This is a genomic window from Mesorhizobium argentiipisi (SeqCode) (assembly GCF_037179585.1).
Taxonomy (GTDB): Bacteria; Pseudomonadota; Alphaproteobacteria; order Rhizobiales; family Rhizobiaceae; genus Mesorhizobium; species Mesorhizobium argentiipisi.
The window spans coordinates 110,231-164,414 of record NZ_JAPYKO010000016.1; the positions used below are offsets into that span (position 1 = coordinate 110,231).

General features: G+C 62.9%; 54 protein-coding genes and 4 pseudogenes (1 of these 58 only partly in view). 23 read left to right on the plus strand and 35 right to left on the minus strand.

Going from position 1 to position 54,184, the window contains the following annotated elements; genetic code table 11:
- Positions 1–598, plus strand: the 3' portion of a protein-coding gene (locus tag O7A05_RS21715) for a FadR/GntR family transcriptional regulator (protein ID WP_337094999.1). Its footprint begins 119 nt before the window's first position; the window shows 598 of its 717 coding nt (coding positions 120–717); its start codon lies beyond the left edge, outside the window; its stop codon occupies positions 596–598.
- A 4-nt stretch (positions 599–602) separates the two neighbouring features.
- Complete coding sequence (locus O7A05_RS21720) at positions 603–1,583, plus strand: hydroxyacid dehydrogenase (RefSeq protein ID WP_337095000.1); 981 nt, start codon at positions 603–605, stop codon at positions 1,581–1,583.
- Between the two features lie 105 nt (positions 1,584–1,688).
- On the opposite strand, the gene O7A05_RS21725 is transcribed toward O7A05_RS21720, so the two are convergent.
- Positions 1,689–2,984, minus strand: a complete 1,296-nt coding sequence (locus O7A05_RS21725; RefSeq protein ID WP_337095001.1) for an amidase — start codon at positions 2,982–2,984, stop codon at positions 1,689–1,691.
- A gap of 120 nt (positions 2,985–3,104) precedes the next feature.
- Here O7A05_RS21725 and O7A05_RS21730 point away from each other — a divergent pair, with 120 nt between their 5' ends.
- The gene (locus O7A05_RS21730) at positions 3,105–3,452 is read left to right on the plus strand and encodes a GFA family protein (RefSeq protein WP_337095002.1); all 348 of its coding nucleotides are present in this window, start codon (positions 3,105–3,107) and stop codon (positions 3,450–3,452) included.
- 6 nt (positions 3,453–3,458) lie between these two features.
- Here O7A05_RS21730 and O7A05_RS21735 read toward each other — a convergent pair.
- Positions 3,459–3,909, minus strand: a pseudogene (locus O7A05_RS21735) (short-chain dehydrogenase); the annotation flags it as partial.
- Position 3,910: 1 nt separating this feature from the next.
- On the opposite strand from O7A05_RS21735, the pseudogene O7A05_RS21740 reads away from it, so the two are divergent.
- Positions 3,911–4,078, plus strand: a pseudogene (locus O7A05_RS21740) (cupin domain-containing protein); the annotation flags it as partial.
- A gap of 22 nt (positions 4,079–4,100) precedes the next feature.
- Here O7A05_RS21740 and O7A05_RS21745 read toward each other — a convergent pair.
- From O7A05_RS21745 to O7A05_RS21775, 7 genes are all read right to left on the minus strand, one after another.
- Positions 4,101–5,204: an ABC transporter ATP-binding protein gene (locus O7A05_RS21745; protein ID WP_337095003.1), complete on the minus strand. Its 1,104-nt coding sequence runs from the start codon at positions 5,202–5,204 to the stop codon at positions 4,101–4,103.
- Positions 5,204–6,310 (minus strand): ABC transporter ATP-binding protein, encoded by a 1,107-nt coding sequence (locus tag O7A05_RS21750; RefSeq protein WP_337095004.1) that lies wholly within the window; start codon positions 6,308–6,310, stop codon positions 5,204–5,206. The genes O7A05_RS21745 and O7A05_RS21750 overlap by 1 nt, the downstream gene beginning before the upstream one ends.
- Entirely contained in the window at positions 6,310–6,528 is a 219-nt protein-coding gene (locus tag O7A05_RS21755) for a hypothetical protein (protein WP_337095005.1), read from the minus strand. Before O7A05_RS21755 ends, O7A05_RS21750 begins: the two co-directional genes overlap by 1 nt.
- Positions 6,525–7,481 (minus strand): carbohydrate ABC transporter permease, encoded by a 957-nt coding sequence (locus tag O7A05_RS21760; protein WP_140845149.1) that lies wholly within the window; start codon positions 7,479–7,481, stop codon positions 6,525–6,527. Before O7A05_RS21760 ends, O7A05_RS21755 begins: the two co-directional genes overlap by 4 nt.
- A gap of 1 nt (position 7,482) precedes the next feature.
- Positions 7,483–8,388 carry a carbohydrate ABC transporter permease gene (locus tag O7A05_RS21765; protein WP_135870866.1) on the minus strand — a complete coding sequence of 302 codons (906 nt, stop codon included), beginning with the start codon at positions 8,386–8,388 and terminating at the stop codon, positions 7,483–7,485.
- Between the two features lie 64 nt (positions 8,389–8,452).
- Positions 8,453–9,769: an ABC transporter substrate-binding protein gene (locus O7A05_RS21770; RefSeq protein WP_337095006.1), complete on the minus strand. Its 1,317-nt coding sequence runs from the start codon at positions 9,767–9,769 to the stop codon at positions 8,453–8,455.
- Positions 9,770–10,123: 354 nt separating this feature from the next.
- Positions 10,124–10,819, minus strand: a complete 696-nt coding sequence (locus O7A05_RS21775; protein WP_337095051.1) for a TetR/AcrR family transcriptional regulator — start codon at positions 10,817–10,819, stop codon at positions 10,124–10,126.
- Positions 10,820–11,030: 211 nt separating this feature from the next.
- Between O7A05_RS21775 and O7A05_RS21780 the strand changes: the two genes are divergently transcribed.
- Genes O7A05_RS21780 through O7A05_RS21790 form a run of 3 tightly spaced genes read left to right on the plus strand, consistent with a single transcriptional unit; the run spans position 11,031 to position 13,566 of the window.
- Positions 11,031–12,227 (plus strand): Tm-1-like ATP-binding domain-containing protein, encoded by a 1,197-nt coding sequence (locus O7A05_RS21780; protein ID WP_337095007.1) that lies wholly within the window; start codon positions 11,031–11,033, stop codon positions 12,225–12,227.
- 12 nt (positions 12,228–12,239) lie between these two features.
- Positions 12,240–13,142, plus strand: coding sequence for a phosphoenolpyruvate hydrolase family protein (locus tag O7A05_RS21785; protein WP_337095008.1), 903 nt, complete (start codon positions 12,240–12,242; stop codon positions 13,140–13,142).
- A gap of 4 nt (positions 13,143–13,146) precedes the next feature.
- Positions 13,147–13,566 (plus strand): cupin domain-containing protein, encoded by a 420-nt coding sequence (locus O7A05_RS21790; protein ID WP_337095009.1) that lies wholly within the window; start codon positions 13,147–13,149, stop codon positions 13,564–13,566.
- A 163-nt stretch (positions 13,567–13,729) separates the two neighbouring features.
- Here O7A05_RS21790 and O7A05_RS21795 read toward each other — a convergent pair whose 3' ends face one another.
- Positions 13,730–14,923, minus strand: a complete 1,194-nt coding sequence (locus O7A05_RS21795; protein WP_337095010.1) for a Xaa-Pro peptidase family protein — start codon at positions 14,921–14,923, stop codon at positions 13,730–13,732.
- A 332-nt stretch (positions 14,924–15,255) separates the two neighbouring features.
- On the opposite strand from O7A05_RS21795, the gene O7A05_RS21800 reads away from it, so the two are divergent.
- From O7A05_RS21800 to O7A05_RS21825, 6 genes and pseudogenes are all read left to right on the plus strand, one after another.
- A complete protein-coding gene (locus tag O7A05_RS21800) occupies positions 15,256–16,866 on the plus strand; it encodes an ABC transporter substrate-binding protein (RefSeq protein ID WP_337095011.1) in 1,611 nt (536 codons plus the stop codon).
- 144 nt (positions 16,867–17,010) lie between these two features.
- Positions 17,011–17,997 (plus strand): ABC transporter permease, encoded by a 987-nt coding sequence (locus tag O7A05_RS21805; RefSeq protein ID WP_337095012.1) that lies wholly within the window; start codon positions 17,011–17,013, stop codon positions 17,995–17,997.
- A complete protein-coding gene (locus tag O7A05_RS21810; protein WP_337095013.1) occupies positions 17,994–18,821 on the plus strand; it encodes an ABC transporter permease in 828 nt (275 codons plus the stop codon). Before O7A05_RS21805 ends, O7A05_RS21810 begins: the two co-directional genes overlap by 4 nt.
- A complete protein-coding gene (locus O7A05_RS21815) occupies positions 18,818–19,672 on the plus strand; it encodes an ABC transporter ATP-binding protein (protein WP_337095014.1) in 855 nt (284 codons plus the stop codon). Before O7A05_RS21810 ends, O7A05_RS21815 begins: the two co-directional genes overlap by 4 nt.
- A pseudogene (locus O7A05_RS21820) lies at positions 19,669–20,433 on the plus strand (ABC transporter ATP-binding protein); the annotation flags it as partial. The gene O7A05_RS21815 and the pseudogene O7A05_RS21820, both read left to right, overlap by 4 nt.
- A 75-nt stretch (positions 20,434–20,508) precedes the next feature.
- Positions 20,509–21,015, plus strand: a complete 507-nt coding sequence (locus O7A05_RS21825; protein WP_337095052.1) for an L-2-amino-thiazoline-4-carboxylic acid hydrolase — start codon at positions 20,509–20,511, stop codon at positions 21,013–21,015.
- A gap of 11 nt (positions 21,016–21,026) precedes the next feature.
- Here the strand turns inward: O7A05_RS21825 and O7A05_RS21830 are convergent, their stop codons facing one another.
- From O7A05_RS21830 to O7A05_RS21845, 4 genes and pseudogenes are all read right to left on the minus strand, one after another.
- Positions 21,027–21,815, minus strand: a complete 789-nt coding sequence (locus O7A05_RS21830) for a DeoR/GlpR family DNA-binding transcription regulator (RefSeq protein ID WP_337095015.1) — start codon at positions 21,813–21,815, stop codon at positions 21,027–21,029.
- Between the two features lie 277 nt (positions 21,816–22,092).
- Positions 22,093–23,380: pseudogene (locus tag O7A05_RS21835) on the minus strand (NAD(P)/FAD-dependent oxidoreductase).
- A gap of 2 nt (positions 23,381–23,382) precedes the next feature.
- Positions 23,383–24,753, minus strand: a complete 1,371-nt coding sequence (locus tag O7A05_RS21840) for a glutamine synthetase family protein (RefSeq protein WP_337095016.1) — start codon at positions 24,751–24,753, stop codon at positions 23,383–23,385.
- A gap of 73 nt (positions 24,754–24,826) precedes the next feature.
- Positions 24,827–25,111, minus strand: a complete 285-nt coding sequence (locus tag O7A05_RS21845; protein ID WP_337095017.1) for a hypothetical protein — start codon at positions 25,109–25,111, stop codon at positions 24,827–24,829.
- Between the two features lie 119 nt (positions 25,112–25,230).
- On the opposite strand from O7A05_RS21845, the gene O7A05_RS21850 reads away from it, so the two are divergent.
- Positions 25,231–25,671 (plus strand): GFA family protein, encoded by a 441-nt coding sequence (locus tag O7A05_RS21850; protein ID WP_337095018.1) that lies wholly within the window; start codon positions 25,231–25,233, stop codon positions 25,669–25,671.
- A gap of 19 nt (positions 25,672–25,690) precedes the next feature.
- Here the strand turns inward: O7A05_RS21850 and O7A05_RS21855 are convergent, their stop codons facing one another.
- Genes O7A05_RS21855 through O7A05_RS21875 form a run of 5 tightly spaced genes read right to left on the minus strand, consistent with a single transcriptional unit; the run spans position 25,691 to position 30,497 of the window.
- Positions 25,691–26,452, minus strand: coding sequence for an SDR family NAD(P)-dependent oxidoreductase (locus O7A05_RS21855; RefSeq protein WP_337095019.1), 762 nt, complete (start codon positions 26,450–26,452; stop codon positions 25,691–25,693).
- 11 nt (positions 26,453–26,463) lie between these two features.
- A complete protein-coding gene (locus tag O7A05_RS21860; protein WP_337095020.1) occupies positions 26,464–27,276 on the minus strand; it encodes an ABC transporter permease in 813 nt (270 codons plus the stop codon).
- Complete coding sequence (locus O7A05_RS21865) at positions 27,276–28,169, minus strand: ABC transporter permease (protein ID WP_415927038.1); 894 nt, start codon at positions 28,167–28,169, stop codon at positions 27,276–27,278. The genes O7A05_RS21860 and O7A05_RS21865 overlap by 1 nt, the downstream gene beginning before the upstream one ends.
- A gap of 47 nt (positions 28,170–28,216) precedes the next feature.
- Complete coding sequence (locus tag O7A05_RS21870) at positions 28,217–29,380, minus strand: ABC transporter substrate-binding protein (RefSeq protein WP_337095022.1); 1,164 nt, start codon at positions 29,378–29,380, stop codon at positions 28,217–28,219.
- Entirely contained in the window at positions 29,361–30,497 is a 1,137-nt protein-coding gene (locus O7A05_RS21875) for an ABC transporter ATP-binding protein (protein ID WP_337095023.1), read from the minus strand. Before O7A05_RS21875 ends, O7A05_RS21870 begins: the two co-directional genes overlap by 20 nt.
- A gap of 117 nt (positions 30,498–30,614) precedes the next feature.
- On the opposite strand from O7A05_RS21875, the gene O7A05_RS21880 reads away from it, so the two are divergent.
- The 3 genes from O7A05_RS21880 to O7A05_RS21890 all read left to right on the plus strand — a co-directional run bounded on the left by O7A05_RS21880 (position 30,615) and on the right by O7A05_RS21890 (position 33,855).
- On the plus strand, positions 30,615–31,427 hold the full coding sequence (locus O7A05_RS21880; protein ID WP_337095024.1) for a helix-turn-helix transcriptional regulator: 813 nt from the start codon (positions 30,615–30,617) through the stop codon (positions 31,425–31,427).
- A gap of 145 nt (positions 31,428–31,572) precedes the next feature.
- A complete protein-coding gene (locus O7A05_RS21885; protein WP_337095025.1) occupies positions 31,573–32,262 on the plus strand; it encodes a GntR family transcriptional regulator in 690 nt (229 codons plus the stop codon).
- Positions 32,263–32,499: 237 nt separating this feature from the next.
- Positions 32,500–33,855, plus strand: coding sequence for a glutamine synthetase family protein (locus O7A05_RS21890; RefSeq protein ID WP_337095026.1), 1,356 nt, complete (start codon positions 32,500–32,502; stop codon positions 33,853–33,855).
- Positions 33,856–33,872: 17 nt separating this feature from the next.
- Here O7A05_RS21890 and O7A05_RS21895 read toward each other — a convergent pair whose 3' ends face one another.
- The 4 genes from O7A05_RS21895 to O7A05_RS21910 all read right to left on the minus strand — a co-directional run bounded on the left by O7A05_RS21895 (position 33,873) and on the right by O7A05_RS21910 (position 37,602).
- On the minus strand, positions 33,873–34,514 hold the full coding sequence (locus O7A05_RS21895) for a ThuA domain-containing protein (RefSeq protein WP_337095027.1): 642 nt from the start codon (positions 34,512–34,514) through the stop codon (positions 33,873–33,875).
- The gene (locus O7A05_RS21900) at positions 34,471–36,333 is read right to left on the minus strand and encodes a recombinase family protein (protein WP_337095028.1); all 1,863 of its coding nucleotides are present in this window, start codon (positions 36,331–36,333) and stop codon (positions 34,471–34,473) included. Before O7A05_RS21900 ends, O7A05_RS21895 begins: the two co-directional genes overlap by 44 nt.
- A complete protein-coding gene (locus O7A05_RS21905; protein WP_337095029.1) occupies positions 36,330–36,587 on the minus strand; it encodes a hypothetical protein in 258 nt (85 codons plus the stop codon). Before O7A05_RS21905 ends, O7A05_RS21900 begins: the two co-directional genes overlap by 4 nt.
- A 301-nt stretch (positions 36,588–36,888) precedes the next feature.
- Entirely contained in the window at positions 36,889–37,602 is a 714-nt protein-coding gene (locus O7A05_RS21910; RefSeq protein ID WP_337095030.1) for a hypothetical protein, read from the minus strand.
- Between the two features lie 152 nt (positions 37,603–37,754).
- Between O7A05_RS21910 and O7A05_RS21915 the strand changes: the two genes are divergently transcribed.
- Positions 37,755–37,982, plus strand: a complete 228-nt coding sequence (locus O7A05_RS21915; protein ID WP_337095031.1) for a helix-turn-helix domain-containing protein — start codon at positions 37,755–37,757, stop codon at positions 37,980–37,982.
- A 152-nt stretch (positions 37,983–38,134) separates the two neighbouring features.
- Here the strand turns inward: O7A05_RS21915 and O7A05_RS21920 are convergent, their stop codons facing one another.
- The 3 genes from O7A05_RS21920 to O7A05_RS21930 are packed head-to-tail and all read right to left on the minus strand — an operon-like array spanning position 38,135 to position 41,345.
- Positions 38,135–39,304, minus strand: a complete 1,170-nt coding sequence (locus tag O7A05_RS21920; protein ID WP_337095032.1) for a Gfo/Idh/MocA family protein — start codon at positions 39,302–39,304, stop codon at positions 38,135–38,137.
- Between the two features lie 27 nt (positions 39,305–39,331).
- Positions 39,332–40,321: an inositol 2-dehydrogenase gene (gene iolG / locus O7A05_RS21925; protein WP_337095033.1), complete on the minus strand. Its 990-nt coding sequence runs from the start codon at positions 40,319–40,321 to the stop codon at positions 39,332–39,334.
- 1 nt (position 40,322) lies between these two features.
- Entirely contained in the window at positions 40,323–41,345 is a 1,023-nt protein-coding gene (locus O7A05_RS21930) for a Gfo/Idh/MocA family protein (protein WP_337095034.1), read from the minus strand.
- A gap of 167 nt (positions 41,346–41,512) precedes the next feature.
- Here O7A05_RS21930 and O7A05_RS21935 point away from each other — a divergent pair, with 167 nt between their 5' ends.
- Positions 41,513–42,472: a sugar phosphate isomerase/epimerase family protein gene (locus O7A05_RS21935; RefSeq protein WP_337095035.1), complete on the plus strand. Its 960-nt coding sequence runs from the start codon at positions 41,513–41,515 to the stop codon at positions 42,470–42,472.
- 64 nt (positions 42,473–42,536) lie between these two features.
- Here O7A05_RS21935 and O7A05_RS21940 read toward each other — a convergent pair whose 3' ends face one another.
- The 6 genes from O7A05_RS21940 to O7A05_RS21965 form a co-directional block, all read right to left on the minus strand.
- Entirely contained in the window at positions 42,537–43,547 is a 1,011-nt protein-coding gene (locus tag O7A05_RS21940; RefSeq protein WP_337095053.1) for a Gfo/Idh/MocA family oxidoreductase, read from the minus strand.
- A gap of 83 nt (positions 43,548–43,630) precedes the next feature.
- Entirely contained in the window at positions 43,631–43,942 is a 312-nt protein-coding gene (locus O7A05_RS21945) for a MocE family 2Fe-2S type ferredoxin (protein ID WP_337095036.1), read from the minus strand.
- A gap of 108 nt (positions 43,943–44,050) precedes the next feature.
- Positions 44,051–44,875: an ATP-binding cassette domain-containing protein gene (locus O7A05_RS21950; protein ID WP_337095054.1), complete on the minus strand. Its 825-nt coding sequence runs from the start codon at positions 44,873–44,875 to the stop codon at positions 44,051–44,053.
- Between the two features lie 2 nt (positions 44,876–44,877).
- Positions 44,878–45,879 (minus strand): ABC transporter permease, encoded by a 1,002-nt coding sequence (locus O7A05_RS21955; RefSeq protein WP_337095037.1) that lies wholly within the window; start codon positions 45,877–45,879, stop codon positions 44,878–44,880.
- Between the two features lie 88 nt (positions 45,880–45,967).
- Positions 45,968–46,933: a substrate-binding domain-containing protein gene (locus O7A05_RS21960; RefSeq protein WP_337095038.1), complete on the minus strand. Its 966-nt coding sequence runs from the start codon at positions 46,931–46,933 to the stop codon at positions 45,968–45,970.
- 112 nt (positions 46,934–47,045) lie between these two features.
- Positions 47,046–48,065, minus strand: a complete 1,020-nt coding sequence (locus O7A05_RS21965; RefSeq protein ID WP_337095039.1) for a sterol desaturase family protein — start codon at positions 48,063–48,065, stop codon at positions 47,046–47,048.
- Between the two features lie 293 nt (positions 48,066–48,358).
- Here O7A05_RS21965 and O7A05_RS21970 point away from each other — a divergent pair, with 293 nt between their 5' ends.
- The gene (locus tag O7A05_RS21970) at positions 48,359–49,390 is read left to right on the plus strand and encodes a LacI family DNA-binding transcriptional regulator (RefSeq protein ID WP_337095040.1); all 1,032 of its coding nucleotides are present in this window, start codon (positions 48,359–48,361) and stop codon (positions 49,388–49,390) included.
- 158 nt (positions 49,391–49,548) lie between these two features.
- Here the strand turns inward: O7A05_RS21970 and O7A05_RS21975 are convergent, their stop codons facing one another.
- Positions 49,549–50,526 carry a substrate-binding domain-containing protein gene (locus O7A05_RS21975; protein WP_337095041.1) on the minus strand — a complete coding sequence of 326 codons (978 nt, stop codon included), beginning with the start codon at positions 50,524–50,526 and terminating at the stop codon, positions 49,549–49,551.
- A 419-nt stretch (positions 50,527–50,945) separates the two neighbouring features.
- On the opposite strand from O7A05_RS21975, the gene O7A05_RS21980 reads away from it, so the two are divergent.
- From O7A05_RS21980 to O7A05_RS21990, 3 genes are read left to right on the plus strand one after another with little or no spacing between them, the layout of a single operon-like run.
- Positions 50,946–51,920 (plus strand): aldo/keto reductase, encoded by a 975-nt coding sequence (locus O7A05_RS21980; protein WP_337095042.1) that lies wholly within the window; start codon positions 50,946–50,948, stop codon positions 51,918–51,920.
- Positions 51,917–52,609, plus strand: coding sequence for a creatininase family protein (locus O7A05_RS21985; protein ID WP_337095043.1), 693 nt, complete (start codon positions 51,917–51,919; stop codon positions 52,607–52,609). Before O7A05_RS21980 ends, O7A05_RS21985 begins: the two co-directional genes overlap by 4 nt.
- 2 nt (positions 52,610–52,611) lie before the next feature.
- Positions 52,612–52,917 carry a MurR/RpiR family transcriptional regulator gene (locus O7A05_RS21990; protein WP_337095044.1) on the plus strand — a complete coding sequence of 102 codons (306 nt, stop codon included), beginning with the start codon at positions 52,612–52,614 and terminating at the stop codon, positions 52,915–52,917.
- Between the two features lie 176 nt (positions 52,918–53,093).
- On the opposite strand, the gene O7A05_RS21995 is transcribed toward O7A05_RS21990, so the two are convergent.
- On the minus strand, positions 53,094–53,513 hold the full coding sequence (locus O7A05_RS21995; protein ID WP_337095045.1) for a hypothetical protein: 420 nt from the start codon (positions 53,511–53,513) through the stop codon (positions 53,094–53,096).
- Between the two features lie 230 nt (positions 53,514–53,743).
- Positions 53,744–54,184: hypothetical protein (locus tag O7A05_RS22000; protein WP_337095046.1), on the minus strand; the 441-nt coding region annotated here is incomplete at its 5' end.

A 54,184-nucleotide genomic window follows, 5' to 3' on the forward strand; every position in this document is an offset into this window, starting at 1 on the left:
CCAGATCCGCGAAGCGCTCGCCATCCTCGAGGCCATGCGCATCGTCGAGCGGCGCGCCAAGTCCGGCATCTATATCGACACCAAGCAGGCGAGCGTGGAAGCGCTGGCGCTTTTTGCCCGCGCCGGCCTGCCGCTCGATCCGGTGCAGATCTACGAAACCGTCGAATTGCGCAAGATCCATGAGATCAAGGCGGCCGAGCTTGCCTGCTCGCGCGCCACCGAAGAGAACTTCGAGCGCCTGCGCGAAATCCTGAAGGCTTCCGAAGAGCGCATTGCCGCCGGCGAAGGCCTCGCCAAGGAAGACCGCGAGTTCCACCTCGAGATCGTGCGCGCGACCAAGAACAGCGTCTTCCACAATATCTGCAGCGTCTATTACCTGATGGGCGAGCAGCGCCTGCCGATCTATTTCAACGACCCCGAACGCAGCGTGCGCTCGCATGCCGAGCACATCCAGATCTACGAGGCGCTGCTGCGCCGCGACGGCAATCTCGCCCAGGCCCTGATGAATGCCCATTTGCAGGGCGCCGAGAGCTACTGGAAGGGGATCATCGAAGGCCGCGGGAAGGAATCGAAAAGCGCGGCGCTCGAGAAGGCTTGAGCCGATGCGCAAGATCCTGTCGACGCATCCGCTGCACCCTCGCGCCACGGCGATGCTGGCCGGCGCCGGGCGGCTTGCGATCGCTTCCGCGCTTGATGCCAAGACACTAACCGCCGAGGCCCGCGACGCCGACATCGTCATCGTGCGCGCACCGCTGCCGCCGGAGCTGTTTGCCGGCGCGGCGAATTTGCGCGCCGCGATCCGCCACGGCGCCGGGCTGGACATGATCCCTGTCGAGGCGGCGACCGCCGCCGGCGTGCTGGTCGCGAATGTGCCCGCCGTCAACGCCCGTTCGGTCGCCGAGCATGTGATGTTCACCGCCCTTGCGCTGCTGCGGCGCTTCCGCGTGATGGACCGCGACCTGCGCGCCAAGGGCTGGCTTGCCGGGCGCGAGCATGCCAATTCGACCAGCGAGATGGCCGGCAAGACGATCGGCATCGTCGGCCTCGGCGCGGTCGGCCAGGCCGTGGGCCACATCGCCGCGCACGGCTTCGACCTCACTGTCGTGGCGACCACGCGCAGCCTGCGTCCGGTGCCCGAGCGTGTCGGCTTCCTGTCGATCGACGCGCTGGTCGAGCAAAGCGACATCATCGTGCTCTGCTGCCCGCTGACGCAGGAGACGCGCGGCCTGATCAGCCGCGAGCGCATCGGCCGCATGAAGCCCAACGCGCTGCTGATCAACGTCTCGCGCGGCCCGGTGGTGGACGATGAGGCGCTGATCGAAGCGCTGCGGGAGGGGCGTATCGGCGGCGCCGCGCTCGATGTCTTTTCCACGCAGCCGCTGCCGCCCAACCATCCTTATTTCGGCTTCGACAATCTCATCGTCACCCCGCATATGGCCGGCATCACCGAGGAATCGATGATGCGCATGGGCGTCGGCGCCGCCGGCGAAGCGCTGCTGGTGCTCGCCGGCAAACTGCCGGTCAATCTGCGCAATCCGGAGGTCATTGAGCACTACCGGCGACGCTTTCCGGTCGGCGAATAGTTCCGCGGCGAGCATCGCGACCGTGCAGACCTGAGATGCCGGCGGGACAGCACCCCCCTCTGGCCTGCCGGCCTTTCCGGACTTGCATTCTGATGCCCTCCGCAGTTAACGGCCAAGCAAAGCCTCGACAGCGGCGGCAATGCGCAGCAGTCGGCGATCATCCCCATGCTTGCCCACCAGCATCAATCCGGCCGGCAGCTTGGCGCCGGGCATCGGCAATGAGATCGCGCACAGGTCGAATTGGTTGGCGACCTGCGTGTTGCGCAGGAGCAGCCCTTCAGTCCTGTCGCGCAGCGCTTCGTCGCCGGCCATGGCGGCAATGGAGGGCGCGACCATCGGCACGGTCGGCAATGCAAGGAGATCGACCGCCTCCAGCCGTTCCGCCATGGCCGCCATAAGCTCGGCGCGGCGGCGGATCGTGCGGATGTAGGTCGAGGCAGGGACAGCCAGCGCGCGCGTCAATGGCCCGGTGACATGCGGATCGACCGGCACCGAGGCGCCGCTCGCCAGCCAATCGGCATGCACCTCGGCGCCTTCCATGGACGCGATCGTGCCGCGCCTGGTGGCAGCCCGCATCTCAGCGATAAGATCGTCGATGGACAAATCGGCGACGCGGGCGCCGGCTCGACCGATCCTGTCGATGCAGGCCTCGAAAGCTTCGGCGACCTGCGCCTGCGTCTCGCCGAACAAGATGCCGCGCGGAATACCGACGCGTAGGCCGGCGAGCGAAACCGGCTGAAGCGCCGCCGGCTCTTTTCCGGCCATGATCGCATCGGCGATGGCGCAATCGGCGACGCTGCGGGCAAGCGGACCGATCGAATCCAGCGTCATCGACAGCGGAAAGGCGCCCGTCAAAGGCACGCGCCTCGCCGTCGGCTTGAAGCCGACGACGCCGTTGAGCGAGGCGGGGATTCGCACCGAACCGCCAGTGTCCGAACCGATGGAGATGTCGCTCGTGCCCTCGCCGACCGCAACGCCCGCTCCCGACGACGAACCGCCCGGGATAAGGCTGGCGTCGGCGGCATTGCCCGGCGTGCCGTAATGCAGATTGTCGCCGATCGCGGTGAAGGCGAACTCGGTCATGTTGGTCTTGCCGAGGATGACAGCTCCCGCCTGGCGCAACCTTTGCACGATTACCGCGTCCCGCGTCGCCGGTGCGGCGCCGGCGCGGATCAGCGACCCGGCGGTCGTCGGCTCGCCGGCGACGTCGAACAGATCCTTGATCGAAACGATGCGCCCGTCGAGCGGCCCAAGGCTGACGCCGGCCTTGCGGCGGGCGTCGGACGCATCGGCGGCTGCCCGCGCGGCCTCGGCATAGAGCCTCGTATAGACGTTCTCGTCCCCCGCCCGATTGGCAAGACGTGACAGGATGATTTCGAGACGGTCGCGGATGGATTGCATTTTCGATGTCGGGCCTTGCAAAATTGCAACGTCTTTTAGGCGTGCGGCCTGGTGTTGGGCCGGCGAAGAGATAACCCGGCAAGTGTGCCTTTGCACCCTGCCAGCGATGGAAAGATTCTGATGCTGTACAAAGGCAGCTGCCACTGCGGCAAGGTGGCGTTCGAGGTCAAGGGTGAGATCGGCGGCGCGGTGCGCTGCAACTGCTCGATCTGCCGGCGCAAGGGGGCGCTGCTGTGGGCCGTGCCGCATGAGAAGCTCAATCTGGTCGCCTGGGGCGACGACCTCGGCCGCTATACTTTCGGCAAGGCCCAGATCGCGCATCGCTTCTGCCGCACCTGCGGCATGCACCCCTTTGCCGAGGACGTCGGCGAAGGCGACGGGCGGACGGCCTACATCAACATCAACTGCCTCGACGATGTCGACATCGCCAGCATCGAAGTGTTCGAGTTCGATGGGCGCTCGGCCTGATTACCGCTAGCCGGTCGCATCGGCCGGCTTGCCGGCATCCTGGACTTCAGGGACATAGCGCCAGGCGTCGGGACGCGATCCGTCGACATCGGTGAAGCCGTAGACCTGCGCCAGTCCGCCGCTGGACAGCGACTGGCCGTTCCAGCGGGAGCGCTCAGGATCCGCCGCAAGTGCTACGACAGCGCGGTCGACGAAGCGCGGCCGTCTCGGATATGACGAAATGCGGCACGGTGGCTGTAGCGTCGCACCAGTTCTCTTCCCGCACGTCGAAGGCTTCCAGCATCTCCGAGCGTAGCCAACCGGGCGTCAAGGACACCGAAACGGCGCCGTGTTTTTCCAGGTCCTTGGCATGCGCCCAGGCCATGCGGTTCACAGCCACCTTGGCGAGATCGTAGAAGGGCGACAGCCGATAGTGCTCGGCGTTGTATTCGGCGGTGCCATCGGTGACTTCGACAAGGGCGCACTGGCAGATGCATGGCGGCGAAGCCACAAAGGTCGAGTTGCCGCCCGGCTCCTACTGGACCCAGAAGGCCAACGAGATGCATGACGACGCCTGGCTGTCGGACACCGAATGCGTGATCCTGCTGATCAACGACACGCCTTACGAGACCTATCTGCCGAAATAAGGCAGCAGGCTAGGCCGGAGCGCTATCCGGCGTGCCGCAGGCTGACGCCGCTGCCCTTGTCGAACATCACCACCTTGTCCGGGTTCCAGGCAAAGCGCACCGGCTGTTCGATCGCGACGTCGGTCCTGGCAGGCACGGTCGCCCGCAGCATTGTGTCGCCGACCCTGAGCGTCAGGATCTTCTCCACGCCATGGTTCTCGACATCGTGGACGCGTGCCTCGACCGGCGCCCCGCTCTCCAGATAGACATCCTCCGGACGGATGCCGAAGACGAGCGGGCGACCGTCGGTCGCGCCGCTCGCCCGGCCCCCGCCAAAGCTCTTGGCGCCAATTGTGAGCGGCAGTTCGAAATTCACCGGCGCCATCACCGCGCGGTCGTTGACCAGCCTGCCATCGATGAGGTTCATCGGCGGCGAGCCGACGAAGCTCGCGACATAGGTGTCGCGCGGATTGTTGTAGATCTCATGCGGCGTGCCGGTCTGGACGATGCGGCCATGGTTGAGCACGCCGACCTTGTCGCCCATCGACATGGCCTCGATCTGGTCATGCGTGACGAACAGGAACGTGGCGCCGAGCTGCATCTGCAGGTTCTTCAGCTCCGTGCGCAGCGCTTCGCGCAGCTTGGCGTCGAGCGCCGAGAGCGGCTCGTCCATCAGGAACACGCGCGGCTTGCGCACGATCGCGCGGCCGATCGAGACGCGCTGCATCTCGCCGCCGGAAAGCCGGTCGGTCTTGCGGTCGAGCAGATGCTCGATACGAAGCGTGCGGGCAGCTCGGGCGACGCGGTCCTTGATCTCGGCATCCGGCAGCCGGCGGATCTTCGGCTTCAGCGGGAATTCGAGGTTCTGCCGCACCGTGTAGCGCGGATAGAGCGAATATTGCTGCAGCACCAGCGCGACGTCGCGCTCGGCCGCGCCCCAGTCGGCGACGTCGACGCCGTCGATGAAGACCTGGCCCTCGGTCGGCTTTTCTAGCCCTGCAATCAACCGCAACGCCGTTGTCTTGCCGGCGCCGGTTTCGCCGAGCAGCACGAAGAATTCGCCGTCGGCAATGTCGAGGTTGAGTCCGGTCAACGCCGTGTGGCCGCCGAACTTCTTGGTGATGTTCTTCAGTTCGATATGGGCCATTACAGCCTTACTCCGAGTGACTTGCCGCTTGCCGTGTCGAAGAAATGCGCCTGCTCGGGATCGATGCGCACATGGACCTTTTCGCCGGGACCCGAGACGTAACCGGCCTTGGTGCGGGCGCGCAGCAGTTTGGAGCCGATCTTGAGGTCGACAATGTCGAAGGATCCGAGCGGCTCGATGATGCTCGCCTCGACCGGCATATAGCCGGGAGCCGCATCGTGCCGGACGAGCACGCCCTCCGGACGGATGCCGAGCGTCAGGCCGCCATTGGCTGCATGACCGTTGAGCTTGGACAGGAGCTGGCGCGGGAACTCGAAGCCAGCCGGCGCATCGCCGACGGTCACGGAGGCGGCGCCCGCTTGATCCGCGACGCTGGCCTCGGCGATGTTCATCACCGGGCTGCCGACGAACTGCGCCACGAACAGGTTTGCCGGATGCGAATAGACATCGTCCGGCGTGCCGACCTGCTGGATGAAGCCTTCATGCATGATGACGATGCGGTCGGCGAGGCTCATCGCCTCGATCTGGTCGTGCGTGACATAGATCGTGGTCGACCCTTGCTTGACGTGCAGGCGCTTGATCTCGGCGCGCATCTCCTCGCGCAGCTTGGCGTCGAGCGCGCCGATCGGCTCGTCCATTAGCATCGCCTTCGGGCGCCGCACCAGCGCACGACCGATGGCCACGCGCTGCATGTCGCCGCCCGAGAGCGCCGACGGCCTCTTGTCGAGCAGGTCGGTGATGCGCAGGACCCGGGCGACCTCGCGCACGGACTTGTCGACCTCGCCGCTGCTCATGCGCGTTGCGCGCAGCGGAAAGGCGACGTTCTCGAACACCGTCATATGCGGATAGAGCGAGAACGACTGGAACACCATGGCGATGTCGCGATCGGCGGCCTTGAGGTGCTGCACCGCCTTGCCGTCGATCAGGATGTCGCCCTTGTCGATCGTCTCCAGCCCGGCTATCGCGCGCAGCGTCGTGGTCTTGCCGCAGCCCGACTGTCCGAGCAGCACGATGAATTCGTTGTCGGTGATGGCGATGTTCAAATTGTGGATGACCTGGACGGCACCGAAGAATTTCTCGATGCCGCGAAGTTCGATCTGTGTCACTACCGGGCTCCCTCATGCGTCGCGGCGCCGGTTTCCTCGCCGCGCTCCGGCGCAATCTTCGACGTGATGTTGAAGCCGATCAGCCCGGCCAGGATGATCGTCACGCCGTAGGAATGCAGGTTAAGGCTCCATGGCTGGCAGAGCGCGACGATGCCCAGCACCATGAGGATCTGCGAGGCCGGCAACAGGTATTTCTCGTTGATGGCACGAAAACTCATTTGCGGATCGCTCCGAACGTCACGCCGCGCAGCAGATGATTGCGCAGCAGGAAGGTGAAGATCGCAACCGGCAGCAGGAACAGGAAGGTGCCGGCCGCGATCGTCGTCCAGTCCGGCAAGCCGGAGCCGATCTGCGACGGAATGAAGGGCGGCGCCGTCTGCGCCCGCCGGTTGGTCATGATCAATGCGAAGGCGTATTCGTTCCAGGCGGTGATGAAGCAGAACACGGCGGTGGCGGCGATGCCGGTCGCGGCCTCGGGCAGCACGATCTTGAAGAAGGCCTGCATGCGCGTGTAGCCGTCGACGAGTGCTGCCTCCTCATACTCCTTCGGGATCTCGTCCATGAAGCCCTTCATCAGCCAGACCGAGAAGGACAGGTTGAAGGCGACGTAGAGGATGATTAGCCCGATATGCGAGTCGTTGAGGCCGACCATCCGGTACATCAGGAACATCGGGATCGCGACCACCACCGGCGGCAGCATGCGCGTCGACAGGATGAAGAACAGCAGATCCGCTTCGCCGGCGATCTTGAATCGGGAGAAGCCGTAGGCGGTGAAGGTTCCCATGCCGACCGCCAGCACCGTGCTGATCACCGCCACGATCAGGCTGTTCATGAACCGGTCGGGATATTGCGACAGCTGCACGTCCTTACCGACCTTCAGCACCCGCTCGCCGCCGTCATAGATGCGCTTCTCCCACCAGGGCGCGGCATCATAGACTTGCGGGTCAACGGGCTTCTGCATCTGCACGCGCTTGGTGAAGAGCCGCACGAACGGCGTCACCTCAGGCTCGAACAGCACGGTCGGCGGCACGCTGACGGCGAGTTCCTTCGGCTTGAACGCCGTGGAGGCGATCCAGTAGATCGGCGCCAGGAAGACCAGCGTGGCGATCAGCACCGCGGCGATGGCGATGCGGTTGAAGGCGACCTCGGAAGAAGTGCGGACGGCGGCCATGTCAGCGCTCCTTCACCTTGTTGAGATACTTCACGTAGAGGTTGGTGATGGCCAGCACCATGATCAGCACGATGTAGGCCAGCGCGCAGGACTTGCCCGTGTCCCATTGCTGGAAGGCCTGCTTGTAGAGCCGGATCGCGATCAGCTCGGCCGTCGGCTGGGTGGTCATGGTGTAGGCGATGTCGAAGGTCTTGAAGGCTTCCATGGTGCGGAAGATCAGCGCGATCAAAAGGATCGGCGAGACCAGCGGCAAGGTGATGCGAGTGAAGGTGTACCACCATCCGGCACGGTCGATAGCGGCCGCCTCGTAGAGATGCTGCGGCACCGCCGAGAGTCCGGCGAGCGAGAGCAGCATGACGAAGGGCGACCACATCCAGATATCGGTGATCGCGACCGCATAGAGCGCGCTGTCGGGATTGGAGAGCCAGGCGAAGTCGCCGAGCCCGAACACATAGTTGATCGGTCCCCAGGACGGGCTGTAGAGCAATTGCCAGAACAGGCCGACAACCGCCGCCGACATCATCATCGGCAACAGCAGAAGCGTGGTGATCAGGCCCTTCATCGGGAAGCTGCGGTTGAGCAGAAGGGCGAGGCCGAAGCCGACGATCATCTGCCCGGCCACCGACACGATGACGTATTTCGCCGTGATGACAAAGTTCGACCAGATGTGGTCGTCGCTCAGCAGCTCGCGATAATTCTGCAACCCAACGAACTGCCAGGGCTCCGCGCGGTTGGCCGCGAAATTGGTGAAGGAATAGCCGAGCGAATAAATCAGCGGAAAAATGTTGAAGACGATCAGAAAGACCAGCGTCGGGATGATGAACAGGTTGCGGATGGTCAGATCGGACCAGCCGCGCGCGGCGGCCCTGGACGCGGGATCAAGATTGGTGAGGGCTACCGAAGCCAACTTTGTCTCCTGAAAATAGGAATGCCGGAGGGGAAACCCTCCTCCGGCATTCTGACTGTGATGCTTACTTGTAGCGGTTGTACTTGGTGAAGGTCGCCTTCCAGTCGGCGGCGGTCTTGTCGAGCGCCTCCTGGGCGGTGCCCTTGCCGCCGACCACGAACGGATAGATGTTCTGGTTCAGCTGATCGAGCACTTCGGCGTATTCAGGCGTTGCCCAGAAGTCCTTGACCATGAACATCGTGTCGTAGAACGCCTTGTTGTAGGGCGTTGCGTTCTGGAAGGCTTCGGACTTCAGCACGGCCTGACTGCATGTGTAACCGCCAAGCTCGGCCCACTTCTTCTGCGTCTCGTCCTTGATGAACCACTCGAGGAACTTCATCGCCTCGTCCTTGTTCTTCGAATACGAGACAACCGAGATGCCCTGGCCGCCGAGCGCGGCGAAGCGCTTGCCGTCGGGGCCGGCCGGGTTGGCGAAGAAGCCGGTGACGTCGGCGTAAGGGTTGGTGGCCTTGTTCACCAGCGGCGGGAAGAAGGCGAAGAAGTTCATGCTCATCGCGGCGAGGCCACCGGTGATCGCCTGATTGTCTTCCACGAAGAAGGTCTTGCCCCAGCCCGGAGGCGTGAACTTGTAGAGTTGCTTGTACATGTCGAGGCCAGCGGCAGCCTCTTTCGAATTGGTGATGCCGTCGACCTTGTAGGTTGCGTAGTCGCCGAGATCGCCGCCATAGCTGAAGATGGCGCTTTCGACGCCCATCGCCATCGCGTCATAGGAGTTGTCGGTGTAGATGGCGACGCCGTAGCGCTTCTGGTCCGGACGATAGAAGAACTCGGCAATATCGCGCAGCTGCGCGTAGGTTTTCGGAATGTCCAGATCGTAATTGTACTTCGCCTTGAAGGCTTCCTTCTCCTTCGGGTCCTCGAACCAGTCCTTGCGATAGGACCAGCCGATGGCGTCGCCTTCCAGCGGGATTGCCCAGTACTTGCTGGAACCGCCGGGATATTCGGCATAATACTTGATGGTTGCCGGCGCCATCACATCGCCAAGCTTGTGCTGGTTGAAGAAGTCGGTCAGGTCGACATAGTGGCCTTGCGTCGAACCGGCGCCCAGCCATTGCGAGTCGCCGACGACCATGTCGTAGGCGTCGCCATGCGCGTTGAACTCGGTGAAGGCCTTGGTCTGGAAGTCGGGCCACGGCGTTGTCTGAACCGTGACCTTCACGCCGGTTTCGGCCGTGTAGTCGTTGACGAGTTCCTGCAGGTAATTGGCCGGATCCCATTCCGCCCAGAAGATGGTGAGTTCCTTATCCTGCGCGCGGACGGACGTCCCGCAGGCAAGCGCTAGGCCGATACCAGCAAGCACGCTGGTCACTAACTTGCGCATAGTTTTCCTCCCTTGTGCGCATTCTACCGTGTCATGTGGGGCCGGCAGCGAAGCCGGCCCTGGTAGTTCCTCCTGTGATGGCATCTCTCCGGTTCCAGGCCTCCTCGCCCCTGCCGGAAATAGATCGCAGCCTTCACTTTTGATCCGCTTTATTCATCTTGATCTGGTATTACCAATTTTGCCTTGACGTCAAGCGCTTTCTTGAGTGGCCGACGGCAGCCAAATAAGCCGAATATTACGACATCTGCCTGTTTTCCCTCGTTTTTCCTACTCCTTGATACGCGGAGGCCTTGCGACGAGCCGTCCATTCCAATTAACATTCAAAACTGTCTCAGCAATCTGGTCGAACCAGATTTAACCGATCGTCGCCTCAGGCGTCGCCGACATTCCTGCTGATTTTTCCTCTGATTCCGCCATTGCCGCGCGCACCAGCGCGCCCGCCGCCCATTGCGCCACAGACACCATCTCGGCGCTATCCAGCCCCCAGATATCCTTCAGCACCGTCACCACCTCGACGCCGAACATCAGCGACAGCGCCTGCGCCAGGCGTTTGAACTGGCGGGGCTTCAGGCGGCCCTTGAGCGGCCCGATCGCATCCTTCAACAGGTCGACGCGATGGCCGCGGGTGAAGGCGGGTTCCGATCCGAGCGTGCCCGCCTGGCGCCGCGCCCATTGATCGAGGGACAGTTTCAGCGCCGCCTTGAACGTCGCCTCGAAGGCCTCGATGCGCGGCATCGCGGTGGCGAACAGATCCGCCACGCGCCGCTCGGCATCGTCGGATACCGACTTCCAGGTGAGGATCGGGCCGAGCCCTTCATCGACCACGGCCTGCACCAGCGCCGCCTGGCTCGGGAAATAGCGGTAGGCGGTCGCGCGCGACACCTCCGCCGCCTCCGCGACCTCGCTGACCGAAGGAGTCATGCCGGCCTGCATGAGCCTTGTCGCCGTTTCCAGCATCAGCCGCCTTGTGCGGGCGCGCGGACCCTTCTCGGCGGCCGGCACCTGGGCGGCATCATCGGCGGAGGCGGCTTGTTGACGTGAGACGTCCATATCAATACGATACGCGCGTCTCAAAAATTTGCAATGGCGCGACGCCGGGCAATACGGGGTCCCCACCAGCGACGAGGCTTCTGCCGAGGAGCTTAAGGGTGGGGCGAAAAATAGAGTCCCCACCAGCGACGAGGCTTTTGCCGAAGAGCTCAAGGGTGGGGCAAAAAGGCGGGCGGCAAAGCCGACCATGCCGGACGACGGGGAACCGCGGATGAAGCGCATCTATGTGGTCGGCACCGCCGACACCAAAGGTGAGGAACTCGCCTTCCTGGCCGATGCCGTCGCCTCGGCCGGTGGCGCGATCGTCCGTGTCGATATCGGCACGCGCGGCGCGACCGTCCCGGTGGATATCCCCGCCAGCGAGGTCGCCGCGCACCATGTCAAGGGAGCCGGCGCTGTTCTCGGCATCGACGATCGCGGCGCCGCCGTTGCCGGCATGGGCGCCGCCTTCGCCAGTTTCATCCGCTCGCGCGACGACATCGCCGGGGTCATCGGCATCGGCGGCGGCGGCGGCACCTCGATCGTCACCGCCGGCATGCGGGCGCTGCCGCTCGGCCTGCCGAAGCTCATGGTTTCGACGCTGGCCTCCGGCGATACCGCGCCCTACGTCGATGTCTCGGACATCATCATGATGCCGTCGGTGACCGACATGGCGGGACTGAACAGGCTTTCCCGCGCGGTGCTGCACAATGCCGCCCAGGCAATCGCCGGCATGGCAGCGAGGCCCGCCTCGGCCGACGCCGGCAAGCCGGCGCTCGGGCTCACCATGTTCGGCGTCACCACCCCCTGCGTGACCGCGATCGTCGAGCGCTTGCGCGCCGATTACGACTGCATGGTTTTCCACGCCACCGGCACTGGTGGCCGCTCGATGGAGAAGCTCGCCGACAGCGGTCTGCTGGCCGGCATCCTCGACATCACCACGACCGAGGTCTGCGATTTCCTGTTCGGCGGAGTGCTGCCGGCGTCCGAGGATCGCTTCGGCGCGATCGCCCGCACGAAATTGCCCTATGTCGGCTCGGTCGGCGCGCTCGACATGGTCAATTTCTGGGCGCCACCGACCATCCCGGGAAAATATCGTGGGCGGCTGTTCTACGAGCACAATCCCAATGTCACGCTGATGCGCACCACCGCCGAAGAATGCCGCCGGATCGGCGAATGGATCGGCGGCCGCCTCGCCCGATGCGACGGCCTGGTACGATTCCTGATCCCGGAAAAGGGCGTCTCGGCACTGGACATCGAAGGCGGCGCCTTCTTCGACATGGAGGCCGATGCGGCACTGTTCGACGCCATCGAGCGTACGATCGAGCCGACCAGGGAGCGCACCGTCACTCGCCTGCCGCTGCACATCAACGACCCTGCCTTCGCCAAGGCCGCGGCCGAGGCATTTCTCGACATCGCCAGCATATGAGAGACGACAAGCATGGCTGCCATCCCACGCAAAACAATACTGGAGAAATTCCGCAAGATGATCGCCGACGGCGTGCCGATCGTCGGCGGCGGCGCCGGCACCGGCCTGTCGGCCAAGGCCGAGGAAGCCGGCGGCATCGACCTGATCATCATCTACAATTCCGGCCGCTACCGCATGGCCGGGCGCGGCTCGGCCGCCGGCCTGCTCGCCTATGGCAACGCCAACGAGATCGTCAAGGAGATGGCCTATGAGGTGCTGCCGGTGGTGAAGAAGACGCCGGTGCTGGCCGGCGTCAACGGCACCGACCCCTTCGTCATCATGCCGCTGCTTTTGGCCGAGCTGAAGACGATGGGCTTTTCCGGCGTGCAGAATTTTCCGACCGTCGGCCTGTTCGACGGCACCATGCGCCAGAGTTTCGAGGAGACCGGCATGGGTTTCGGGCTCGAGGTCGACATGATCGCCGAGGCGCACAAACTCGACCTGCTCACGACGCCTTACGTTTTCAATCCGGACGAGGCGCGCGCCATGGCACGAGCCGGCGCCGACATCGTCGTCGCCCATATGGGTGTGACGACCGGCGGCTCGATCGGCGCCACCTCGGCGAAAACGCTCGACGCCTGTGTGAAGGAGATCGACGCCATTGCCGATGCGGCGCGCTCGGTGCGCAAGGACGTTATCCTGCTTTGCCATGGCGGGCCGATCTCGATGCCGGAAGACGCGCGCTACATCCTCGAGCGCTGCGAGGGGCTGCACGGCTTCTATGGCGCAAGCTCGATGGAACGGCTGCCGGCCGAAGCGGCGATCGCCAGGCAGACGGCGGATTTCAAGGCGGTTTCGCTGGAGCATCAGACCCAAAAGTGGAAGCCGGTTTTGGGAAAATCCGATGCTCCGACAAAAACGAAAAGGAAGGGATGAGGCAATGACCGACAGGAGCAAGGTGTTCGTCTACCCGAAGGATGTCAGCGCCTTCGGCTTCGACTGGGGCAAGCTGTCGCTGACCGTCGCGCCGGAAGTGAACGGCGCCGCCCGCTTCTCCGGCGGCGTCGTCCACCTGCCGCCCGGTCAGGGCCACACCCGCCACAACCATCCGGGCGCCGAAGAGATCATCTTCGTCATCTCCGGCAATGGCGAGCAGATGGTCGAGGACGAGAACGGCAATCCGGTGGTGGCGAAAGTCGGCCCCGGCTGCACAATCTACGTGCCGGAGAGCCGCTTCCATTCGACGCTCAACACCGGCGACCAGCCGATGCAGCTCTTCGTCGTCTATTCGCCCGCGGGACCGGAGCTGGCGCTTCGCGACCTGCCGGACTTCAGGCTGCTGCCGGCGGGCGGAAAGTAATCGCGTAACGCCCCCCTCATCCGGCCGCTTCGCGGCCACCTTCTCCCCCGGCGGGGAGGCGCCGGCGCCACCCGGTCCTCTCTCCTTGGGGAGAGGTCGGATTGCCCCGAATTGCCCTTCGCAATTCGGCTGGCAATCCGGGTGAGAGGGAGCGCCGTCGATTCTATGCTGCCGCCCCGCCCCTGTTCCACCCCCTGCCCCGGTCACCGAACATCACATAGCCGGCGTCGGTCACCGCGACGGTATCTTCCAGCTTGATGAAGCCGCGCGACGGATGAAGCATGGTGGTCTCGACCGACAGCACCATGTTCTTTTCCAGCGGCTTGGCCGCATAGGTGCCCTCATAGGCGACCGGGTGATTGGTCATCAGGAACGGCGCCTCATGCGTGATCAGCCCCATGCCGTGAGCGAAGAAATCCGTATAGGCCGCGACCTTGGAGGCCTTCAGCACGCTCTCCGCGTGCGCGATCATGTCGCCGCCCAGCGTGCCTGCCTTGACCTTGGAAAAGGCGGCCTGCTGCACCGCTTCGACTTCGGCCAGAAGATCCTCCAGCTCGGCATCCGGCTCGCCAAGCACGCCCATCCGGCAGAGGTCGCCGATATAGCCGTGGTAATTTCCCCCGGAATCGATCGACAACACCTCGCCCTTCTTCCACGCTTGGCTGGACGCGGCGCGGTTGTGGCTGGAACCCAGCGTCAGCAGGCAATATTCGAAATGCGCGCCGCGATTGGTCTCCTCGCGCCTGAGCTGCTCGATGATGTCGGTCTTGCTCGTACCCTCGCGCGCCCAGCCAATCGTCGCCAGCATGGAATCGGTGATCAGCTCGGAAGCGATGCGCAGCTGTTCGAGCTCCGCCTCGGTTTTGATGGCGCGCATACGCTCCAGCATGTCGGTCGCGTCAATCAGCTTTGCATCCGGCAGCGCCTTGCGGATCAGCGTGTAGGCATCCGATGGCAGGAAGGCCGGCTCGATGCCGATGCGCGTGGCTTGCTTGCCGATCTGCTTGAGATGCTCCACCGCCAGATTGGCGGCATCGAGCGTGCCCCAGCAGGCGGCATGCAAGGTCGGCGTCCAGAACGGATGGTTCTGATGTTCGCCGCCTTCCATCTTGTTGCCGATATAGGCCGCATGTTCCGGCCCGCCCTTCTCGTAAAGGACGATCGGCAAATAGCGGCTGTGCCCGATCGCATCCATCGCCGCGAAGAAGATGAACTTGTAGCCGCCGAGCAGATATTGCGTGTTGTGCTTGGACGTGGCGAAGAGCACGTCGATGCCGGCGTCTTCCATCAGCCGATCCACCCGCGACTGATCGAACGGGATATTGCTGACCTCGTTTTTGCCCGGAGCGATGTTCATCTGCCTCTCCCTGTTTTATCGGCCGCAGGAGCGCCGAACGTTATGATGTATGGCTGTTGGCCAAATCTGCATTATTTTGGCCACTCTGGTCCAGCCAGAATTGATCACTTTCGCGCCAATGACGGGCTTCAGTCCAAATCCCGATCCCACTCTTCTATATCTGGTCCGACCAATTAAGAGCATGAGAGCCTCTTTCGGCTGGCTGGTCCAGCGGACGGAAATTTCAAAGCCAAGCCATGATGCGCCAAATCGGTCTCTGGCGAAACCTTTGCCAAGGGCCATAATCACCGGATTGCCGCGCCTGCCATGGCGCGAAGAGGGGAGTTTGAGCGATGTCCGAACTGACGATTTCACGCCGCGGCCTGCTGGCCGGCTCGGCGCTGCTGCTGGCCTCGACCGCATTGCCTACCATCGGCCTTGCCCAGACGCCGAAGAAGGGCGGCCGGCTGATCGTCGCCGCCGATTCCGAGCCGCGCAACCTCAACCCGGCGATCGTCGCCTCCAACGGCGTCTTCTTCATTTCCAGCAAGATCGTCGAGACGCTGGCCGAAGCTTCCTTCGACGGCAAGGACGGGCTGCAGCCGCGCCTGGCGCTTTCCTGGGAGGGTGCTGCCGACGGCCTGTCGGTGACCTTCAAATTGCGCGACGGCGTCAAATGGCATGACGGCAAGCCCTTCACCTCCGCCGACGTCGCCTTCTCGGCGCTGCAGATCTGGAAGCCGCTGCAAAATCTCGGCCGCACCGTGTTCAAGGACCTGGAGGCCGTCGACACGCCGGACGCCCTGACCGCAATCTTCAAATTCGCCAAGCCGACGCCGTTCCAGCTGATCCGAAACGCGCTGCCGGCGCTGTCGAGCGTCGTGCCGAAGCACCTCTATGAGGTTGGCAAGATCGAGGAGAACCCGGCCAACAACGCGCCGGTCGGCACCGGTCCGTTCAAATTCGCCGAATACAAGGCCGGCCAGTATTACCGGCTGACGCGCAACGACGCCTATTGGGGCAAGGACGAGCCCTATCTCGACGAGATCGTCTATCAGGTGCTCCCTGATCGCACGTCCGCCGCCGCGGCGCTCGAGGCGGAAGAGATCCAGCTCGCCGCCTTCTCCGCCGTGCCGCTCGCCGACCTCGACCGCATCTCCAAGGTACCGGGGCTCAAGGTCATCACCAAGGGTTATGAGAGCCTGACCTACCAGCTCGTCGTCGAGATCAACCACCGCCGCAAGGAGCTGGCCGACCTGAAAGTGCGGCGGGCGATCGCGCATGCCATCGACAAGGATTTCGTCGTCAAGACGATCTTCCTCGGCTATGCCGCGACCGCAACCGGCCCGGTGCCGAAGAACGATCCACAATTCTACACCGCCGACGTGCCGACCTATCCCTTCGATATCGCCAAGGCCAATGCGCTGCTGGACGAAGCCGGCTACAAGCGCGCAGACGACGGCAAGCGCTTTGCCCTGAAGCTGCTGCCGGCGCCCTACTTCAACGAGACGAAGCAGTTCGGCGATTACCTGCGCCAGGCGCTCGCCGCGATCGGCATCGACGCCGAGATCGTCAACAACGACTCCGCCGCGCACATAAAGGCCGTCTATACCGACCACGCTTTCGACCTCGCCGTCGGCCCGCCGGTGTTCCGCGGCGACCCGGCGATCTCGACCACCATCCTAGTGCAGAGCGGCATTCCCGACGGCGTGCCCTTCTCCAACCAGGGCGGCTACAAGAACGCCGACCTCGACGCGCTGATCGCGAAAGCATCGGAGACGCTCGATCCGTCGGCCCGCACGGAGCTCTACAAGGAATTCCAGAAGAAGGTCGCGGCCGATTTGCCGCTGATCAACGTCGCCGAGTGGAGCTTCATCTCCGTCGCTCGCGATACGGTCGGCAACATCGCCAACAACCCGCGCTGGGCGGTATCGAACTGGGCGGACACCTATTTGGAATCGTGACACACTCGCGCGGATGAGAGTTCGCGAGAAAGTAGGAATTTGGCCGGAGGCCGCGTTCCTTCACACCCCCCTCTGTCCGACAGGACGGAGGGGGGTGACTGAGCGCATTCCTAGCCAGGGTATCGCCAATCTCCCGAGGCGCGCATGACCCGCGCCCTCCGCCTCCTGCACCGCCGCCTCGTCGGCAGCGTCTTCGTGCTGCTGATCGTCGTCATCGGCAGCTTCCTGCTGCTCGAAGCCGCCCCCGGCGACGCGGTGGACGCCTATATCGTCTCGACCGGCGGCGATGCCGGCATGATCGAATTGCTGCGTCACCGCTGGGGCCTCGACCAGTCGGAGCTGACGCGCCTCGCCAACTATCTCTGGACGCTGCTGCATCTCGACCTCGGCCAATCCGTCACCTTCTCGCGGCCGATCCGCGATGTCATCCTCGAACGCCTGCCGACCACGCTGATCCTGATGGGCAGCGCCACCGCGCTCTCCTTCAGCCTCGGCTCGGCGCTCGGCATCTATGCCGGCGCCAGACCCGGCAGCTTTCGCGACCGCTTCCTCTCGATCGGCTCGCTGGCGCTTTATGCCGTGCCCGGCTTCTGGCTCGGCCTGGTGCTCATCGTCGTCTTTGCCGTCGACCTGCGCTGGCTGCCGATCGGCGGCATCGAGAGCATAGCTTCAGGCAAGACCGGACTTGCCCGCGCCGCCGACATTGCCATCCATCTTGTGCTACCGGTCTCGGCGCTCGGGTTCATCTATCTGGCACTCTATCTGCGCATGATGCGTGCCGGCATGGCCGAGGCCTGGCGGCAGGATTTCGTCCTCGCCGCCCGCGCCAGGGGCCTGCCGCGCCGCCGCATCGTGCTTGCCCATGTTGCCCGCAACGCGCTCCTGCCTCTCGTCACCATGCTCGGCCTGCAATCGGCACAGATGCTGGGCGGCAGCGTCGTCATCGAAAGCGTGTTTGCCGTGCCGGGCCTCGGCCGGCTGGCACAGGAAGCCGTCGCCGGACGCGATACGCCGCTGCTGCTCGGCATCATCCTGGCGAGCGCCGTCCTGGTCGTCGTCATCAACCTCCTGGTCGATCTCGCCTACGCTGTCCTCGATCCGCGCGTCGGCGCCGGTGAGGCAAGCGCATGAGCCGCCTGCGCCTCTTCCGCACGCCGGAGGCAAAGGCCGGCGCAACCATCCTGGCCTTGCTCATTGTGATGGCGTTGGCGGCGCCGATGGTCTTTCCCGGCGACCCGCAGGCGATCGCCGGCCCGGCGCTGCTGCCGCCGTTCCAGGACTGGTCGCTGCCGCTCGGTACCGACCGGCTCGGCCGCGACGTGCTGGCCGAGCTGTTCCATGGCGCCCGCACCTCGCTGGCGGTGGGGCTGGCGGCGGCCGCCGCGGCGCTCCTCATCGGCTCGGTGGTCGGCACTTTGGCCGGCTTCGCCAGCGGCCTGGTCGACGAAGTGCTGATGCGCATCACGGATGCCTTCCAGACCGTGCCGAGCTTCTTGCTCGCGCTCGCCTTCGTCAGCATCGTCGGACCTTCGCTTGGTGTGGTCGTCGCGGCGATCGCGCTCGGTGCCTGGACCGGACCCGCGCGCGTCGCTCGCGCGGAAGTGCTGTCGATCCGCGAGCGCGATTATGTCGCCGGCGCGCGTGTCATCGGCATGCATCCGTTGGAAATCGCGTTCCGAGAAGTGCTGCCCAACGCCTTGCCGCCTGTGCTGGCGCTATCCTCGGTGATCGTGGCGGCGGCGATCCTCACCGAGGCCGCGCTGTCCTTCCTCGGCCTTGGCGATCCCAACCGTGTCACCTGGGGCGGCATGATCGCCGAGGGGCGTACGGTGCTGCGCACCGCGCCCTTCCTGTCGGTCGTTCCCGGTATCGCGCTGGTGCTGACCGTGCTTGGCGTCTACCTCGCCGGCGAAGGCGTGGTGGAGAGCACCGCGGTGCGCAGGAGCCTGTCGTGACCGCGCTGCTTTCTGTCCGCGATCTGTCGGTGCGATATCGGCGAGACGGCGTCGAGGTGCCGGCGCTGAAAGGCATCAGCCTGGATGTGAAGGCCGGAGAGCGCCTGGCGATCATCGGCGAAAGCGGTTCGGGCAAGAGCACGCTGGCGCTGGCGGTTGCGGGGTTGTTGGCGAGGGGTGCTGTGATCGCCGGGACGATTGAGTGGTCAGCACGCCAACTACAGGAGTCTCATTCCGTCACACCGGAACGCCAACCATCTGCGATTGACGGAAACCAAACACCCCTCCTCGGCCGCGACATCGGCTTCGTCTTCCAGGACCCCTCCTCCAGCCTCGACCCCGTGATGCCCGTCGGCAAGCAGATCGCCGAAGTCGTCCGCACGCATCTCAAGCTCAGCTGGCGAGACTCATATACGAAAGCCAAAACCCTCCTCGAACGCGTCCGCCTCCCTGGCCCGGACTCGGCCCTCCACACCTACCCGCACCAGCTCTCCGGCGGCCAGAAGCAGCGCGTGGCCATTGCTGCGGCAATCGCCGCTGGACCAAAACTCTTGATCGCCGACGAAGCGACCAGCGCGCTCGACACCATCGTGCAGGCCGAGATCGTCGCGCTGATCCGCCGGCTGGTGGCCGAGGACGGCATGACGCTCATCTTCATCAGCCACGACATCGCACTTGCTGCCGCGCTTGCCGATCGCATCGCGGTGCTGCGCCACGGCGAACTGATCGAACTTGGCGAGACCGACCAGATCCTCAACGCGCCACGCCATGCCTATACGTGCGCGCTGCTTGATGCCCATCTCGGCCTCGACGCCGAGCCCTTGCTTGACGGGCAAGGCGCCTCGGCATGAGCGTGCTTGCCGTGTCCAATCTCGCCAAGCGCTACCATCGTGGCGGCAAACCGTTTGCTGCAGTCGATGACGTATCCTTCGAGATCGGCCCGGCGGAGACGCTGGCGCTCGCCGGCCCCTCTGGCAGCGGCAAATCCACCATCGCGAGGCTGGTGCTGCGGCTGATCGAGCCCGATGCCGGCCGCATCGACTTCGAAGGCGCGGATTTCCTCGCGCTGTCGGGCACCACGCTGCGCGCGCGCCGCGCCCGTCTCCAAATGGTGTTCCAGGATCCGCTCGCCGCCTTCAATCCGCGCGCCACCGTGGCGCGCGTGCTTGACGATCCCCTGCGCATTCATGGGCTTGCCTCGCGCGCTGAGCGCCCGCGCCGGATTGCGGCGCTGCTGGAGCGCGTCGGCCTCGATGCCGCCCTTGCCGCGCGCGCCATCCACGAGATTTCCGGCGGACAGCGGCAGCGCGTGGCAATCGCCCGCGCCATCGCCACGCGGCCGTCGCTGATCGTGCTCGACGAAGCCGTGTCGGCGCTCGATGTTTCGGTGCGCGGCCAGATCCTCGAATTGCTGCTCGACCTGCAAAGGCAGGAACGGATCGCCTATCTGTTCATTTCGCATGACCTCGGCGTCATCCGCGCCGTGGCGCACCGCGTCGTCATCCTCGATGCCGGCCGGATCGCCGAGAGCGGCGTTGCCCGCGCCGTGATCGCCAACCCGCAATCGGCGATCGGCAAGTCGCTGGTGGCGGCGACACCAAGATTGACCAGGAACCGACCATGGTCCCGCAAAGTGGGACCCGGTTTGCGGGCAAGATCATGGTCGAACGACAAATCAGGACACATCATGACCGATCCCGAAGCAGCCAGGGCCGAAAAACTGTCGCGTGAGCTCGACTCCGCCTTCCGCAACCGCGCCGACCTCTACCGTCTCTTCCTCGACGAGCTGACCACCGAGCTCGGCGCCGAGAAGGCTGAGACGGTCATGATTCGCACGATCGAAAAGCGCGGCCGGGAAGTCGCAGCAGCCGCTTTCGCCGATTTCGGGCCCAATGACGCGCCGGCAATCGGCGAGGCATTCCTCGCCGTTAGCCCGGATGGCGGCCGCATGTATCCGACCGATGTCGAGCGCGGGCCTGGCCACATCGCCTTCAAGGTCAGGCGCTGCCCACTGAAGGACGCCTGGGTCGAGGCCGGCGTCGATGAAGAAAAACTCGCCACGCTCTGCCGCATCGCCGGCGCCTTCGATCGCGGCCTGTTCGAGGCAACCGGCGTACGCTTCGACAATGTCACCTGGACGCCGGGCCATGGCTCCGGCTGCTGCCACATCGCGCTGACAAACCGCGACGCTTAACCAGTATCTATTCAGCTTTCGGCAAAGACGTGCAGCTCACCGCCCGCTTCGTCGATCGCGGCGCGCAGCGCCGCTGCCGGCTCGCGATCGGTGACGACATCGGAAATCTCGCTCAGCGCGCATATCCGTTCGAGGCCGCTGCGGCCGAACTTGTCGTTGGTCACGACCAGCATCGTCGACAGCGATCGCCCCATCATCGCCCGCTTCACCGCCGCCGCGCCCGAGATCATGTCGCTTGGCCCTTCGGCATTCAGCGCCGAGGCACCGATGATGGCGACGTCGGCATTGTAGCGGCGCACGAATTCCACCGTGTCCTCGCCGAGCACGGCGGCCTCGCGGCTGTCATAGGTGCCGGGGCAAAGGATGACGCGGAAGCCCGGATTGGCGCCGGCCACCGAGGCGACGCCGACGGAGTTGGTGATGATCGTCAGGTCCCGTCCGAGCTGCGACAGGCTGCGCGCGACCTCATAGGTGGTCGATCCGCCATCGATCATCACGATGCGGCCTTTCTCGATGAGTCCGGCGGCACCGCGGCCGATGCGGGCCCGCTCCTCCATCATGGTGAGGCCGCGTTCGGCGATCACCGGTTCCGACGTCACCAGCGAAATGGTGGCGCCCCCATAGGTGCGGTTGATGAGCCCGGCTTCGCCGAGCTCGATCAGGTCGCGGCGGATGGTCTCGCCGGCGACCCCAATGCGACGCGCAAGCCTCGATATACGGATCGAGGCGGAGCGCCGAACCTCTGACAGGATCAGCTCATGGCGCTCTTTCTTGGTCAGTCGGCCCGGCTCGATGTTCATCGCTCTTCCTTCCCGGGATTTCGTCCCTGGCGTGCAGACATAGCCACTCCAGAGATACGAAAGCCAGCCCAGGGTCTGTCGAGATTCAGGTCAGGCTGAGCCGAAATGGTGATCTCCGAGAACCGGCCTACGCCGGCCGTAGCCTTCATAGAGCGGAGACGCTTGTGAGGGCTTCGGCCGGCGAAGGCCGGAGCGGAGCGTACTTGAAGTACGTGAGCACCGGAAGCGCAGGAAGCCGCCATTTGCAGGCCGGCCTCACCTGAATATCGATGGACCCCTAGTGCCTTAAGCGATCGCGCATCGCATACCACAACATGCCGAGCACATAGAGCGGGCCGCGCAGCGCCGTGCCGCCCGGGAACGGCAGCGGCGTCAAAGTCGAGAATAGGTCGAGCCGCGAGGCATCGCCCGTGATCGCTTCCGCCAAGAGCTTGCCGGACAGCGTCGACAGGATGACGCCCTTGCCGGAATAGCCATGCGCGAAATAGACCTCCCCATAGTGGCCGACATGCGGCAGGCGGGACGTGGTGATGGACACCAGACCGCCCCAGGCATGATCGATGCGGCAGCCCTTGAGCTGCGGAAAGGTCCTTTCCATATGCGGCCGCACGAAGCCGCCGATGTCGGCCGGCGGCGACGGCGTGTAACGCTCGCCGCCGCCGAACAGCAGGCGTCCGTCCGCCGACATACGGTAGTAGTTGACGACGAACAGTGTGTCCGAGACGGCCACATTGGCCGGGATGACATTGCGCTCGCCCAAAGGTTCGGTGGCGACGATATAGTTGCCGACCGGCATGATGCGGCTGTTGACACGCGGCTCCAACCCTTTCAGCAGCGCATCGCCGGCCAACACCACATGCCTGGCGCGGATCGAGCCCTTGTCGGTGAACACCCGGATGGAAGGTTCGCGCTCCAGCCGCACCGCGACCGAGTTCTCATGGATGATGACGCCGGTGGCGGTAGCGGCGCGGGCAAGCCCGAGCGTGTAGTTGAGCGGATGCAGGTGGCCGCCGAGCCGCTCCAACACCGCGCCCTGATAGGGTGTGTCGACCATCTGCCGCGCCTCAGCAGCCGACAGAATCTCGACATCGGTGAAGTTCATGACCTTGGCGAGGCATTCGGCCTCTTCTTCAAAGTCGCGCACATCCGAAGCGCTGACCGCGCCGACCAGATGGCCGGTCTGGCGCAAGTCGCATTCGATACCGTGGCGCTCGATGATATCGAGCACCAGCCCGCGCGCCTCGAAGGCCAGATCGAACAGCGCCTTTGCCCGTTCCGGCCCAAAGCTTCTGACCAGGCCCCTTGCGCCCTTGCGCAGGCCGGGGATCATCTGGCCGCCATTGCGGCCCGAGGCGCCCCAGCCGATCTTGCCGCCTTCGAGCAGCACCACTTTAAGACCACGCTCGGCCGCATGCAGCGCCCGTGCAGCCGCCGCCCACCACCACCAGATCGGCCTCGACATCGCCGGCAAGCGCCGGATGGTCGGGCGCCGGATTGGCGGTAGCGACATAATAGGACTTGCCGATGTCGAGACCGGAATTGAAACCTGTCGAACGCGAAGCCATGGTCACACCTTGAGCAGCAGATGGTCGCGTTCCCAGGACGTCACGACGCTCTGGAACAGGTCAAGCTCGACGCTCTTCACGCGCAGATAGGTTTGGAAGAAATCTTCGCCGAGCAGTGCCCGCACGGGCTCGCAAGCGGCGAAACGATCAAGCGCTTCCTCCATCGTCTTTGGCAGTGTGCTCCTGCTTTTATAGGCATTGCCGAAGGCCTCTTCCGAGCGCGCAAGCTTCTCCTCGATGCCGAGATAGCCGGCGATCAGCGAGCCGGCCATGGCAAGGTACGGGTTGGCGTCCGCCCCCGGCAGCCGGTTCTCGATGCGGCGCGCGGCGCGCCCGCCCAGCGGCACGCGCAGGCCGCAGGAGCGGTTGTCGTGCGACCATTCGATATTGGCCGGCGCGCTGTGGCCGGGCCGGATGCGCCGGTAGGAATTCGCATGCGGCGCAAACAGCGGCATGATTTCAGGGATGTATTTCTGCAGGCCGCCGATGAAGTGCGAGAACATTTCGCTGTCCTCGCCGTCTTCGCCGGCAAACAAAGGCTCGCCCTTCCTGTCGACGATCGACATGTGCAGATGCATCGCGCTGCCCGCCTGCGCCGCGATCGGCTTGGCCATGAAGGTGGCGTGCATGCCATTGGCCTGCGCGATCTGCCGCGCCAGACGCTTGAACAAAAGCACCTGGTCGGCAAGCGTCAGCGGATCGCCATGCACGAGATTGATCTCCAGCTGCGCCGTGCCGGATTCGTGGATCAGCGTCTCAACCGGCAATCCGGTGATGGCGGCATATTCATAAAGCTGCCGCGTCACCGTTTCGAACTCCTCCATCGCCTGCATGTCGTAAGGATGCTGCACGTTTTCCGGCCGGCGGTTGCGCCCGATCGGTGCGGTCAAAGGCTGATCGGGGTTGGGGTTGGGCGCCGTCAGGTAGAATTCGAGCTCCGGCGCCATCACCGCCCGCCAGCCGCGCTGATCGTAAAGGTCGAGCACGGCTTTCAGCACATGGCGCGGCGAAGCCATCCACGGCCGGTCGTCCATGTGGAACGTGTCGGCGAAAACATAGGCTCGGCCCGCGCTGCCGGGCGCAAGACACAGGCTCGAAAGATCCGACACCATGCGCATGTCCGGATCCTGATAGGCGAAGCCTTCGTCGATGGAGCCGGAATAACGGCCATCGATGGCGACCAGGAAGGCGCTGCTCGGCAGATAGAGCGCGCGGTCGTCGAGCGACTTCAGAAATTTGGCGACCGGCAAGGTCTTGCCGCGCAGCACGCCGTTGACGTCCGGCACGAAGCACTCGACTTCGTTGATCGCATGCGTTTTCAGCCAGCTTTGCGTGTCCGCGCCGGCGAATGAGGTGTTCAGATTGTCAGGCATTGGTCATGTCCGTACGAAGGAGAGATCGCTTCGGCGGGCATGTCCGTTCCGGTAGGGCATTATCTAAGCTGCGTTATCCGAGGACGGACGCCCGCCTGATGACCGGCCGAAAGGCCGGGTGCGGAGCGCCTTGCACCCCTTCGGTCCAGCCGTCACGAACAACATGCGAGCCGACCTTGGTCTCCTCCGCGCGCTGCAGGTTTTCGTGGCGGCAGCAGCGCATGATCAGCGGCGCTCCGCCAAAGCGCGCACCATTGCGGCCGCAACTGGAAACGGCCTGGTGGGGGAAAGCCTTTCTACCGCTCGCATGACAAGCCATGGTTTGGCCGATCGTTGCCCGCAGCGCAAGCCCGCCCATGAAACCGCTGCCCCGTTGTTGGCCCAAACGGGCGGAGGGAACCGGGTACCTGCTTGTACTGTTCCCCATATGCGTCGCATGCCGACAGAACGATTTACGAAACAACCAAGAGCGATCAGATGGAAAGCAGGAGCGATACGGGCGCATGTTTTTGCGGAGCGGTTGCCGCCGAGATGCAGGGCGATCCGTTCTGGATCTGCTTCGATCATGACGATGACTGCCGCCGCGCGATTGGCAGCCCGCTGACCATCTGGGTCGGTTACCGGCCGGACCAGTTCCGCTTCACGCGCGGAAAACCCCGGAGCTTCTCGAGGACGAAAGGTGTCGTTCGTACCTTCTGCGAGAAATGCGGTACCTCGATCACCTATCGCGACGAAGGGCTGAGCGACGAACTCTATGTCACGATCGGCTTCTTCGATCATCCGGAGCGGTTCAAGCCGCACGCCCACGCCTATTGGCGCCTTCGGCTGCCTTGGCTGGAGTTTGCCGACGATCTGCCGCGCATCGACACCTACTCGCGGCGCCGCGATCCGGCATTCGGAAATCCGAACGACCGGTAGGCGGTGTGCCAAGCGCGCCTCAGCCGATGCTCTCGCCGCCATCGACCACCAGCGCCTGACCGGTCATGAAGGACGAGCGATCGGAGACGAGGAACAGGATCGCCTCCGCGATCTCCTCCGCGCTCGCCCAGCGCCCCATCGGGATCTTGGTGCGGACATAGTTCTCGATCGCGTCGCGCCCGCCCATCTGCGTGATGAACGGCGCGTTGAACGGCGTGTCGACCCAGCCCGGGCAGAGCGCATTGATGCGCACATTGTGCTTGGCGTAGTCGAGCGACATCTGCCTGGTCATCGCCACTACGGCATGCTTGGAGGTGGCATAGGCGATCATCTCCCGGTCGTAGAACACGCCGGAATTGGACGCCGTGTTGAGGATGACACCGCCTCCTTGCGCGATCATCGCAGGCATGACGGTCTTGGCCGCCAGGAATTGCGCCCGCACATTAATGCGCCAAGAGGCGTCCATCCCGTCAGTGCCCACTTCCGTCAGCGTGCCGCCGACTTGGATGCCGGCATGGCTGTGCAGGATGTCGATCCGGCCATGCCTGCCGAGCGTTCCCTCAATGAGGCCTTCGACGGCCGTATCGTCGCCGACATCGGTGGCGACCGCCTCGGCCCGGCCGCCAGCCCCGCGGATGTCGGAAGCGGTGGCTTCGCCGGCCGCCGGATCGCGGTCGGCAATGACCACGTGCGCCCCTTCCCTGGCCATGATCATCGCGCCGGCGCGGCCGATGCCCGACCCGGCGCCCGTCACCACGGCGATACGGTCTTTCAGGATCATGGATTGGTCTCTCAAGGCGATGGCTTTCGCCGGCCGAGCTGCCATTGCGCTAGCAGCACGAGCAGGACCGACGCGCAGAGCACGATCGTGGCGATGGCATTGATTTCCGGCGTCACGCCGCGCCGGATCGAGGCGAAGACGTAGATCGGCAGCGTCGTCTGCGCGCCGGCGACGAAGAAGGCGATGATGAAATCGTCGAAGGAGAAGGTGAAGGCGAGCAGGAAGCCGGCGATCACCGCCGGCATGATCTGCGGCAGCACGATCGAGCGGAACGTCGTCAGCGGCGTGGCGTAGAGATCGCTCGAAGCCTCGACCAGGTTGCGGTCGAGGCTGCTCAGCCGCGTGCCGACGATCATCGTCACCAGCGCCATCGAGAACAGGCCGTGCGCGGCGATGATCGAGCCGTAGCCCAGCGAAAGCCGCGGCGGCTGGTCGGTCGGCCAGAGCGAAGCGAGGAACGGATTGACGATAGCGAAAAGCTGCACCAGCGCCACCAGCGTCGAGATGCCGATGACGACGCCCGGGACGACGATCGCCGCGCCCAGCAGCGCGTCGAACAGAGCCCTTGTCCGCGCGCCGACGCGCTGCAGCCCGAGCGCCGCGGCCGTGCCGCAGAAGGCTGCGAGCAAGGCGCTGGTGGTGGCGATGAACAGGCTGTTCTTCAGCGCCTCGACCAAGAACGGATTGGACAGCGCCTTGCCGTACCATTGCACGGAAATGCCGGTGAACTCGCTGGCATGGTGGCCGGCATTGAAGGAGAACAGCACGACCAGCGCGATCGGCAGATAGAGGAAGGCAAAGACGGCAACGACGAAGGCGCGCATCAGATCAGGTCCACCCGGCGTGCGCCCGAGAGCCGGGTCGAGATGCGATTGGCGACGATCAGCACCACCACCGAGACCAGCACCAGCGTGATGGCGATGGCCGATCCGAACGGCCAGTTGCGCGATTGCAGGAAGAGATCGACCAGCGCGTTGCCTATGAAGAACACCTTGCCGCCGCCGAGCAGTGTCGGGATCAGATATTCGCCGAGCAATAGGATCATCACCAGCGAGAAGCCGGTCATGACGCCGGGCAGCGACAGTCTCAGCGTCACGCCGAGGAAGGTCGACAGCGGCGTAGCACCGAGATCGGCGGAGGCCTCCAGCAGCCGCCGGTCAAGCCGTTCCAGGCTGACATAGATCGGCAGGATCATCAGCGGCAGGTAGCCGTAGACGATGCCCAGCAGCACCGCGCCCGGCGTGTTGATCAGCCTGAGGTCCTCTATGCCGACATAGGCGAGCAAAGCCGGGATGCCGCGCCCGCCAAGGATATACATCCAGGCATAGGTGCGCATCAGAAGGCTGGTCCAGAACGGGATGACGATCAGCGCAAGCAGGATCAGCCGCCAGCGCTGCGGCGCGCGCAGCGCCAGATAATAGGCTACCGGATAGGCGACGAGCAGGCAGGCAAGCGCGCCGGCCGGCGCCAGCACCATCGTGTTCCAGAAGGCGGTCGCTCGCGCCGGCAGGTTGGCGTATTGCGCGAAGGTCAGCGCGGCCTGGTAGCCGCCCTCCGGCGCCCGCTCGCCGACGCTGAAGATGGCGATGGCGATGAAGGGCAGCACCAGGAAGACGACCAGCCACAGCGTCGCCGGGGCGAGCAGCAGCGCCGTCACGAGGTTTTTGCGAAAGAGACTGCGGCGCATGGAGAAAGCCGGTTGGGGGCCGGCGGGCATTTGCCCGCCGGTCGCATTGTCTGGATCAGGTTTGTGACCGGTCTTGCTCAAGCCGACTTGAAGCGCGCCATCAGCTCGGCGCGGCCCGGATCGGTGAGCGTCGCGGCAGCGCCGAATTCGAGGGGCTTCAACAGGTCGGCCGCCGGATAGAGGATCGGATTGTCGAGCACCTCTTTCGGCAGCAGCGCGTTGACGCGCGCGTCGGTCGAGGGCGCGCCATTGGCCAGATGCTCCTTCACCGCCACCTTCGGGTTCATCAGATAGTTGAGCAGCGCATAGCCGGCCGGCTTGTTCGGCGCATCCTTCGGGATGGCGTAGAAGTCGGTCCAGATCTCGCCGCCTTCCTTGCCGAGCACATAGGCGATCTCGGGAATGTCGCGATGAAGCTGCGCCCCGTCATTGGTCCAGCACATCGTCATCCAGGCATCGCCGGCGCGCATGCCCGGTTGGTAGTCGCTCGACACTGCGAACAGATGCGGCTTGACCTTGAGCAGCAATTCCTCGGCCTTGGCCAGTTCGTCCTGCTTCAGCGAGTTGAACGAATAGCCGTAATATTTCAGGGCATTGCCGATCGTGGTGAGCTGATAGTCATGCACCATGGTGCGACCGTCGGCTTCAGCCATGGCGGTGTCCCAGAACTCCTTCCAACTCGACATCGGCTTGGCGAGCTTCTTGGTGTTGACGGCAAAGCCGGTCGTGCCCCAGTTCTTCGGCACAGCATAGATCGTCCCGTCGATCGTGCCTTCCGCGGTGAAGCGCGCATCTTCAGACTTGCCGTCGAAATTCGTAAGCTTCGCCATGTCCAGCGGCTCGATGATGCCGAGCTTCTTGTAAGTCGAGATGGTGTAGTTGGTCGGCACGAACAGGCTCCAGCCCGAGCCGCCGGCCTGCAGCTTGGCCAGCATCTCCTCGTTCGAGCCGAAGACGTTGACCTCGACGGCGACGCCCGTTTCGGCCTTGAAATTCTCGAAGGTCTGCGGATCGTGGTAGTTCGGCCAGGTGGCGATCGACATGCGGTCGCCGAGGTTCTCAGCGGCATAGGCCGGCGTCGGCATGATGCCAAGCTCGCGCGCCATCACGGCGGTGGCGACACCGAGCCCGGTGAGGCCGAGAAAGTCGCGCCGGCTGATCGAGCCGCGCTTCAGACGCATCAACTGGTCGACGAATTTATCGGGGGTTATCGGCAGTCCGTCACGATAGGATTTCGGCATGTTGGTCTTCCCTCTGGTTTGTCCCGTTATTGTTGGCGTGCGGAAACGCCAGCGGCGCTCCGGCGGCAAAGCCGATGGCGACGGGTTCGCCCGGCTTGAACAGATTGCCCTGGCCGATCCCATGGTCGGCCTTGGCGAGCAGCGATCCGATGCCCTGGACCTCGATCGCGTATTCCGCCGTCGAGCCCAGGAAGATGCGGTTGCGCACTATGCCTTTAAAAGCGCCGCTTCCAGGCGCCGAAAGGCTGAGCGATTCCGGCCGCAGGCTGACGGAGACGGCCTCGCCGCGGCTGAGCGGCACCCGCCTGCGTGCCGCAATCACCGTGCCGTCGGCAAGCGCGACATCGACGAGGTCACCCGAGAGCCCGGCCACCTTGCCGTCGAGAAGATTGGTCTTCCCGACGAAATCGGCCACAAACAGGTCGGCTGGCTCGTCATAGATCTCACTCGGCTGCCCGAGCTGGACGACGCGGCCGCCATTCATGACGCAGACGAAATCGCTCATCGACAGTGCCTCCTCCTGGTCGTGGGTGACCAGCACGAAGGTGATGCCGATCTCGCGCTGCAGGTTCTGCAGCTCGATCTGCATGTCGGTGCGCAGCTTCTTGTCGAGCGCCGCCAGCGGCTCGTCGAGCAACAGCACCGCCGGCTTGTTGACCAGCGCGCGGGCGAGCGCCACACGCTGCTGCTGGCCGCCGGAAAGCTCGTGGATTTTGCGGCGCCCGTAGCCGCCGAGCTGCACCATCGAAAGCGCCTCGCCCGCCCTCGTGCTGATCTCGCGCGTCGACAGGCGTGGCCTTGCCTGGCGCAGGCCATAGGAGATGTTCTCCTCGACGTCGAGATGCGGGAACAGCGCATATTGCTGGAACACCATGTTGACCGGGCGCCGGTAGGGCGGCGTTCCCGCCATGTCGCGGCCGCGGATCAGCACCTGGCCCTCGCCCGGTTGTTCGAAGCCGCCGATCATGCGCAGGCAGGTCGTCTTGCCGCAGCCTGAGGGCCCGAGCAAAGCGACGAAGGCGGAAGGCGGAATGGCAAGGTCGATACCGCTCACCGCGGTGATTGCGCCGTAGCGCTTGGTGACCGCGCGAAATTCGATATCGGGCACTGCAGTCAAGCCACGGGCTCCAGCGACAGCGTGAGGCAATGTCATGACGCTAGCAGGGCAATGGTACCTAGTATATACCTCGCAGGTGGTATATTTAGCCGATTTTATCGTTTAGAGGGGTATGAATTGGCTGCCTCCCGTAGTGGCGACTACAACGCCCTGGCCGCCGTGATCGCCGCGTCGCGCGAGACCGGCGGCGATCACTTCGGCAAGGCGATCGTCGGCTGGCTCAGCGGGCATGTTCGTTTCGATCATTGCGTGATCTTCGGCTATCGGGGTGCCTCGAGGCCGCCGCTCCTGTTCGAAACCTTCTCGCCGGCGGAGAGCCACATCTTCGTCGCGCTCTATCAGGACGGGCCCTATCTGCTCGACCCGTTCCACCACGCCGCGGTCGAGCGCAAGGAGGGTTTCTGGCGCATGCGAGAGCTCGCGCCGGACCGCTTCTATGCCAGCGAATATTACCGCTCCTATTACAGCCAGACCAAACTTGCCGAGGAGGTCGGCTTCTTCGTGCCGCTGGCCGGCAAAGACGCGTTGGTGCTCTCGCTGATGCGGTTGCGTGCCACTGGGCCGTTCGGAACGGCTGATGCCAGGCTGCTGCGTGACATGGCGCCGGCGGTGATAAGCTTCTGCAAGCAGCGCTGGCCGTCTCTGCCTGCAGATGAGGTTGCGGCCCAACCCTCCGGCGATGTCATCGCAATGACCAACGAGCTCGACCGGGCGCATATCTGGAAGAGCCTGTCCTTGACCTCGCGCGAAAAGCAGGTCGTCGACCTGGTGCTGCAGGGCCACTCCACGGAATCGATCGCCAGGGCGCTGCGCATCGTTCCGGGGACCGTCAAGGTCCACCGCCGCAACATCTATCGCAAGCTGAAGATCAAATCGCAGGCCGGCCTGTTCGCGCGCTTCGTCGAGATCATCGACGCGCGGATCGGATAGCAATCCGGGCCGCCCTTGCGGCGGTTCGCGTTGACCGTCTATCGTGCGGCCGAACGACCGGCCAGGTATCCCGGCGGCGGCCAGCTATTCCCGCGTCGGATCGTGACGAAACAAGTTTCAGGACCGATCAAGCAGCGCATCGCCAATGGCCGACAAATCGCAATTCGGACTGACCGCTGTCGATACCGTTCCGCTGCATGAAAAAGTCTATCTGGAACTGGTGCGGGCGCTGATGTCGGGCCAGCTCCGGCCTGGCCAGAAGCTGACCTCGCGCAAGCTCGCCAAGGAGCTCGGCACCAGCGACATGCCGGTGCGCAGCGCCTTCATGCGGCTGCAGGCGCTGAGTCCGATGCCGAACGGCAGCGTCGAGGTGCCGCTGATTTCGGCCGATCGCTTCCAGCAGCTGACCGACGTGCGCACGATCCTGGAAGGCACGGCCACCGAGCTTGCCACCAAACTCATCAACGGCAACAATCTGCGCGCCATCCGCCGTCATTGCACCGAGCTCACCCAGGCCGCCCGCAGCGGCGACATCGACGACTACCTGCGCAAGAACCACGACTTCAAATTCTCGATCTACCGCCGTTGCGGCAACGAGCAGATAATCTTCCTGATCGAAACGGTATGGATGCAGGTTGGCCCTTTCCTGCGCAACCTGCACATCGGCTTCGAGGATGACCTGGCCGGCATTCTCGGCATCGACTACCACGAGGAGGTCGTGGCGGCGATCGAGGCCGGCGACGGCGAGAGGGCGCGGGCCGCGATCGTGCGCGATATCGCCGAGGGCGCGGCCCACATCCTTGGCCAAGTTAAATTTCCGGAGCTGCGCCACTGACAAGCCGCAGCAAGCCGACTTCGAATCCGGCTTGGCTTTCGTCGGTCGGGCCGCTATGTTGCGATCGCAGATCGCACAAAACGGACCCGAAATGCCGCCCGATATCCCGGCTAGTGGCTTGAAAAAATGAAGATAATCAGCCCGGCGTCAACCGTGCTGATCTTCACGAACTCACAAGCTGAAAATGGATGTCGTAGCCGACTGGGCTACAGCACCTAGAGAAACAGGGGCTGGAAATTGAGCGATGCGATTGCGGACGTTTTGAAGTGGCTGGACAGCAGGAAGGACATCCAGAGCCTGCGGGCGGCGGTGTGCGACCTGAACGGCATCATGCGCGGCAAGCGCATTCCGGTCGAGCAGGCGCGCAAGGCGCTCGAAGGCAAGCTGCGCATGCCCTATTCGGCCATCGGGCTCGACATATGGGGTGAGGATATCGAAGGCAACGCCCAGGTGTTCTCGACCGGCGACGCCGACGGGCTTTGCCATTGGACGGGTCGCGGCATACTGCCCGTCAACTGGACGGCGCATCCGACGGCGCTGTTGCCGGTCTGGCTGGCGGATGACAGCGGTGCCCCCTACCTTGGCGATCCGCGCCGGGCGCTTGCCCGCATCCTCGACCGCTACGCCGCCCTCGGCCTGACGCCTGTCACCGCGACCGAACTCGAATTCTACCTTGTCGACCCGACGTCGCAGCGGCCTGTCGGACCGGTCTCGCCGGTAACCGGGCGGCGCCTCGATTCCGACGCCGCGCTTTCGATCGATGAGGTCGACGATTTCGAAGGCTTCATCCACGATATCTACGAAGCCTGCCGCATGCAGGACATTCCCGTCGACACCGCGATCGCCGAGAACGGTGTCGGCCAGTTCGAGATCAATCTCAACCATGTGCCCGACGCATTGCGCGCCGCGGACGACGCCGTGCTGTTCAAGCGCACGGTCAAGGGCATCGCGCGCAAGCATGGCTTCGCCGCCTGCTTCATGGCCAAGCCTTATGGCGAGCGCGCCGGCAATGGTTTCCACGTCCATTTCAGCGTCCTCGACAAGGACGGCCGCAACATCTTCGACGACGGCTCGGATCAGGGCTCGGACACCATGCGCCACGCTGTCGGCGGCCTGCTTGCCGCGATGGCGCAAAGCACCCTGGTATTCGCACCGCATTTCAATTCCTACCGCCGGCTGCGGCCCAGATCCTATGCGCCGACCGCCGTCGCCTGGGGCTATGAAAACCGCATGGTGGCGATCCGCATTCCGGGTGGCCCGTCGGCCGCAAGGCGAATCGAACATCGCGTCTCCGGCGCCGACGCCAATCCCTATCTGGTGCTGGCGGCGATTCTCGGCGCCGCGTTGATCGGCATCGAGCGCCAGCTCTCGCCCGGCGAGCCGACCGGCGGCGAGGGTCAGGGGCTGGCGCTCGCCAAGCTGCCGCCGGATTGGGCCTCAGCGATCGCCGCTTTCGAGTCCGGCCCGCGCGTCGCCGAGATCTTCCCGGACGTGCTGCGCGACGCCTTCATCGCCTGCAAGCGCCAGGAGCTGAACACTTTCGCGCTCAACGTCAGCGATTTCGAGATCGAGACCTATCTGGAGAGCGTTTAGCCGGTTGCACCAGCCACTCAGCGTGCCGCCCAGACCAGCCCGCGACGCAAGATGGTGCGCATCTGCGGCACCTCGAACTCCGAGGCCACGTGACCAAGCGAGGAATAAAACACCCGCCCCTTGCCGTGTCGCCGCTTCCACACCACCGGCATGACGACGCCGTCGATCCACGGCGCGTGGTCGCCGGAAAACGTGGTGGTCGCCAGCACCTCGTTCGATGGATCGACATGCATGTAATACTGTTCGGAGCGGTAGGGGAAATCCTCGATCCCCTGCATGATCGGGTCGTCGCGCCGCACCACGCTCACGTAATAGTCGATGATGTTGCCGGGATGCGCGACCCACTGGCCGCCGCACATGAACTGATAGTTCGTTGATTCGCGAAAAGCGTCCCCCATTCCGCCATGATAGCCGCCGAGGCCGACGCCGTTTTCGACCGCCTCGGTCAGGTTGGCTTCTTCGGTCTTGGTGAGCTTGGACATGGTGTAGATCGGTACGATCAGGCTGAGATCGGCGATCGCCGGATCGGCGAACGCCGCCGTCGTGTTTTCGACGCGCACGGCAAAGCCTTCTTGCTCGAGCATCGCCTTGATGACGCGCGCCCCGGCTTCGGGTTCATGCCCTTCCCAGCCGCCCCAGACGATCAGCGCTTGCCGCATCTTTGTCTCCGTCGTTTAGCCCCGCATTGGCTTTGGGGAAGGCAGCAAGCTGAAACACAAGCCCGCAGCAGCGCAAGCTGGAAATTGCATGGCATGGCCTGCGGCACTTGCCGATTGGATTGCGAAGAGAAGCGCACAAACGCGAACGGCCGGCGTTGTGCGGGCCGTTTTGTGTTTGGTTGCGGGGACCCGCAACCCCTTTTGTCATAACATCGTCAGGCCTTTGACTTCGGTCGGGTTTGGCGAGTTCGAGGATGCCGAACAACTCGCCGCGTAGCTCGGCATGCACCTCGCCGCGCTTGTCGCCGGGCATAAGTACGATCTCTCCGATCAACGAGCGCAACGCCTCGGCGGCCCGACGTCCGTCATCGTGGTCGGCAAGCGCTTGCGTGAGTTGCTCGACCCTTTTGCGGTAGAGAGTGGCGATGTTGGGATGCAGGTCGGGCATGTCAGTCGGCGCCACTGATAGACGCGCGGTGATGTCCGCCTTCTGCCTCTCCAGGTCTTCCATTCTCGCCTTCATCGAAGGTTGGTACAGGCCATCCTCGATCGCGGCCATTATGCCGGCGATCGCGCGCTCGATCTTGTCGAGCGCCTTGCGGTCATGTTCGCCTTGCGCGCGACGCTCCTGGTTGAGGCGATTGGTCTCCAGGGCATAGGCTCTGATCGCCTCGGCCACGGCATCGGCCGAGACGAGCCTTTCCTTCAAGCCTGCGAGGACGCGCTGTTCGATTTTCTCGCGGGTAATAGAACGGCCGTTGTCGCAGATACCGCGGCGCTGGTGGTTGAGACAGGCATAGCGATCGCGCGTGAACAGGCCGTAGCGCCCGCCGCAGCAGCCGCAAGTGAGCAGGCCGGAGAGAAGCGAGACCGGCCGCTTCATGGTGTGTAGCTTTCTCGCCCGGGCCTTGCGCGTGGCGATCGCCACCGTCTCGAACTGGCTGGCGATGGATTTCTGTCTCTCCTTCACGGCCTGCCACAATTCGTCTTCGACGATCCTAAGATGCGGGACCTCAGTGCGGATCCATTTAGCTGGCGGATTGGCCCGCGACACGCGCTTGCCGGTGGCGGGATCCTTGACGAAGTGCAGGCGGTTCCAAACCAGCACACCGGTATAGAGCTCATTGTTGATAACGCCGGTACCCCGGATGACATGCCCGCGCACACTGGTATCGCCCCAGTGTCGGCCGAGTGGACCAGGAACACCTTCCTTATTGAGGTCGACGGCGATCGCCTTCGGACTCTTGCCGGCCGCGAATTCGCGGAAGATGCGGCGCACGATGGTCGCTTCCTCCGGCACGATCTCACGGCCGCCGCGAACAGGCTCACCTTCGGCGTCCAATTTCTTCAGCACCCGGTAGCCGTAGCAGAGCCCGCCGCCGGCCTTGCCCTTCTCCACTCTCCCCCGCAGGCCACGATGGGTCTTGAGGGCGAGGTCCTTGAGGAACAGGGCATTCATCGTGCCCTTGAGGCCGACATGCAGTTCGCTGATCTCGCCCTCGGCCAAGGTGACGATCGTAACGCCCGCGAACTTCAGATGCTTGAAGAGAGTGGCGACATCGGCCTGGTCGCGGCTGATGCGATCAAGCGCCTCGGCCAGCACCACCTCGAAGCGGCCGCGCTGGGCATCGCGTACTAGATGCTGGATGCCCGGCCGCAGCACCGTGCTGGCGCCGGAGATCGCCGCATCCTCATAGGTTCCCGTTACGCTCCAACCCTCCCGCGCCGCCTGCTCCCGGCATAGCCTCAACTGGTCCTGGATGGAGGCATCCCGTTGGCTGTCGGAAGAATAGCGGGCGTACAGTGCGACACGGGTCATGGCGGCAGATCCTCTCTCCTGTTCCCAAGGGGCTTGCCATCCGGCTCCCTGCCCTCTCCCTCTTGGCGGCCCGGCCGATTGTCGTTGGCCGCCAGCCCCGCCTCGAAAGCCTCCCCCGCCAACTGCCGGCCGATCAGCCGGGCGATATCCAACACCACCCGATGCACCTTGGCCGCCGCCACGTTCTCAGCGAGGTCGCCGTTGTCGTTCGCCGGAACCCGCGCGTGCGGCCCGGTCCTCGTTTCCTCTGCCATCGCGGTCGCTCTCCCAATGGTGGATGGACCTGCCATCAGAGGCGTCCGAACGGCAAAGAAAAGCACGAAGTGCATGTCGTAGGGCCACAGCGTGCAATGACTTGCGCCGTGCGGTTTCTTCTCCCCAGCTAATTGCCAAGAGAGGCGATGGCGCTCAATTAAAGGAAACCGGCTGGCCGGGACTATCGTGCTTTCCAACTGGTTTACGGTGAGAGCATTTGCAGACACTAGAACATAAACCAGGGGGATTCCTGGATGCCGTCTCCGCAATGGGCCGCCAGAGCACACCACGCGATCGCCGTCACGGCGAAATCCCCGATACGCTAACGCTTCCTTTGCACTCCTGATGCCTTTCTTGCGCGCATGAAGCGACTATGGTTGCCGGATCAATGTGATGGTAGCGGGCAAGGTCATCGAGCACCGACCGGATATGACGCCAGGGGAAATCGCCTGGATCCTCCCAATGTTCACCGTTGCGCAGAATAACCAAAAGCTTAGCCAATGCACCTTCAACGGAGCGTGCCGGAGTAAGCGGCAGGTCATCCAAAAGCGCCTGTTCCGCCGCTTCCGATCTCTGTATTAGTTCGTCAGTTCTCGAAAACCCGATCTCGGCATCAGTAGCGTCCCAGCGCGCCTGATGTGCGGCTAGCTCCGAAAGCGCTCTGCCCCATGCCACTTCGTTTTCGGGAGAATAGAGTTCGTCGAGACTCTCGACGGAATGGACCGTCTTTTCCCCGCCGCCCGGAAGCTGCATCTTAGCAGAGGGAAAGCCTATCGCTTTGACGAGATATCTCTCCAACTGCTGCTGTTGCCGGCATAGCACCAAGGTCGAGCGGTGAACCTCGCACCAACTCTCATACAACCCAAGGGCTGGATCGTCCTGCCGGCCATTGATCGAGACATTCTCGCGCGCCCAAGCGCCAAATGGCCACAGTCCAGCCACCGTAACAATCTGCCTCATCAGCAGCCGCCGAGTGACGGAAGATAAAGTCGTGCTATGGTCGGAATCAGCCATGATCCGAGCTCCCTGAAGCCTGGGTTGTGGTTAGGCTGCTGGAGGTGGTCTCAACACCATCAGCAGCCGCAGCACGCAGTTCATAATCGTATCAGGGATACGATAGCTCAGCCAGGACTGCGGATCAACCAAAATCGTATCGGTGTTACGAAATGAATGCAGTCCAATGTAAAATGGCGCGTGTGGCACTTGGCTGGGGAACGAGAGATTTGGCTCGGCACACAGGCGTCTCACCGGATACTGTCGCCCGTTTTGAAAGAGGCGAACAACTTAAAGATTCTACCGTGGCGGCACTCCGAGTAACTTTTGAAGCTGCGGGAATTGAATTTATCCCAGAAAATGGCGGCGGCCCTGGTGTGCGCTTGGCCAAGCGACCTTAGCGACACCCCAATCATGCATGCATTCTTTCGAACCTAGCTAAGTTCGAAGGCATCCTTGGTCACCTTTTTTGCTGAAAGCAGACGGACCGAGCCATTCGGCCCATTCTCCACCGCTAGCGGCAGTCAACCCAGCGAGCTCCTGCGCGAGGGCTTCAGTCGATCCAACGGACTTCCACCGGCGACTTCTCTGTACTTGAGCGGTGAATGGCATCGAGGACCTGGGCTGCGCGGTAGCCATCCTCGATCGAGCCGTTGGCGAAGGCCTTTCGCTTGTCGGCACAGTCTAGAAACTCGTGGATCATGAAGCCAAACCACTCGGCGTAGCCAACCGATACCAAGTCGTGCGGAACGGCCGCGAGAGATGCAACGTTCGGGGAGCGTGGGCTGTTCGCAATCTTTCGGAAGGCCCTGGCGGAGCCATCCTCAAGGAGTGCCAACTCAAAGTAGGTTGGACACTCCGTCGAATAGCGAGCAGTGCCCTTGGTTCCCATCAACTCGATAGCCAGGCGGTTGCCCGTCCCAACAGCCACGCGGCTGGCGGACACATATCCTTGCGCACCACTGGTGAAGCGAACCAGGCCGGACATTACGTCATCATTGTCGACCTTGGCGGTGGCGTCCGAGAGTTCCACATGCTCGTGGCCCGAGGTGGGGCTGACAGGAAGCCGGCGCGCCGCGATCGAGATCGTCGACACAGCACCCACGACTTCGGAAATGTCCCCGAACAAGAACCGCATCATGTCGACCGCGTGCGTTCCGACATCGAGCAGCGCACCAGGTCCGGCCTTGGCGAACTCGTAGCGCCAGGAATGCGGCAGTAGCGGATCAGCCGCGTAGTCGCATTGGAAGAGAACCGAGATCTGCACCGGCTTTCCGAGTTCCCCGGCTTCGATCCGGGCCTTGATGTCGGCCACGGCGGGTATGCGGCGATAGTTGAAAACGGTCCCGGAGATGGAACTGGCTGAACGCGCGGCGTCCCTGACAGGTCTGGCGGACGCCGCGTCAAGGGCAAGTGGTTTCTCGCACAGGACGTGCTTCCCGGCGTGCAATGCCGCAAGCGTCACTTCGGTGTGCAGGTAGTTCGGCAAACAAACCGAAACGACATCGACGTTAGGATCGGCGATAATAGTTTTCCAATCGGCCTCGGTCCGCTCGAAACCCCAATTCGTCGCGAGGGTGCGCGCCATATCGGCGTTGACATCGCAAATCGTGTCAAGCTTGGCCGAGCCGTCTCCAAAGCGATGGGCGAACTGGCGATAGGCGGCGGCATGCGCAGCACCGATCATACCGGCGCCGATGACCGCGATACCCTTGAATGACATGGTTGCTCGACCTCCCAAATAGAATTGTTAGACCGCAACGCGCTTATGCTGCTCGACCGAAGCGATGCAGGCATTCGCGAGTTTCAAGGCGAGCACACCGTCCTTGCCGGTTGTCATGGGCGCCCGATCCTCCGCGATGCACGTCACGAACTCTTCGATCTCCCCGGCATATGATGCCGTGTACCGGGTCATGAAGAAGCTCAGCAGCGGTGCGCTCGCATAGCCTTGAGTGGTCCCCAGACGGACCGAATTCTCGGTCTGGTTTTCAGCGTTCAAAACCCCGAGCGAGCCATGCACCTCGACCCTCTGGTCGTAGCCATAGGTCGCGCGGCGCGAATTGCTGATCACTGCCTGTTTGCCCGAGGCCGTCTCGAGGATGACCGTAGCACTGTCGAAATCTCCAATCTGGCTAAACTCGGGCTCGACCAGCACGGAGGCATGCGCGGAAACCCATATGGGCTCCTCGCCGAGCATGAAGCGCGCCATGTCGAGATCATGGATCGTCATGTCGCGGAAGATTCCACCCGACCGGGAGGCATAGCTGAGGTCCGGGGCTCGCGGGTCGCGCGAGGTGATCGTGACCATCTCGACCGCGCCGATCTTGCCTTCGTCGATCGCTTTACGGACAGCTGCAAAGTTTGGATCATATCTCCGGTTAAAACCAAGCATCAGCTTGATCTTGGCTTTGTCCGCGATCCGCACGACCTCCGTGGCCCGCTTAACGTCCAGGTCGACCGGCTTTTCGCAGAAGACGTGCTTGCCTGCCTTGGCGAAAAGCTCGATCAGGCCGGCGTGCGTGTCTGTCGGAGTGCAGATCAGGACAGCGTCGATATCTTGATGGGCCGCAATCTCGTCGATGCCCATCACGCGGCTACCGCAGCGGGCTGCCAAGGCTTCCGCCGCTCCGGGCATGGCGTCGGCAACGGCGACGAGATCGGCGTCTTCTAGGCTCTGGATTGCGGCAGCATGAACCTTGGCAATTCGTCCCGCGCCGATCAGGGCAAGTCTTACAGTCATCTCAAATTCCTTTCACGTCTATCCATGAGCCAGATCGGGCCGAGGCGAAGACAGCGTCACCAACCGCTGCGCCGGCTCGTGCGTCAGCCAGACCGAAGTAGGGAACGTCCTCGCCGCGTATCGCACGGGAGAAATTCGTCACCTCGGCCTCGTATTGATCGAGTGCTGGAAATTCGATCGTCTGGATCTGCGAGTTTGCATGGTCCGCAGATGTGTCGATCAGGATTAGATTCGGTTGCGTCCGCGACGGCACATAGGCTTGCGGAAGCGTGATGAAGGCGCGCTCGCAAACGATCTGGATCGATTGAGACGATGCCTGTGCCAGCGACACCATGAACGTCGCGTGTCGCCCCTGCCCGAAATCAAGGACGACGGATGAGAAGAGGTCGATCCCCCCTTCGTCGGTGTCCATCAGCGCCAGCACGCGCCGGGGCTCGGCGTCGAACACATAGCGGGCGGCCATCGCGGTGTAGCAGCCGAGGTCGTAGTAGGCGCCGCCGCCGAATTCCGGCTTTTGGCGAAAGTCGTCGGCGTTCGTCATGAAGAATGACAGCAGCGAGGAAAACGTCTTCGGCGCGCCAAAGCGACCGGACCTCAAGATGTTGCGCAATTCGATCCACCGCGGCTGGTGGCGGACCATGAAGGCCTCCGAAATCTTGAGCGCCGGATCGACGCCATCCAGTGCCTGATACTCCGCGCAGCGCATTGCTCCCGGTTTCTCGACGAGCACATGTTTGCCCGCCGCGGCCGCGCGGCGCGCCCATTCGACGTGGAGGTGATTGGGAAGCCCTATATAGACCGCTTCAACTTCCCGGTCCCACAGAAGCGCCTCGTAGCTGCCATATGCCTTCGGCACTCCGTGCCTGTCCGCCAGCGTCCTGGCCCGCGTCTCGTCACGTGCGGCGACGGCCACGGCTTTGCCCGCGGCGCTCTTGCCGAGCCCGGGCAGGATCGAGCCATCGGCGATTCGCGAGGCGCCGAGTATGCCCCATCGGACGGGAACGTTTTGCGCCGTCATATCCATCCTCCTCCATCGGCTACGAAGCGGCGATAGAAGTGGCACAAGCTTCAATGCTGCGCAGATGGCTTCCTGATTGAATTCAATCAGGCAACACGATGCGATGCGACGGGCGGTCCGGCTATGGCTTGGCCGGCGCTTAGCAATGCGGCTAGGCCGGTGAGGAGACAGCCATGAAGATCGGATTCGTATCGGACAGCCTTGGCGGGCTTGGTTTCGAGCAAGTGCTTGATGAGGCAGCCCGCCTCGGCGTCGACGGGGTCGAGGTGAACACGGGCGGGTGGTCGACGGCGCCGCATTTTGACCTGGCGAAGATGAAGAGCAGTGCTGACGCGCGAAAATCCTTTCTCGACGCATTCAAGACCCGAGGCCTCGAGGTGATCAGCCTCAACGCCAACGGCAACCCTACCCATCCGACCGACAAGAAGCAGGGGGAGTGCCTCAAGGATACGATCCGCCTTGCGGGCGACCTGGGTATCAAGACCGTCTGCACGATGTCGGGCTTGCCGGGTGGCAGCAGCCAGGACGTGATGCCGAACTGGGTCGTAGCAAGCTGGCCGCCGGAGACGCGCAAGATCCTGGACTATCAGTGGAACGAGGTTCTCGCCCCCTTCTGGTCAGAAATCGTCGAGCTCGCGAAATCCTCAGGCGTGGAACGCATTGCCCTGGAATTGCACGGCAACCAGTGCGTCTACAACGTTCCGACGCTGCTTCGGCTTCGGGAGGCGGTCGGTCCCGTGGTCGGCGCCAACCTCGACCCGAGCCACCTTTTCTGGATGGGAGCCGACCCCCTCGTGGTTGCCGAGGTTCTTGGGGGCGCCATCTATCACGTGCATGCCAAGGACACGCTGTTAAACAGCCGCGTCCAGGCGACGACCGGCCTGCTCGAGAATGGTGGACTGACCGATATCCCGGCGCGGTCGTGGTCCTACATCACCCTCGGCTTTGGCCATGACGAGAAATGGTGGCGTGAGTTCTGCTACCGCCTGAAGATGGGCGGATATGATGGCTGGCTGTCCATCGAGCATGAGGACATTATCCTGAACTCGCTTGAAGGGCTCGAGAGGTCCGTGGCGCTGATGCGCGGCGTGGCACCGGTCAAGGCGTCCGACTACAAACTGCAGGCAATCTGAGGGGGATGAACTTTAGGCCGCTCGACCGGGTTGGCGGCCTGATCTTTCGACCCGCCCTTCGCACTCAGTTGCCTCGATAGAAGGTCGGCTGTGCGGTCATGTCCACAGCTACCCGCCGCTTTTCGATCAGTGCCCGAACGCCGGCCTCGCCGACGATGGCAGCACAATATCCATCCCAGGCATCGGCGGCGATTGCAGAGAATTCGCCCGTGCGAACGAACGTCAGGAACGCGCGGTTCTGGCGCCGGTAGGCTTCGGCATAGCGGCCTCGCCAATCCGCATCGTAGCCTACAGTCTGCCGAAGGTTGGCATCGAGCTTCGAATGGCTTGGCGCATTCATCGAAATCGCGCCAAGTTCGCCGACTAGTTCCGCTCGAACATCATAGCCGTAGGCGGCATTGTTGTTGATTTCGATGTTCACCAGCTGCCCGTCTTCGGTTTCCAGAACCATGACCACGGGAGCCACTTTTGCGTCGGAACGGCGCGGCTGAAAGGCGGAGATGGCCTCGAATTCGGCGCCAAGCACGAAACGTGCGACATCGAATTCATGCGGTGCCGAGTTGGTGATCGCCATTGCTCCGATAAAATCAGATGCCGGAGTCTCCATGTTTCGATGGAAATTGTGCATCACCAGCGCCCGGCCGAGGTGCCCCTGATCCAGCGCGGCTTTCATTTCCGCATAGGACCGATCGAAGCGGCGCATGAAACCGAGTTGGATGAAGCGCCGGCCGGCGGCCATCTCGTCCTCGATCACCCTTAGGCATTCTTGTGACGACTGCGACAAAGGCTTTTCGCATAGAACCGGCTTCCCCGCTCCAATGCAGGCCAACGAAAGAGGCGCATGGGTGAAATCAGGGCTGGCGACGATCACGGCATCGACGTCTGCGCGCCTGATCGCAATTTCAGGATCCGCGAGAACATGCGGCGCACCTGTGCTGTCAGCGAGATGCCTTGCGCGCGCTTCCGCGGCGTCGCACACGACCTGGATGGTTGCACCGGGCAATTCCGCCGCGAATATCCGGGCATGGTCGCTGCCCATGACACCTGCGCCGATGACCGCGAGACGGACAGACATTGTTAAGCTCCGTTGTTGGCGCCTTGCGGTCGCCATAACTTATTGGCTGATCTTTCACTCGGGTGAGATGGAATTCCGGCGGATCAAATCTCGATGAAAATCTGCCCGCCTTCTTCCTTGACGGGATAGACGCGCAGATTGATGCAGGCTGGCGCGCGCAGCACCTGGCCGGTCTTGTAGTTGAAAGCTGCGTTGTGCTTCGGACACTCGACCGTGTCCTCCATCACCAGGCCATCGGCAAGATGGACCTTTTCGTGCGTGCACAATCCGTCTGTCGCAAAATACTCGTCGTCCGGCGAGCGAAAGATGGCGAACGTTCTCCCATCATGATCGAAGCGCGTCACATCTTCGGCCTCGATGTCGTCTGCTGCGCAGGCGTTGACCCAGCCAGTCATTTCCCGTTTCTCCGTCTTGAGGTTTCAGAAAAACTGGCCGGCGGAGTTGCCTCGGCCGGCCAGTAGAAGACGCGGTGGAGGTTATGCGTCTTCGGGAGGTTCAGAGAATTAGTTCGCCGGTGGCGGCGGATGGCCTTGGTGCTTTTCCATGTAGCCTTCGATCTGGGCTTCCAGATCCGCCATAGTTTCGCCGCCGGCCATGAGATCGGTGATTTCCTCGCGGCTTTTTTCGCCCTTGCGGAAATCGGCGGCGACTGCGCCGCGGATCAGCACCGCGAAGTGGTCGCCGACGGTCATGGCGTGCATCACCTGGTGGGTGATGAAGACCACGGCAAGCCCACGGCGCTTCGCCTCGTTGACGATGCGCAGGACGTGCGTCGCCTGCTTCACGCCGAGGGCGGCCGTCGGTTCGTCGAGGATGAGAACCCGCGCGCCGAAATGCACGGCGCGTGCGATCGCGAGCGACTGACGTTCACCACCCGACAGACCGCCGACGAGACGATCGCCATCGTCGATGCGCGTGATACCGAAGTCCTGCACCGCCTTCACGGCGATGGCATTGGCCTTCTTGCGATCGAAGATCTTGAACGGTCCCCATCCCCTGGTCGGTTCGACCCCGATGAAGAAGGAGCGTCCAATTGTCATCAGCGCGAACGTGCCGCCAAACTGGTGAACGGTCGCGATACCGCGTTCGCCCGCCTCGCGGGGATTGTTGAACACCACCGGCTGTCCGTCCATCAGGATCTGGCCCGTAGTCGGCTTGTGCACGCCGGCCATGGTTTTGATGAGCGTCGATTTGCCGGCACCATTGTCACCGAGCAGGCAAAGCACTTCGCCAGCGCGCACCCTGATCGAGATGTCGTGCAGAACGTCGATTGGACCGAACGACTTGTTGACGTTGCGCAGTTCCAGGATTGGCGTGTTGTCGGCCATTGTCATGCTCCCTTCTTCTTGAGGGGAATGCGCAGTGCCATCTCGCGGAAGGTGTTGTTGGTAAGCACCGCGATCAGAAGCATGACGCCAATGATCAGGCTGGAAAGGTTGCGGTCGAACGAGGTGAAATAGATGCCCTGGTTGACGATCGCGAAAGTGATCGTTCCAAAGAAGATGCCGATCACCGAGCCGAACCCCCCGGTCAACAGCACCCCGCCCACGACGACCGAGATGATCGAATTGAATATGTAGCTCTGCCCCGCCGAAACCTGCGCCGAGTTGAACAGGATCGTCTGGCACATGCCGACGAAAGCCGCGCTGACCGAGGACAGAACGAACAGGGCGACAGTCAGCTTGTCCGTCGGGATGCCGGCGTTGCGAGCCGAGATCTTGTCGCCGCCGAGCCCGAACAGCCAGTTGCCCCATGGGGAAAGGTGGAGGAACCAGAAGTAAAGCGCGGTCAACCCGAGCCACCAGAAAATGATCACCTGGAAGGTGTGGTTGACGAAGCTGCCGAAGATCGCCTTGGCCCACGGTGCCGCCGTCATCGTGACCGACGTCGTGTTGGTCAGCACGATGGAGAGGAACAGCACCAGACCGGCAACGGCAAAGAGCGTACCCATGGTCACGATCAGCGACGGGACGGCTGTGCGAATGACGATAATGCCATTGACGAGGCCGACCACGACGCCGAAACCCAGGGTGATGACAATGCCCAGCCAGGTCGGCAGACCGTAGTGGCCACAAAGGATGCCGATGCACATCGAGGCGGCGGGAACCATCGCGCCGACCGAGATATCGAGCTCGCCGGCGATCATCAGAAACCCGATCGGGATCGCGATGATGCCGAGATTGGCGGCGACGTTCAGCCAACTGGCGATGCCCTGCGGTGAAATGAACAATATGCCGCCGAAGATGGTGAAGAACACGGCCACAAAGAGCATGCCCAGGAAGGCGCCCATCTCGGGCCGCCTCAACAGATTATCGATCGAGAGCTTTTCCATCTTGGACCTCCACAAGTCCTCCCGCTTGATTTTTGTTGGCTCCCAGCCCGTGACGTTCACGGGCTGGGAGCTTGTGCGCAATCGATGATCAGCGAGCGCCCTTACCGACACCGGCGAGCGCAGCATCGATGTTTGTGGAATCAACGATCGCAGGACCGGTCAAGACCGGATCGGTCGCGAGTTCGATGCCAAAATCGATGTTTGCCGCAAGCATCGTGGTGGCGAGGAAGGACTGCGCATAGGGCTGCTGGTCGATCGCCATCGCCTGGCTGCCGTCCTTGATACGGCCAAGGACTGCAGCACTCATATCGAAGGTGCCAAGCTTGACCTTGTCGCCCACCCCGGCTTGCTGGATCGCCAGCGCTGCCGCATCGGCCACCGGCGAGCCAAGGGTGATCACGGCGTCGACGGTCGGATCTTTCAGCAGCTCTGCCTTGATCGCCTCGGCGGTGCCGGCGGCGTTCGCGTCGAGGTTCGCCGGCAGCGGCAGCTTTACGACCGCGGCGCCATTCGCCTTGGCGCCTTCTTCGACGCCGTTGCACCGTGTTTCGAGGTTTACGGCGCCGGGCACGTGGATGACGCACATGATCTTCTTCGCGCCATGCTTGGCCATATATGCGCCGCCGGCGACGCCAGCCGTTTTCTCCTCGGAACCGAAGTAGTTGATGCCGCTGACCTTCTCCCGATTTTCTCCGCCGGAGTTATACATCATAATCCTGATGCCCTTCTTGGCCGCCTCCTGCAGCGCAGGAACCTGCGCGTCCGGCACCCAGATGGGAATGGCGATGCCCTGCACGTTCTGACTGATGGCGGTGTTGATCAAGCCGACGAGATCGGGGCCGAAATTATCGTAGTTCGGCACCGTCAGGTAGGTCACCTTGCCGCCATTGGCCTGGACGACAAGCGCTGCGTCGTCGACGCCCTTTTTGACGATGTTGAAGAAGGCGTCCTGCGCGGAGCCGGCGATCACGGCGATGTCCGCGGCATTGGCGTGTGTTGCAAGCGCGAGCGTCGCGGTGGTGAGCATCGCCTTCGCAAGGGTCTTGAGTTTCATGGGTCTTCTCCTCCTGTTGTCCGTCCCTCGACGGGTCCTGGTTGCTATGCGTCTGGCGCTTCTTGCGCCTGTCACGGCTCGCCCCCTGCTCGGGATGCGTCCGGTATCTGCGTTACTGGGTGCTTGTGGGTGGCGAGGCATTTATTCGAGCGCGCTTGCGCTCGAAGCGGGCCTGCATGAGGGCATCGCCTTCCTTGGAACCGTCATGCCAGGTGCCGAACCACCGGTCGAAGGGCATGACACCGTCCGAGTAGTTCACCTCGAAGTACTTGTGGTGCAGGTAGTGGGCATAGGCATGGGTCCCCATCCCTCGCTCGTCGCCGATTTCGATCTTGTCGAAGCCGATGTGGCCGACGATCGCGCCGGTTCCCGTCACCTGAAGGTGATAAAGCACCAACAGAGGGTGTGACGGCAGGACGAGGTGGATGAGGACGTCCGACCAATAGAGCAAATGCTCGACCGGGTGCATTGACAGCGACGACCACGGAGACGGATTGACCGAGTTGTGGTGGACCGAATGAACCCATTTGTAGAGCGGCGCCCGATGGATCAGCCAATGGATGCAGAAGAAATGCGTCTCGTGGATCATCGGTATGGCGAGACCGAGCGCGACGAGGGCCCAGGGGTGCTCCGCGAAGGTCGTCCAAGGGCCCCAGCCGATGGCCCAGAGATGCAACATCAGCACTTCATAGGCCGTCCAGATCGGGATACCGGTTCCGAAAGTGCGGATCATGTTGTCGACGTTCTGGCTGCCGAACATGAAGACGTCGGACTTCTTGTCGGCCGGAAAGAGTCCGTTGAACTTGAAGCGATTGCCTTGGGATCGCTGGACGTAGAGCCTTAGTTCGACGGCGCCGAAGAGAACGAAGACGATGGCTGAGTTCCGAAGCCAGAGATAGGCGATCCATCGCCAGTCCAGTGTCGCCAACGTCTCCTTCGCTGGCGTCGCCCAGTTCCAAATGCCGAGCCCCAGCAAGAAGAACAGCGCATTCCAGGGGAAGAAGTACCCGGGCAGCCAGCGCAAGAATTTGAGCGGCCGCGGCGGCCAGACGAAAACCGGAGCGCCTTCAAGCTTCTCGCCGGGCGTGAAGTCGCCGCGCTTGTTTCGTGTGCCGTATTTGAGATCGTCCATCTCTTCCTCCGCTGGAACCAGTCTTCCGTCTGGCAATACCAGTCCGCTCCGCGGATCTTCCGACTGCGGCGGGGCGCATGCCTGACGTTGATCTGCGGTTCCGACGCTTCGCGCGTCGCTTCCACGTTCGGGAATTGCGGGCGATTGCCCGCTACCAGCTACCTCCCTAAGGGCGTTCCTCAGCGCCCGATGCATGAGTCATAGCGAAACCGATTTGAAAGTTCCGGACTGTTGTGATGGGATTCAATCAGCCGTATTTCTCAGGCTCGCGAGATCGGAAATAGTGTCGGGGAATGACTAGCCGGATCACTCTGTCTGATGTTGCCGCGCGCGCCGGGGTGGGCAGCGCCACCGTCGATCGCGTAATCAACGAACGCGGCAATGTGAGCGAGGAGGTAAGCCGGCGGGTCCTCAAAGCAGCGCGCGAACTCGGGCTGAAGCGTATCTTGCCGTCGCCACACCGCTCCATTGTGCGGCTGAATGTCATTCTGGCCCGGCCGGAATTGCCCCTGATCCATCGCATGGGATTTGAGTTTCGGCGTTTGGCGCCGCGTATGCAGCACAGCATCACGATTCACCGGACATTCCTGAAAGACGAGGAACCGGCCACGATCGCTGCCGCATTGAAGCGAGGCTCTTATGACGCGGTGATCGTCTATGCCCAGGACCATCCGCTGATCCAGGCCGCAATCGCTGACCTCGCCAAGGAACACAGGCCCGTGGTGACGATGATCTCGGATCTGCCGGGATCGGACCGACTGTCCTACGCTGGCACCGATCACTACAAGGCCGGCCGGTCGGCAGGATATTTTCTCGGCCTCATGTCTACGCCAGGCAAGGTCGTCGTGCTTTGCAACCACCTCGGTTTCCAGTCCCATTTCGAACGCGTTCGCGGCCTGAAGGATCAGTTGGCCGATGGCGCGCCCCAACTCTCTCTCGCGCAGATCGTCGAAGGCAGCGACGACCCGGTCCGATCGGAGATCCGCCTCAAGGAGGCGTTTCGTCAGCACCCCGAAACAGTTGCCGTCTATAATGTTGGCGCGGGAAATCGAGGCGTCGTGGCGGCGTTGAAGGCTCAACTTTTGCCGCGCCGGCCAATCTTCATCGGGCATGAGCTAACGGCCTACACCCACGCCTATCTGAAGGAAGGGCTGATGACCCTGACGATCGACCAAAGCCCGGAACTGCAAGCACAGTTCGCGCTCGATGTCTTGATGAACCATTTCGGTTTCGAAGAGGCGACCCGTGTGGTGCCGCCGTATGTATCGACGGTGCCGATCGTGCTCTACGGGCCTCAAAACCTGCCCGAGCATCCTCCGGAGTGATTGAAACCGATCAGCCTCAGGCGGTGGAACCTGCTTGGCTGGGAACTTCGCCCGTGACCGGCAGGCTGGCGCCCGCCGGTCACGATCTTAGCGCGCAGGAGATGCCAAGCTGAGCGCCGTTGCAGCAGTCAAGGTCGACGTGGCGTCTCGGGGGAAGCTCAGCGCACCCCTGCGGCAACCCCGGCGAGCGTGGCATCGACATTTTTCGCGTCGACAACGGCTGGCCCGGTCAAGATCGGCATGGTGGGCGACTTCATCCCATAAGTGGCATAGGATTCCAGAAGGAAAACCGCGAGAAACCCTTGCAGGTATCCCTGCTGATCAACCGCGAACATCTGCGTCCCCTGCTTGATGCGATCCAGGCTCGCTTGATCGGTGTTGAACGTTCCGAGCTTGACCCGGTCCTGGGCATTGGCCTGTGCGATCGCCAGGGCGGCGCTGCTTGCGTCCTGGTTGCCCATCGTGACGACACCGTCGATGGTTGTGTCCTTCGCTAGCGTAGCTTTGATGGCCTCCGAGACGGCTGTCGCGTCGCCGAAGCTGCTTGCCGGGAGAGGCAACTGGGTCGATTTGAAGCCCGCCTTTGTGACACCGTCACTTATGCCCTTGCAGCGTGCTTCGAGGTTCGCCGCGCCCGGGACGGTGTTGACACAAATAACGTTCTTCACCTTGTTGGTGCCGAGATATTCGCCCGCAGCCAACCCAGCCACGTAATCCTCGGTGCCCACATAGTTTATGGCACCGAGCTCCTTGGCTTTATCTGTTCCACCCGAATTGTAGACCATGATCGGAATGCCGGCGTCCGTCGCTGCCTTGAACGCAGGGTCCTCAGCATCTGGCACCCAGTTCGGTGCAGCAATTCCGGTTGAGCCCTGGCTGACCGCCGTCCGGATAAGCGCCGCGGCATCAGAACCAATGTTGTCATATGTCTGCAGGGCCAAGTAATTTACGGTCCCGCCGCGGGACTCCACGATCTTGGCGGCATCGTCTATGCCACGCTTTACAATCGCGAAGAAAGGATCGTCCGTCCTTCCGCCAATGATGGCGATCTTAGCTGCTCCTGCCATCGTGGGTCCGGCAAACGTTATTGCCAAAACTGCGGTGGCAACCTTCAATAGATTGGCCGAAATCTTCATCTTGTCTCCTCCTGGGCCTAAGTAGCCGGACAGCGCGCCGCCCTGCTGCGTTTGCGTTGTGTCTCGGTGCGCCCATCCAGTATCGAAATGCCACATGCGCAGGTCCGAGCGATCAGATCACCCCTGCCCGGGGGTGGATTCGCCGCTTTGGCGATCCAAAATGGAGCCCGCACGACCGTTCGAATATGGTCCTCGGCGCCGACCGCTTCATAAAAATTCTGATGGATTTCCATCATCTTTTCTTGGCTGGGAATTGCTGACCTAGGTCTTTGAACCGCCCTGTTTCGAAGAGAGGATCTCGCACCGACAGTCCTGTATGTCACCGCCGCAAACAGGTCCCGTGATTGGAACCCATCAATTCGAGGCTATTGAACGCACGATTTCGCTTCTATCCCTGATCGGGGGAAAGGGAGGAGTGCGTGCGATATCGTCAATTCGGCAGAACTGGCTGGAGCGTATCCGAAATAGGTTTCGGCGCCTGGCAGATCGGCGGAACCTGGGGCAAGGTCGACGATGCTGCCTCGATCCGCACGCTCCTTCACGCGTTTGAACGCGGTATCAATTTCGTCGATACGGCTGAGCTCTATGGCGCTGGCCATTCCGAGTCCGTCATCGGCGAAGCGCTGCGTCAGTGGAAGGGCGGCAAGATCTATGTCGCCACCAAGGCGCAGCCGACCGTCTGGCCAAATCCCGATGATCCCGCGCCGCGGGTCAGAGGGCGCTTTCCGGAGTGGCATTTGCGCGCCAATGTCGAGGCCTCGATTCGCCGGCTGGGCGTCGAAAGGCTGGACCTGTTCCAGTTGCACAGCTGGGGGCCGATGGGCCACCACGAACTGGATTGGCTCGAGACGCTCAACGATCTACGTGTCGAAGGAAAGATCGACCAGATTGGCGTATCGCTGCGCGACAACCATCCCGAAGAAGGCGTCGCGCTGGCAAGGCTCGGGCTGGTCGCCTCCGAGCAGGTCATCTTCAATATGTTCGAGCAACCGCCGCGTGACGCGCTGCTGCCTGCCGCGAAAGCCAGCGGCACCGCAATCATCGCGCGCGTGCCGCTCGATTCCGGATCGCTTGTCGGATCATGGGGCGAGGACAGCTACGCCACTTTCGAACCGGGTTCCCAGCCGCATCAGATGTTCCGAGGTGATCGGTTTGCGGAGACGCTGAGGCGCGTCGCGGTCCTCAAGGCAGACGTAGCGCCATTCTATTCGCAGCTCGCCGAAGCTGCCATGCGATACGTGCTGGCGCACGATGCCGTCAGCGTCCTCATTCCAGGAATGAAAAGCTCCGAGGAGGTCGACATGAACGTTCGCTACTCCGACGGCGCGGCCTTCCCGGCTGTACTGATGGATTTGATGCCGAGGCACGCGTGGGTCAGGAATTTCTACCGATGACCCGTCAGATTGAGCGGCTTAGGCCGCACCAGATCGAAGCGGCGCTATCGGAGCGTTCGTTGATCTATCTGCCGCTCGGCACCGTCGAGTGGCACTGCCATCATTTGCCGGTCGGCCTCGATGCCTTGACGGCCCACGGTCTTTGCCTTCGAGCCGCCGAGAAGGCGGGCGGTCTGGTCTGGCCCGCGCTGTACTATGGCGCCGGAGGGGACCATGCTGAGTTCCCGTGGACAGTAATGATGCCCGATGAAGCGGCGATCCGGCCGCTGTTGGTCCATACCCTTCACCGGCTGGGTCAACTCGGCGTAGGCACCGTGGTTTTGTTCTCTGGCCACTTCGCCAACGAGCAGTTGGCGATGATCGATGGAATAGCGTCCGAATGGAACGCGGCCAGCGGAGCGCCAAAAGTTGTCGCGCTCGCAGTCAACCAAGCGCACACGGAGAATTTCGCGCCGGATCACGCCGGCCTGTTCGAGACCACGCTGCTGTCCGGCTTGGCAGCCGAAACTGTCGATCGGCGACGCTTATCTAGCGAGAAAGACATGCCGGATCGGTTCGATCCGAGGTCACCTCTTTGGGGGATCGTCGGCGCGGATCCGCGCTTGGTACCCCCCGTGGCTTCAGATGAACTCGTGGACAAGCTCGTGAACTGGCTTGTTCGTACGTCAGGTTCGGGGCTGAGGGGATAACTATGCGCAACGTCGAAGCCACAACAGTCGCACCCCACGCTTACGGACCACCTCCAAATTTGCGCACCTTGAAAGAAGATATCGCGGCCCGACGCGTGATCCTGCCTGGGCAGTTTGAGAAAATTGGCCGCTATGCCTTCGCGAATCCTGAAGCTGTAGCCTTCGGGACTTCGCGCCAGATCGCTGCCTCTGCTGGCGCCAGCCAATCGACCGTATCCCGTTTTGTGCGTGCGCTAGGGTTCGAAGAATTCGGCGAATTCCGAGATATTTTCAGGAGCTATCTACGCGATCGCATGTCGAAAGTGTGACCCCGTCGCGGCAAACCTGAAGGGTATACGATCAGTCATGGATGTTCGCTTTCGGGTGGGCCGCAAGTTGACTTCAACGGCCGACATGAGGCGCAAAGCGGATCTCGGAAAGTATCGGCGCGTTTGTGTCGGTTAGCGGTTTCGGATGATCTGAAGGAGGCTAGCCGGCTTTCGTCTCATATCTCCGAAATCGTCGAACGTAGAAGAGCCTGAATGTGTTCTGGTAGGTCGAGTTCGCCACGCGCCTCGATCTCCAAAAGATATCGGGCCTTGGCCAATCGATCCCCTCCGCTGACAGCAGGGTAGGCGCAAATGGCCAGTAACGTCTTTTCCTCCTGCCGGCTGGCTCTGTCGTGGTCGCCACTGCTGCCACCCGTTTCATGAACCGCCCTGCCAAACCGGGCATATGCCGTCATGTGCGCTTCAATCAACGCCTGCAGTGTGTCGGTTGGTACTCGGTCTCGACGAGTGCACTCTGAGGCCCAAGCCGTTGCCGCCACTGTTGAGCCGAAGACGGCGGCGCCAGAGTGGGCGAGCAACGCGCGGCGGTTGATCCTGGTCGTGGTGATCTCTCCTCTTCGTTCCAGCTGCGGCATATCGGAAATCGCGAACCCGACGACCCTAACATGATGGCTCGCGCATTCATGTCAGGATGGATGGCCCACGGCTGAACCAAGCGCCTGCACTCCGAACTCGCCCCTTCCCGGCTCAAACCCTTGCCCGGTCATTGCCGGAGCACCGCACATTGCATAAAGTCACCGAAACCATTTGGAAATCGTCATAGCCGCAAGGTGCAGCGAATATTCACACATTGTGAAATTCCCGATTAACCCGTTGAAAACAAACAACCGATGGCGAGCACACCGTGCGGGCTTTTATCTTGCCGTCTTAATCGGTCGTATTTTGCGAGACTTTCTACCCATCGCCATTCCTCTTCTAAACTACGATAATACACCATTCGATGCTCTAAACCACGATCCCGCACTCTTGCGTCGAGTTCCGATGCGCCGTGCAGTCTTCCGCGCTCTGCGAAGGCGTAGCAGCGCTGCTTATTTGCAGCACGGGAACCGTCGTGGCGCACTTTTCCATCGGAGTGACGGAGCATCGTCACAGGCAATCCGGCGCGGTCCGGCCGTCTGTCGATCGGCGCGGCCGCAGGCAATGTATGGCCCGCCCCGTCTGCAAGCGGAATGTTTTGAGAGGCACACCCGGTCTGCACCAATGTATCCGGCCTCGACGCTTCAGGCGTCCTGCCAAGATGGAGATT

Bases quoted from the DNA above. Each gene is read 5' to 3' on its own strand.
- O7A05_RS21720 (WP_337095000.1), top strand. From the start codon at position 603: ATGCGCAAGATCCTGTCGACGCATCCGCTGCACCCTCGCGCCACGGCG.
- O7A05_RS21725 (WP_337095001.1), bottom strand. From the start codon at position 2,984: ATGCAATCCATCCGCGACCGTCTCGAAATCATCCTGTCACGTCTTGCC.
- O7A05_RS21730 (WP_337095002.1), top strand. From the start codon at position 3,105: ATGCTGTACAAAGGCAGCTGCCACTGCGGCAAGGTGGCGTTCGAGGTC.
- O7A05_RS21745 (WP_337095003.1), bottom strand. From the start codon at position 5,204: ATGGCCCATATCGAACTGAAGAACATCACCAAGAAGTTCGGCGGCCAC.
- O7A05_RS21755 (WP_337095005.1), bottom strand. From the start codon at position 6,528: ATGAGTTTTCGTGCCATCAACGAGAAATACCTGTTGCCGGCCTCGCAG.
- O7A05_RS21760 (WP_140845149.1), bottom strand. From the start codon at position 7,481: ATGGCCGCCGTCCGCACTTCTTCCGAGGTCGCCTTCAACCGCATCGCC.
- O7A05_RS21770 (WP_337095006.1), bottom strand. From the start codon at position 9,769: ATGCGCAAGTTAGTGACCAGCGTGCTTGCTGGTATCGGCCTAGCGCTT.
- O7A05_RS21775 (WP_337095051.1), bottom strand. From the start codon at position 10,819: ATGGACGTCTCACGTCAACAAGCCGCCTCCGCCGATGATGCCGCCCAG.
- O7A05_RS21780 (WP_337095007.1), top strand. From the start codon at position 11,031: ATGAAGCGCATCTATGTGGTCGGCACCGCCGACACCAAAGGTGAGGAA.
- O7A05_RS21785 (WP_337095008.1), top strand. From the start codon at position 12,240: ATGGCTGCCATCCCACGCAAAACAATACTGGAGAAATTCCGCAAGATG.
- O7A05_RS21790 (WP_337095009.1), top strand. From the start codon at position 13,147: ATGACCGACAGGAGCAAGGTGTTCGTCTACCCGAAGGATGTCAGCGCC.
- O7A05_RS21795 (WP_337095010.1), bottom strand. From the start codon at position 14,923: ATGAACATCGCTCCGGGCAAAAACGAGGTCAGCAATATCCCGTTCGAT.
- O7A05_RS21800 (WP_337095011.1), top strand. From the start codon at position 15,256: ATGTCCGAACTGACGATTTCACGCCGCGGCCTGCTGGCCGGCTCGGCG.
- O7A05_RS21805 (WP_337095012.1), top strand. From the start codon at position 17,011: ATGACCCGCGCCCTCCGCCTCCTGCACCGCCGCCTCGTCGGCAGCGTC.
- O7A05_RS21810 (WP_337095013.1), top strand. From the start codon at position 17,994: ATGAGCCGCCTGCGCCTCTTCCGCACGCCGGAGGCAAAGGCCGGCGCA.
- O7A05_RS21825 (WP_337095052.1), top strand. From the start codon at position 20,509: ATGACCGATCCCGAAGCAGCCAGGGCCGAAAAACTGTCGCGTGAGCTC.
- O7A05_RS21830 (WP_337095015.1), bottom strand. From the start codon at position 21,815: ATGAACATCGAGCCGGGCCGACTGACCAAGAAAGAGCGCCATGAGCTG.
- O7A05_RS21840 (WP_337095016.1), bottom strand. From the start codon at position 24,753: ATGCCTGACAATCTGAACACCTCATTCGCCGGCGCGGACACGCAAAGC.
- O7A05_RS21845 (WP_337095017.1), bottom strand. From the start codon at position 25,111: ATGGGCGGGCTTGCGCTGCGGGCAACGATCGGCCAAACCATGGCTTGT.
- O7A05_RS21850 (WP_337095018.1), top strand. From the start codon at position 25,231: ATGGAAAGCAGGAGCGATACGGGCGCATGTTTTTGCGGAGCGGTTGCC.
- O7A05_RS21855 (WP_337095019.1), bottom strand. From the start codon at position 26,452: ATGATCCTGAAAGACCGTATCGCCGTGGTGACGGGCGCCGGGTCGGGC.
- O7A05_RS21860 (WP_337095020.1), bottom strand. From the start codon at position 27,276: ATGCGCGCCTTCGTCGTTGCCGTCTTTGCCTTCCTCTATCTGCCGATC.
- O7A05_RS21865 (WP_415927038.1), bottom strand. From the start codon at position 28,169: ATGCCCGCCGGCCCCCAACCGGCTTTCTCCATGCGCCGCAGTCTCTTT.
- O7A05_RS21870 (WP_337095022.1), bottom strand. From the start codon at position 29,380: ATGCCGAAATCCTATCGTGACGGACTGCCGATAACCCCCGATAAATTC.
- O7A05_RS21885 (WP_337095025.1), top strand. From the start codon at position 31,573: ATGGCCGACAAATCGCAATTCGGACTGACCGCTGTCGATACCGTTCCG.
- O7A05_RS21895 (WP_337095027.1), bottom strand. From the start codon at position 34,514: ATGCGGCAAGCGCTGATCGTCTGGGGCGGCTGGGAAGGGCATGAACCC.
- O7A05_RS21900 (WP_337095028.1), bottom strand. From the start codon at position 36,333: ATGACCCGTGTCGCACTGTACGCCCGCTATTCTTCCGACAGCCAACGG.
- O7A05_RS21905 (WP_337095029.1), bottom strand. From the start codon at position 36,587: ATGGCAGAGGAAACGAGGACCGGGCCGCACGCGCGGGTTCCGGCGAAC.
- O7A05_RS21910 (WP_337095030.1), bottom strand. From the start codon at position 37,602: ATGGCTGATTCCGACCATAGCACGACTTTATCTTCCGTCACTCGGCGG.
- O7A05_RS21915 (WP_337095031.1), top strand. From the start codon at position 37,755: ATGAATGCAGTCCAATGTAAAATGGCGCGTGTGGCACTTGGCTGGGGA.
- O7A05_RS21920 (WP_337095032.1), bottom strand. From the start codon at position 39,304: ATGTCATTCAAGGGTATCGCGGTCATCGGCGCCGGTATGATCGGTGCT.
- iolG (WP_337095033.1), bottom strand. From the start codon at position 40,321: ATGACTGTAAGACTTGCCCTGATCGGCGCGGGACGAATTGCCAAGGTT.
- O7A05_RS21930 (WP_337095034.1), bottom strand. From the start codon at position 41,345: ATGGATATGACGGCGCAAAACGTTCCCGTCCGATGGGGCATACTCGGC.
- O7A05_RS21935 (WP_337095035.1), top strand. From the start codon at position 41,513: ATGAAGATCGGATTCGTATCGGACAGCCTTGGCGGGCTTGGTTTCGAG.
- O7A05_RS21940 (WP_337095053.1), bottom strand. From the start codon at position 43,547: ATGTCTGTCCGTCTCGCGGTCATCGGCGCAGGTGTCATGGGCAGCGAC.
- O7A05_RS21945 (WP_337095036.1), bottom strand. From the start codon at position 43,942: ATGACTGGCTGGGTCAACGCCTGCGCAGCAGACGACATCGAGGCCGAA.
- O7A05_RS21950 (WP_337095054.1), bottom strand. From the start codon at position 44,875: ATGGCCGACAACACGCCAATCCTGGAACTGCGCAACGTCAACAAGTCG.
- O7A05_RS21955 (WP_337095037.1), bottom strand. From the start codon at position 45,879: ATGGAAAAGCTCTCGATCGATAATCTGTTGAGGCGGCCCGAGATGGGC.
- O7A05_RS21960 (WP_337095038.1), bottom strand. From the start codon at position 46,933: ATGAAACTCAAGACCCTTGCGAAGGCGATGCTCACCACCGCGACGCTC.
- O7A05_RS21965 (WP_337095039.1), bottom strand. From the start codon at position 48,065: ATGGACGATCTCAAATACGGCACACGAAACAAGCGCGGCGACTTCACG.
- O7A05_RS21970 (WP_337095040.1), top strand. From the start codon at position 48,359: ATGACTAGCCGGATCACTCTGTCTGATGTTGCCGCGCGCGCCGGGGTG.
- O7A05_RS21975 (WP_337095041.1), bottom strand. From the start codon at position 50,526: ATGAAGATTTCGGCCAATCTATTGAAGGTTGCCACCGCAGTTTTGGCA.
- O7A05_RS21985 (WP_337095043.1), top strand. From the start codon at position 51,917: ATGACCCGTCAGATTGAGCGGCTTAGGCCGCACCAGATCGAAGCGGCG.
- O7A05_RS21990 (WP_337095044.1), top strand. From the start codon at position 52,612: ATGCGCAACGTCGAAGCCACAACAGTCGCACCCCACGCTTACGGACCA.
- O7A05_RS21995 (WP_337095045.1), bottom strand. From the start codon at position 53,513: ATGCCGCAGCTGGAACGAAGAGGAGAGATCACCACGACCAGGATCAAC.